This is a genomic window from Bacillus sp. RZ2MS9 (genome assembly GCF_001816185.2).
Classification (GTDB): domain Bacteria; phylum Bacillota; class Bacilli; order Bacillales; family Bacillaceae_G; genus Bacillus_A; species Bacillus_A cereus.
The window spans coordinates 3,866,762-3,924,432 of sequence record NZ_CP049978.1; the positions used below are offsets into that span (position 1 = coordinate 3,866,762).

Genomic DNA, 57,671 nt, shown 5'->3' on the forward strand with positions numbered 1-57,671 from the left:
TAAAGTCTTTAAAGCGTTCTAACACTTGGAAGTGCGTAACAGCGTTCTTACCATTTTCATCAACTGTCATACTTTGACGCTCTTTCTTATCACGAGCAATCGGAGCATCAATCGTTCCCTTATCATGCGGAATCACACCGTGTACAATCGCTTTGTAACGTCTCGTTACTGTTTTTGCTACAAGCTGATTTACAAGCGATTCATGTGCCATATCATTTTTAGCAACCATTAATAGTCCAGATGTATCTTTATCGATACGATGCACGATACCTGGACGCATTACACCGTTAATGCCTGATAAGTCTGTACAATGGTGCATAAGGCCGTTTACAAGTGTACCACTTGTATGCCCTGGTGCTGGATGTACAACCATACCACGTGGCTTATTTACAACAAGCACATCTGCATCTTCATAATAAATTTCTAAATTTAAATCCTCTGGTTGAATATCTAACTCTTCTGGTTCAGGAATTGTTACTGTAATTTCATCTTCTTCTTTTACTTTATAATTCCCTTTTACCGCTTTTCCGTTTACTGTCACAACGTCATCTTTAATCCATTGCTGCACTTGCGTACGTGACCATTCGTTATTTATCCCTGCAACGAATTTATCAATTCGCTCGTTTTTTTGCTCTGCTGCAACTGTTACTTGTACTACTTCACTCATTCAATTACTCCTTCGCTTTCTTGCCTTCTAATAATGTTTGAATAATAATTAATACAACACCAATACATAATGCTGAATCAGCTATATTGAATACTGGATAGTTGTACGAGAAAATATACACGTGAATGAAATCCACTACTTCTTGTCTAAATACACGATCAATAAAGTTACCAATTGCCCCGCCCAAAATTAGGCTTAACGAAATACCTAGAAGCTTGTCTGTTTTCGCATACTTTTTCATATAAAATACAATAAACACTACAAAAACAACTGTAATAATGTAGAAGAACCACATTTTATTTTCTAAAATACCCCAAGCAGCGCCTCTATTTCGATGTGATGTTATGTATAATACATTGTCGATAATCGGAATACTCGTACCCAATTCCATGTTCTTTACAATTAACCACTTCGATATTTGATCGATAGCAATGACGAATAACGCTATTACATAATATATCATTTTCATTTCCCCCACAAAGACAGTGTACCTCAAAATTTTAGCATAGCTGCTACCTTTTCACAATGAACCTTTATAGAAGAATAAAATAAATTTAAAAAGGTAATATAATATCGTTGTGCGTATTCATACATTTACCTTTTCGTAGAAGAATTCATGAATCGTACGGGCAGTCGGCATTGTCTTCATTTGCTTTGTCGAAATTAATCTCCCCGTCTCTTCACAAATACCATACATGTCTATTTCCATTTTAAATAATGCGCGTTCTACATCCTTTAAATCCTCTTTTATATCATGTAATAGCAATTTTTTCTTTATCTCTTCCTTAATTTCATATCCAAGCTCTTGGCTGAACTCGACATCATATTTGTGCATTACTTCTTTAGCTAGTCTCTCTTGCAACTCTTTTCTCATCAATTGCAATTCTTCTTTTATTTCCATGTAAATTTCATTCACGTGTACATTCCTCCTAGCTGTAATGTACAGTTAGTGTGTCCGAAATTTATTTGCTTACCTCACACACATTTTTCCTTCACAGGAAAGAGTCTGAAAGTGATCTTGATATACCATCAACAAAAAAACTGACCGCATCAATAGCAGTCAGTTTTTTATTATTTTACATAGTTTTCTTTAACAACTGTTGCACAACGCTCACATAATGTTTCATGTTCAGCATCTTTACCAATTGTTTCTGAAACTACCCAACAACGTTCACATGTTTCACCAGTTGCTTGAACAACAACAACCGCTGTATGTTCATACTTCGGTGCATCTGCTGGCGCTTCATCCATCATACCACCAAGTTTATACTCAGAAACGATGAATAATTGCTTTAAGTCTTCGCTAATAGACTCTAACATAGCTTTCATTTCTGCAGTTGGATATAGCGTAATGCTTGCATTTAGTGACTTACCGATTACTTTTTCATTACGAGCTACTTCTAGTGCTTTTAACACGTCATCACGTAATGTCATAAATGCATCCCATTTTGTTTTTAACGCTTCCGCGTCATCTAATTGTACAGCTTCTGGCATATCAGTTAATTGTACACTTTCTTCTGTTACGCCTGGAATATATGGCCATACTTCATCAGCTGTGTGCGGTAAGATTGGTGTTACAAGTTTCGTTAACGCAACAAGAACATCATATAATACAGTTTGAATTGCACGACGATCTTCGTGGTTTGCACCTTCAATGTATAAGATGTCTTTTGCAAAGTCTAAGTAGAATGAACTTAAATCAATTGTACAGAAGTTATGAATTGCATGATACACAGCAGCGAAATCGTATGTCTCATATGCTTCTTTAACTTTTGTAATTAAGTCATTTAATTTTACTAACATGTAACGATCTACTTCACGAAGTTCAGCTACAGCTACTGCATTTTCACTTGGCTTAAAGTCGTCTAAGTTTCCTAATAAGAAACGGAATGTGTTACGGATTTTACGATACACTTCTGCTACTTGTTTTAAAATATCATCTGAAATACGTACGTCAGATTGATAGTCAACAGAAGATACCCATAAGCGTAAAATGTCTCCGCCTAATTGATCCATGATTTTCTTCGGTACGACGATGTTTCCAATCGACTTACTCATTTTACGTCCTTCACCATCTAGTACGAAACCGTGGCTTAGTACGCCTTTATATGGAGCTTTACCTGTTACAGCAACTGCTGTTGATAATGAAGAGTTAAACCAACCACGATACTGGTCAGATCCTTCTAAATATAAATCAGCTGGACGCTGTAAATCTTCGCGCTCTTCTAATACCGCTTGGTGAGAAGAACCTGAATCGAACCATACATCCATGATGTCTGTTTCTTTACGGAATTCACCATTTGGGCTACCTGGATGTGTAAATCCTTCTGGTAATAGATCTTTCGCTTCACGCTCGAACCATACGTTAGAACCGTGTTCACGGAATAAATCTGCTACATGGTTAATTGTTTCATCCGTAATAATTGGATCACCATTCTCAGCATAGAATACCGGAATTGGCACACCCCATGCACGCTGACGAGAAATACACCAGTCACCACGGTCACGAACCATATTATGAAGACGAGTTTCTCCCCATGCTGGTACCCATTTTGTTTCTGCTACAGCTTCTATTAATTCTTTACGGAATGCTTCAATAGATGCAAACCACTGTGCTGTCGCACGGAAAATAATTGGTTTTTTCGTTCTCCAATCATGTGGGTATGAATGTGTAATGAATGTTAGTTTCAGTAACGCGCCTACTTCTTCTAATTTTTCTGTAATTGGTTTGTTAGCTTTATCATAGAATAAGCCTTCAAATCCAGGTGCCTCATTTGTTAATACACCTTTATCATCAACTGGGCAAAGTACTTCTAATCCATACTTTTTACCAACAACGAAGTCATCTTCCCCGTGTCCTGGTGCTGTATGAACACAACCTGTACCTGCATCTGTTGTTACGTGATCTCCTAGCATAACTAATGAATCACGATCGTAGAATGGATGTTTTGCAACTGTATACTCAAGTTCGCTACCTTTTACTGTTTTCACAACTTCAGCATTTTCCCACTCTAACGTTTTTGCAACTGTCTCAAACAGCTCAGAAGCAATGATATATTTCTCATCATTTACTTTTACAATGCTATATTCAAGCTCTGGATGAACAGAAATACCTAAGTTTGCAGGTAATGTCCAAGGTGTTGTTGTCCAAATGATGTACTTTTCATCACCTTCTAATACGTTCTTTCCATCTTTTACAGGGAATGCTACGTAAATAGATGCTGATTTTTTATCTTGATATTCAATTTCAGCTTCCGCTAAAGCAGATTCACTCGTTGGAGACCAGTAAACTGGTTTTTGACCTTTATAGATATAACCTTTTTTCGCCATGTCACCAAACACTTTAATTTGTTGTGCTTCATAAGCTGGCTCTAAAGTAATATATGGATTATCCCAATCTGCACGTACACCTAGACGCTTAAATTGTTCACGTTGACGTTCTACTTGTTCATATGCATACTCTGCACATAACTTACGGAACTCAGCAACTGTCATTTCTTTACGTTTTACACCTTTATTTGTTAAAGCTTGTTCAATTGGTAAACCGTGCGTATCCCATCCCGGAACATATGGCGCACTAAAACCAGTCATTGATTTATAACGAACAATAAAGTCTTTTAATACTTTATTTAATGCATGTCCCATATGAATGTCACCATTCGCATATGGAGGTCCATCATGCAATACAAATAAAGGACGACCTTTTGTATGTTCTTGTACTTTTTCGTAAATATTCATTTCAGCCCATTTTTCTTGCATTGCAGGCTCACGTTTTGGTAAATTCCCACGCATTGGGAACTCTGTTTTTGGCATCAGTAATGTATTTTTGTACTCCATGCTCAATTCCTCCTTACATGTATAAAAGAAATACTTAAAAAACGGAATAAAAAAGAGACCTTCTCATCCCCAAAAGGGACGAGAAAGTCTCCCGCGGTACCACCCTAGTAGATCATATACATATGTATAGAATCCTCTTTATATTCTTAACGCGAATACACGCCTACGCTTACTCTATTTGTTCAGCGCGGAACTCCAGGGTGATATTCCCACTATCTCCTTATCCTGAGCTTACACCATCCTCAGTTCGCTATATAAGGTTTGAAAAGGTACTTATCCCTATCTTCGTTTTTCTTAATAAATATGTTGTTTAAAATTATATGTAATAATGAGAAAAACGTCAAGCTTACACTGTTTCTTCTTTTTTCAACAGTTCATCTACTTCGTCTTCTAATTCAATTAGTTTATCCCAATCATCGTTGTTTAACATCTCAAGCTGTGTTTCTAATAACATACGGAAACGAGTTCGGAATACTTTCGCTTGTTTCTTTAGCTCTTCAATATCAAAAGCAACTTTTCTTGATTTTACTAATGCTTCGTTAATAATACGATCAGCATTCTTTTCAGCTTCACGCACAATTAATTTCGCTTCTTTTTGCGCATTACGTTTTACTTCTTCCGCTGCTTCTTGTGCAACAACGATAGATTTGTTTAACGTATCTTCAATATTAGAGAAATGATCTAACTTCCCTTCTAACTGCGCAACTTTTTCTTCTAAAGCTTTTTTCTCACGAATGACCAATTCATAATCTTTGATAATTTGATCAAGAAACTCATTTACTTGATCTTCATCATAGCCACGGAATCCGCGACCAAATTCTTTGTTATGAATATCTAATGGTGTTAACGGCACAACGCCACCTCCAAGTAGTTATCTAAATTTCCTCTTTCAATTATATCTTTTCTTCGACAAAATAGGAGGATTTCCTTCTAAAAAACCAATCATTTTAGTATACCATACAAAATTCTCCATTTGTCGCGTTTTGTTCTACCTTCTACAGAAAATAATTTACTTCGGCCATATCCTCTAACAGAAAAAACATCTCCTGGATAACATTCATAAGAAGTTTGCTCCACTGTTTTCCAATTGACTTTTACTAAACCATTTTTTATGAAAGGTTGTACTTTCTGTCTAGATAAATGTAACATTTCAGCTAACATAACATCTAAACGAAGTGAAGAAACCGTTCCAGATTTCTCTCCCCACGTTTCATGTATCTGTAGAATTTGTTCTCCTTGCACTGACGCTAAAGAGACTTTTACTTTCCCTATTGATTGTAAGTTCATCTCAATATACGATACAATTTCTTTCGCAACTACAATTTGGGCACGATTTTCTTGCAGCAAAATATCACCACATTTTTCTCTTGTTAAACCAAGAGACATAAATGTACCTAATATTTGCCTATGTTCTAGCGTATAAAACTTGGAAGGATAGTCAATTTCTAATACTTCTACTTGAAATTCTTCTTCATTTAATTCTAGATAGTCTGGATAAATAAGTGCTCTTTTACGCTCTGCATGAGGCGTTGCACCACCAAATTGCACAGCAACATCACCTTGTCCTATTACCATAGAAACAATTTGTTGTTGCCTAGGATCAAGAAAATCCGTTAACTTCACTTGATGGTACTCCGCCGCTCGCTTCCACTCTAGCACTTTATCCACAAAGACCTCCTCATCAGGCCTAAAATGTTCGTAGATGCTCATGTATTTACCTTCTTACTATAAGAAATAGCTTAATAAACTGAACAAACCAGTTTTAGCAAGTTTCAACGCAAAGATTGCAACGATTGGAGAAATATCAATCATTCCAAGCGGCGGAATAAAGCGGCGGAATGGTTCTAAATACGGTTCACAAATACGTGCCAGGAACTCTCCAAAAGATGATTCCTTTGCACCAGGAAACCATGATAGGAGAATGTAAATAATAAGTGCCCACGAGTAAATCTCGATAGCATAACTTAACACTATAAAAACTGTTGTCATGGCGTATTACCACCTCTTTATATTTGTTTCTTCTTCTTCACCGAATAACTCTGAAATCGCACCAACAATATCTACATTTTCAGGTGTACACATAAATGTTTTCGGCCCTATTTTTTGAATGTCCCCGCCTATAGCGTATACAGTACCACTTAAAAAGTCAACGATACGTACCGCTTGATCAGTAGACATTCTCTGCAAATTAATTACAACAGCTCGTCTACCTTTTAAGTGGTCCGCAATCCCTTGTGCTTCCGAATATGTGCGTGGTTCTAATAAAACAACTTTTGAAGATTGTTTTGCTGTTTCAATACTCACAACATTTTGCTTCGGTTGCGCTTTCGGAAACGTAACGTCTTGTTGTTCTGGTGGATCTTGCTGCTTTTTCATGTCTGTTTGCTCCTTTTCATAACCATATTGAGCTGCTTCTTTTTCTTCCGGTGTATCAAAAAAGAAGTATTTTACTTTTGACCAACTCATAATAAGATTCTCCTTCCTTTTACGCTTTTCCTACTAAAATCGTTCCCAAACGAATATATGTAGCCCCTTCTTCAATTGCAATCTTGTAATCGTTGGACATTCCCATTGATAATTCTTTACATGGCGCTTGTAATAACTCTAGCTCTTGCACCTCTGTTTGCAGCATACGTAATTCCTTAAAACAGCGTCTGATTTCTTCCTCTTCTTCTGTAAATGGAGCCATCGTCATTAGTCCAACCACTTCAATTTTATCGAATTCTTGCAAACTTTGAATAAAAGAAACAACCTCTTCTATTGCCAATCCTTGCTTCGATTCTTCAGATGAGGTTTTCACTTGAATAAAGCATTTCACTTTCTTATCAGCACGTTTCTGAATTTCTTTCGCCAGTGAAAGACGATCTAACGAATGTAAATAATCAATTTCATTAATGATTTCTTTTACTTTTCTCGTTTGTAATGAGCCAATAAAGTGCCAATTAACTTTTGAACCGAAATGCTCGTATTTCTGTAAGAAACCTTCATTTCTATTTTCACCTAAATCGATAACTCCAGCTTCAATTACTTCGTTTGTTTTTTCAATCCCTACAGTTTTTGTAACTGCAACAAGTTTAATATCTTGCAACGAACGTCCAGCTCGAGCGCAAGATTCTTTAATAGCTTCGTTTACAATTTCTAAATTTTCTTGTACTGTCACTTGCTTTCTTCCTCCTTAAAACCTATGAAACTCAACATTCTTCCTGTCTTACCTTGATCACGACGATGAGAGAAAAATAGTTGCTCTTCACAGCTTGTACAAAGAGATGACATTACAATATGCTCTTCTTTTATGCCTGCTTGTACACATAATATACGATTAATTTCTTTTAAATTAATTGCGTACTGCCCGTCAGAAATTTTTTGATGAGGAACAGCACCCCTAACTACTTCCTGTGCTGCTGTTAATACACGATCATCCACAACATAACAACAAGATCCGATCGACGGCCCAATTGCAACATGAATTTCATCACTTGAAATACCTTCTGCATTCCACTTTTGAATCATTTCCTTTGCAATCTCTTGTACAGTGCCTTTCCATCCAGCATGCGCAAGTCCTATCATACCATGTGATGGTGCATAAAAATAGAGCGGAACACAATCCGCGTAACAAGACGTTAACAGAACATCTTCATTACTCGTATAAATGCCATCTGTTTTTGAAATGCCGTCCTCATATGAATAGACACCACTTCCCTTTTCCTGTTGCCCTACTTTTTCAACATGATGAGCATGAACTTGTTCAGAGCAAATCCAATTTTCTAATGGTTTTTGTAACTTATTTGCTAAAATGCGTCTGTTTTCATGAACGTTCTCCACGATATCATTCACATGTAATCCTAAATTCATCGCATGAAAGGAGCCCGTACTTATCCCACCATCTTTTGTCGTAAATCCAGCAGTAATGTTTCCAAGTTCTTTCCACGCTTGTAAATACAGTATACCGTCCACATATTTAAATGGTTCTCTCATAATAAAGCGGCTCCTTTTAATTAAAATAACAGAAAAAAGCATGGTACTTCCTGTCTATTTTACCATACTTTTATTTTTTCATAATCCTAACAGAAAAAAAAGAGGAATTTGTAATATTCTTTATGAAATTGTCGGTGTTTGTATTGATTCTGTTACAGAATTAACAGGATTTACTCTTACAAGTATGACATCTTCCCCAATTTTCACAATTTCCTTCCAAGGAATTACAATCTCAACATCTTTTCCAAAAATACCTAGCATACGTGTCTGTTTGGAAATAATAACAGAACAAATTTTCCCTGTGTTCATATCAATTTCAATATCTCCAATATTCCCAATCCTTTTTCCATCTGAAATATTTATAACATCCTTCATCTGTAACTCTGAAATTCGTATCACCATTTTTATCCTCTCCCTTATATGACAAATTGGAAACTGTTTCTCATATTTACAGGAAGCCACCTACACGAAACACCATGCTAGTTTCATTATATGAACACAAATCCCCTACTATGAGCACAAACCATATTACATATAAAAAGGTCTCACCATAATTGGTGAGACCTTATCCTTGAATCGTTTTATTCATTTGTTTAATGGCTGACTTCTCTAAACGTGATACTTGCGCTTGGGAAATCCCAATTTCTTCTGCAACTTCCATCTGTGTCTTTCCTTGGAAGAAACGTTTTCTAATAATCATTTTCTCTCTATCATTTAAACGCTTCATTCCTTCTTTCAATGCTAATTCTTCAACCCACTGCTCGTCCTTTTGTTTTTCATCACTTAACTGATCCATAACAAAGATAGGATCTCCCCCATCATTATAAATCGGTTCAAATAATGAAACTGGATCTTGAATTGCATCTAAAGCAAATACTATCTCTTCATGAGTTACTTCTAGCACTTTTGCAATATCCATTGCTGTTGGTTCTTTTGAATTTTCTGCAATCAACTTTTCTCTTACTTGCAAAGCTTTATACGCAATATCTCGCAATGAGCGCGATACGCGAATCGGATTATTATCACGCAAATATCTGCGTATTTCCCCAATAATCATCGGCACAGCATACGTTGAAAATTTTACATTTTGGCCTAAATCAAAATTATCAATTGATTTCATAAGTCCGATGCAACCAACTTGAAATAAATCGTCAACATATTCTCCTCTGTTATTAAATCTTTGGATGACGCTCAGTACAAGACGTAAGTTTCCATTCACTAATTTTTCTCTTGCGCTTATCTCTCCACTTTGCATTTCACGAAATAATTTACGCATCTCTTCATTTTTTAATACTGGAAGTTTAGCTGTATCAACACCGCAAATTTCTACTTTGTTTCTCGTCAAAGTGTTCCCTCCTATCGGGAGTTGCTGTACAGTGTAAAGTATTTCCTTTGAAGGGGATTTTATGCATGTGGTTTTTTCACGATTTGTTATTTAAATTATCTTTCCTAATACAACTAAATAGAATAAGACCAGCCTACATAACGGCTGGTCTTATTCTTTACACCATTTTATTAAATTCTTTTCGTAATCTTTTTATAATTCTTTTTTCTAAACGCGAAATGTATGACTGTGAAATCCCAAGCATATCAGCCACATCTTTTTGCGTCTTTTCCTCTCCTCCAGCAAGCCCAAACCGAAGTTCCATAATTTGTTTTTCACGATCATTTAATTGGTGTAATGCTTTCATTAAAAGGTGACGATCTACAGTAGCTTCTAAATCTTTTGTAATAATATCATCATCTGTACCTAACACGTCAGACAATAACAGTTCATTCCCATCCCAATCAATGTTTAGTGGTTCATCAAAAGAAACTTCCGAACGATTTTTGTTATTTCGACGTAAATGCATTAAAATTTCATTTTCTATACAACGCGATGCATATGTTGCTAATTTTATTTTCTTTTCTGGATTAAATGTATTTACCGCTTTAATAAGGCCGATTGTTCCTATACTAATCAAATCTTCAATATTTATCCCTGTATTTTCAAACTTTCTTGCTATATATACAACGAGCCTTAAGTTACGTTCAATAAGTAATGACCTTGCTGCCTGATCTCCTTTTGGCAATTTATTCAAAAGAACTTCCTCTTCTTCTTTTGTTAACGGTGGTGGCAACGCTTCACTTCCACCAATATAATAAATTTCATCGGTCTTAATTCCTAATTTCAGCAATACTTTATACCAAAGGTATACTAAATAAAATTTTAATTTCATCATATTATCCCGCCTCTCATTATTAAGCAATTACCATTTTTTGTGAAATCAACATTTTTGGATGCACAATACATTGATACTCCCCATTAGTAGAAAGCTGTTGTGTATTTAATCCAATTAATACTTTGTTTACAACAATAGAACTACCTTCATGGTCAACTTGCACACTGTCAGGCTTAATTGCCCACAAAAATTGACTCTCTACCCCTACTGCACGGAAAGGAATTAAGCGTAATTTTGTCGCCCAACCAGAATCATTTTCTGGTATTTGAGGAATTTCTGTTTTGGAATAAATTTGTTCTGTTAACCAAGATGGTAAGCAATGTTCTAATGATGAAACATGCATAATCATAACGGGTGTTTTTGTTAATGGGTCATAAAGTTGGTTCCCACTGTCAATAAGACCTGCCAGTTCTAGTTCTTCTTCTGCTAATTGAATTTTTACTTTCACAATTTGATCATAGTGTATTTTCGTGACCTCTACGCTTTCAATACGCTTTTTAGAAAAATAATAAATTACTGGAAAACCAAAAATAACAAATAACCAACTAATTGGATCACCGTAAGAAATTGACTGAGATTGAACCAATCCATTTACCATTTCATTCGTTTGCAAAAAGAAATGAGTTCCAATTAATCCTCCGCCAACCATAAAGGTTACAAAGTAAAAAGTAAAAACAGTTTGTGCATAATTTCTAAATGTTGTAAACCCAAATGCTGTATACACAATAAGTAACGAGTACAGTAGTTTCATAATTGGATGTGTCATCATAGAAGCAAAAGGAGTAAAGGCAAAAATAACAATAGTTGAACCTATAAATGCCCCTAACACAAGCCTCCATTTTTTGATTTTCTTTTTTAACACGGTAGCTGTTAATAAAAGCAAAAGAAAATCAATGCAGGCGTTTAACAACCAAACAACGTCGGCGTAAACAACCAAACAATTCACCTCTTTTTTCAAGTTGAGACTAGTATAATGCATATCCAATAGGAAAGTGTGTCAATTTGCGGAGGTGTTTTTTTGTTATTTTGTGATTTCTAGACATAATCTGTCGGTAAAAAATAAAAGTACAAATTCATAGAATGATATACTCTTATTTTCACCAACAAAATATACCAAATAAAAAAAAGACCTGCTTAGCAGGTCTTTTCCATTAAAAAAACAAAAAAGGAGCATGAAAGCTCCTTTTTTTATCGTCTACGACGGTTACGTAAAAATGCTGGAATATCGATATCATCTGAATCTGAATGACGCTCATGTACAACTGGCTCTTCACGCTTCATTTCACGTTTTACTTCACGTTGTTTTGAAGGTTGAGCTACTGGTTGTTGCTGTTGTTGCGTGTGGTTCGCATTCGGGCGAATAATTGGTTTTGGTGGTTGAGTTGCAATGCTATCATCAAAACCAGTTGCAATTACAGTTACAACGATATCATCTTTTAATCCTTCGTTAATAACAGAACCGAAGATCATATTTACTTCTGGATCTGAAGCTGAAGCTACGATATCTGCCGCTTCTTGTACTTCATATAAGCTTAAGTTAGCGCCACCCGTAATGTTCATGATAACACCTTGAGCTCCATCAATAGATGTTTCTAGTAATGGACTAGAAATCGCTTTTTTCGCAGCTTCTGCAGCACGATTTTCCCCGTTACCAGAACCAATACCCATTAAAGCAGAACCTCTATTAGACATAATTGTCTTTACGTCTGCAAAGTCTAAGTTAATTAAACCTGGCGTTGCAATTAAATCCGAAATACCTTGAACACCTTGACGTAATACGTTATCAGCTTCACGGAATGCTTCTAACATTGGCGTATTTTTATCAACAATCTCTAATAAGCGATCGTTTGGAATTACAATAAGAGTATCTACATTTTCTTTAAATGCTGCAATACCAGATGCTGCTTGCGTCGCACGCTTACGTCCTTCAAAAGTAAATGGACGTGTTACAACACCAACTGTTAAAGCACCTAATTCTTTTGCAACTTGAGCAACAACTGGAGCTGCACCAGTTCCAGTTCCACCGCCCATACCGGCAGTTACGAAGACCATATCCGCACCACGAAGTGCTTCTTGGATCTGTTCTTTACTTTCTTCTGCAGCTTTTTTCCCTACTTCAGGGTTTGCGCCTGCACCAAGTCCACGCGTTAATTTTCCACCAATTTGCATTTTTGTTTCAGCTTTTGATAGATTTAATGCTTGTGCATCAGTGTTCACAGCGATAAAGTCTACACCTTGTACACCGTGTTCAATCATACGGTTTACAGCATTGTTTCCGCCACCGCCGACACCGATAACTTTTATATTCGCTAATTGATCTTGAGTAGTATCAAACTCTAACATGTCGAAATCCCCCTAGAACCTCATTTTTCGTGTCCAATTTTAATCCCATAAATAACGGAATACACGTTTTACTTTTGACATCATGCGGTCATCATTTTGATTATTATTGTTTTGATTACGAGTTTTTTGTTTCGCGGGTTGCTGTTGTACCGGCGTTGGTGCTGGTGCTGGTACTGGTTCAAAATGTTCTTGCTTTTCCTGCACATTTTTCCCACGTAATTTAGCTTTTTGATAAGAATGTTTAATTAATCCAACTCCACTTGTATATTGAGGCTCACGCACACCAATATAATCAGGAGTTGCTACACGAACATTTTCATGTAAAATATCATATGCAAGATCAAGAACACCTGGCATAGAAGCAATTCCGCCAGTTAGTACATAACCAGAAGCCACTTGCTTTACTCCTAACTTACGCACTTCATCTTGAACAAACATTAAAATTTCCTCTACACGAGCCTCTATTATATCCGATAATTCCAACTGAGAATATTGTTCTGTTTGATCACTTCCCATAATAGGAACCGTAAACATCTCTTCTTCAGATGCTGTATCATAAAAAGCATGTCCATATTTCAACTTAATTTGATCTGCATTTTCTGTTGAAGTTTTCAACCCAATCGCAATATCTTTCGTTATATGGTCTCCACCTAATGGTAATACGCTCGTCGCTTGTAACTCTCCATCTTTAAAAATAGATAAAGTTGTAGATCCTCCCCCCATATCAACAAGGGCTACTCCTCTATTTTTTTCATCTGAAGATATAGCAACTGTTGCAGCCGCTAAAGGTTGAAGACAAATATCAACAATTTCAAGACCTGCTTTTTCTACACAACGAAGTAGGTTATGTAGTAAAGTTCTCGAGCCTGTAATAAGTGTACCTTCCATTTCTAATCTTACACCGATCATCCCGCGTGGATCGTTAATCTCGTCAAGACCGTCTACGATGAACTGTCGAGGTACCACATCAATAAACTCACGTTCTGGAGCAATTGACACAACTTGTGCTGCATCTAGAACGCGTAAGACATCTTCATTCCCGATTTCACGATCTTCATTTGAAACAGCGACTACTCCGTGACAAGGAAGTAGCTGTACCTGGTTTGCATTGACACCTACTACAACTTGCTCAATGTGGATTCCCACCATGCGCTCAGCTTGTTCAATTGCTTTTTTAATTGATCGAACAGTCTCGTCTATATCAACTATCGATCCCTTCTTTAAACCATTTGATTTTACATTTCCAACACCAATAATGTTTAAGCTGTCATTAACCATTTCACCAATGATGACTTTAACATTGGATGTACCGATGTCAAGACTAACATATATTTCATTGCTGTTCATTCTTTGGCACCTCCTTCTTTATTTATACCATACAACTCAATATATGGAACAACAATCGCAACTTTACTATTTATAAGAAAAATATTCAACGTCTTTATACGTTTCCCTTTTTTAACCCTATATTTTTCTTATTTTTATTTAGCATTCAATTAAGAATATCGCAGTAAACTATGAATAACTGCTTATCTTGAAATAATTCTATTTCGAGTGTAAAGTTTACCGCCAAGTATAAGTCTACACTAAGATGTACTCATAGAAAAGTGAAACTTGTACCAATACTAGTATGAATCTAAGAATTTTTACATATTTTTCATCAAATGAACCATTCTTCTAAATTCGTATACATATAATAGAACATTCGTTTCGTTTTTTCTGCTATAAGCAACGAAAACTACCATTCTATTCTTTTTTTTCTTCCGCACCTAATTCTTTCGTATATGCACCTACTTCTAAGTCAATTAATACCTTCTTACCTGGCTCAATTGTTTTTAAAATAAGTGGATAGGCTTCCATACGTTTTGCGAAATTTTGAATCGTAGTGCTCACTTCATAACCTTCATTCATATATAAAGTAAGATGATCTTCATTCGCATTCGTTGGTGAATAGCGAATCTCCGAAATAGATTTTAAAATAGCTGGTGTTAATTTTTCTAGTTCAGCGATTAACTCCTTCATTTTCTCTTCTTTAAAAGGTTCAAAAATCGGTGCTGCAACAGGAAGTTTTCCATTAGGTAGTACATCAAGCGTTTTTCCATTTTCTAATAACGGTTGTAATTTTCCCTCTTTATTTATATAACCAATCGTTAAATATTCTTCGATATGAATATCAATCTTGTTTGGAAAACGTTTTTTTACATTTACTGCTTTAATTTCTTTTCGCTTCGTTAAGTTTTCTTCAGCTTTATGTGCTGTCACTCGGAAATAACTTGTATCATATGTCACGCCTGAATCCTTCATTACTTGCTCATCCGTCATATAGTGATTTCCAAACACACTAATCTTTTTTATATTACTAAGCGGAGACCGAAAATAAATTAAAAAGAGCACTAATAAAAATAAAATTGATATGTATAAAATCAATCGATGATTAACATTTTTTTTGTTTTTTTTCTTTTGATTTTTCAATTTTGGTACACGATCTTGTAGTTTAATCACTTTACTATTATTCATGTACGATCCCCCTATGTAACATAAAGAACGGCATGTTCCTCATGCCGTTCTTATCTTCTTATTATAACATAAATGATAATGAGCGGAACGAATAACCGTTATCTTCCAATGATTTCTACTTCTGTGTGCATATCTACATCAAATTTATCCTTAATTGTATGTTTTATTAATTCAATTAAAGACAATACATCTTGCGCTGAAGCTCCCCCGGTATTAACAATAAAATTGCCATGCATTTCAGAAATTTGAGCTCCACCAATCCTATAACCACGAAGCCCTGCTTTTTCTACTAAATCTCCTGCAAAATGTGGGATTGGATTCCGAAATATACTTCCTGCACACGGATGATTCCATGGTTGCGTTTCACGGCGGTAGTCTTTATTATTTTGCATGCTACGTACAATTTCTTCACGTTTTCCCGCCTGTAATTGAAACTCCGCCTCTAAAACAATACCAGGACGTTTCGTTTGCAATACAGATGACCGATAAGAAAACTCCAGTTCTTTATTCGTTAACCAGGCAATTGTACCGTCTTCAAACAGAATGAGAGCCTTCGATAATACACTCGATATATCCGATTTATGTGCACCTGCATTCATGTATACTGCACCACCGACACTTCCTGGAATACCGCTCGCAAACTCCAATCCAGCTAACCCTTGACGACTAAGTAAAGTTGACAATTTAATAAGAGGATATCCACTACCAACTCTTACCTTATGTTTTTCGACCTCTAAGTGATCTAATCCTTCTCCTAAACGAATAACAACACCTTCTATGCCTTGATCAGATACAAGAAGGTTTGAACCGCGACCAATTACAGTCCACTTCGTTTTGTATTGCTTTACTAACTGTAATGTTTTTTCAATACCGGCTACATGCTTTGGCACAATTAAAATATCCGCTGGTCCACCTATTTTCATAGTTGTATAACGTGCTAACGGCTCGTTAACTAAAACACGACCAACGTCTGCTTCTATAAGCTCATTTACTAATTGTTCCATAGACAATCTCCCCCATATTAAGTCTCCTTATGACAATAATATGCAGGGCGTTCACCTAACGTTATCCCCCTATTTACGGGCAGTACAGCTCCTAAATCAAAATTCGGCGATAACAAAGAAATTAGGCGGAATCAGGATGTCAGTAAACATCCGATTAGTGAAAGATAATAATCAACGAGAGAGAATCACTCCCCACTAATTAAAGCCTCACTTTATTTTTTTACAAGCTTATTCATTACTTCATACAGCTTATTTGCTGCATCTGGAATACCTAGTTGCTTAGCCGCTAGCTTCATATTTTGTAATGTTTGTGCATTCAATAAAATCTCATCAATATCACGAATAAGCGTTTCAGCTGTTAAATCTTTTTCAAGTAACATTTTTGCCGCTCCTTTATCAACAACTGAACGTGCATTCTTTTCCTGATGATTATTTGTTACATACGGACTCGGTATTAACACACTTGGTTTTCCTAACGCTGTTAATTCTGCAAGTGTTGTTGCCCCAGCCCTTGAAACAACAAGGTCTACACCAGTTAGTACCTCTGGCATATTATGAATGAACGGCTTAATAATAACATTGCTTGGGTTCCCTTTTTGCTTCACGGCTTCCATCACTTTATCATAATGTACTTCACCCGTTACATATAGTATTTCGTAGCTTTTGTTCCCAAACTGTTCAATTGCTTCAACGAAGGCATCGTTAATCGGTCTAGCCCCACGACTTCCACCAAATATAAGTACAGACTTTTTAGGAAGAGAAAGCCCAACTGAACGTTTCCCCTTCATTCCATTTTGATCCATTACCTCTGATGCTCGTGGATTACCTGTCATTACCACTTTTGACTCTGGAAAATGCTCTATAGCTGCTTCAAAACAAACAGCAACTTTATCAACATAACGGCTTAAAAACTTGTTCGTTACACCTGGTACACTATTTTGTTCATGTACAATAGTTGGAATACCTAATTTGGCTGCAGCGTATACAACTGGTCCACATACATATCCACCCGTTCCAATTACGATATCCGGATTAAAACGACGAATGTATCGTTTACTATCCTGTACACCTTTTAGAAAACGCATTACTGTTTTCACATTATCTAATGATATTTTTCGTTTAAATCCACTTATAACAATAGATTGAAATGGTATACCTGCTTTTGGAACGATTGTACTCTCTAGTCCATTTTCCGTACCAATATATAAAAATCTCGCTTCTGGATTTAACTTTTTTATTTCTCTAATTAAAGCAAGAGCTGGATAAATATGACCACCAGTACCCCCACCACTCACTAATACACGCACTACTAACTCCTCCGCTTCTCTTTTCTTATTTCCATTATACTTATTTCTATATACATATTGCATTTTTACACACATACGAAAAACCCTGTCTTATAAACAGGGTTTAGTAGCGAGAATGGCGACTTATATTTAATAATACACCTACTGCCATTAACATTAATGTCAAACTTGATCCACCATAACTTAAAAACGGCAAGGTAATACCCGTAACAGGCATCAGTCCTGTTACAACACCAACATTAATCATTACTTGAATCGCAATCATCGCCACAATACCTACTGCTAAAAACGTACCATATAAATCTGGCGCTCCTAATGCGATACGAATCCCGCGCCATAATAATAGACTAAATAATAATAACACAAATGAACCACCAATAAAACCTAATTCCTCGGATAAGATTGCAAATATAAAGTCAGTTTGTGGTTCAGGTAAATAAAGAAATTTTTGTCTACTTTGTCCAAGTCCAAGCCCAAATAATCCACCAGGTCCAATTGCAAGTAATGATTGGATAATTTGAAATCCACTCCCGAGCGGATCTGACCACGGATCTAAATATGATGTAATGCGTTTCATTCGATACGGTGCTGATGCAATTAACCCTACAAATCCTGCTACACCAATCAAACCAAACATTGCAAAGTGAAAGACTCTCGCTCCCGAAATGAATATCATAATGATACATGTCCCAACCATTACCGTTCCTGTCCCAAGGTCTGGCTGTAACATAATCATCCCAAAAGCAAGAAACACAAAACTAAGGGCCGGTAATAAACCACGTTTAAAAGATGTAATCAATTTTTGCCGTTCTGCTAAAAACTTTGCCAAGAAAATAATCATCGCAAACTTCATAAATTCTGACGGTTGAATCGAAAATGCTCCGATTCCAATCCAACTTCGTGCTCCTCCTCGAACAAGACCTACTCCAGGAATAAGAACGAGAATAAGAAGAATGAAGCAAACTAGCAAAATCACTTTTGAATACGTACGCCACACCCAATAATCAATTTTCATAATAAAAAACATAGCTACTACACCAAGACCCGCAAACAGTAATTGTCTTTTTGCAAAAAAGAATGAGTCCCCCATTTTATAAGAGGCCCAAACTGCACTCGCACTATAAACCATAATCATTCCGATTGTCAACAATGAAAGTGTTACGATGATGAGAATAAAATCAGGCGTTTTCTTCATTACCCACAAACACCACCTCTTTAGGCAGAACCTTTTGCCCTATGTAACAAAACATCAGTAGGTGTTAGCCTACTGATGTTTTGATTTACTTTATATAAGTTTATGCACAGCTTGTATAAAAATGTCTCCTCTTTCTTCAAATGTTTTAAATTGATCCCAGCTTGCACACGCTGGAGAAAGAAGAACAACATCGCCATCTTTAGAATGAGCATAAGCTTTCACCACTGCTTCATCTAAAGTATCGACACTTTCAATTATATCTAATCCCGCTTTTTCTGCCGCTCTTACTAGTTTAGGAGCTGTTTGTCCAAATGTTACAATCGCTTTTACATTTTTGAAATACGGAATTAAATCATCGAATTCATTTCCGCGATCAAGCCCACCTGCTAGTAACACAATCGGTTGTGTAAACGCAGATAGTGCTTTCTCAGTCGCTAACATATTCGTTGCTTTTGAATCATTATAAAACTTACGGTTGTTAATCGTTGTTACATATTCTAAACGATGTTTTACACCCGTAAAACGTTTTAACACGACCGTAATTGCTTCATTAGAAGTACCTAATAATTTCGCAATACTCATCGCAGCTAAAATATTTTCTAAATTATGTTGACCAGGTAAAACGATATCGCTTACTTCAACAACTTTTTCACCTTTGAAATAAAGAGCGTTATCTTTTATACACGCGCCATCTTCAATTTCTTTCGTTGTCGAAAACAGGATTTTTTGACCTTTAGAATACGCAGACAAAGCCATCACATCTGCATCATCCGCATTTATTACACTATAATCATTTTCTGTTTGGTTTTTAAAAATATTTGCTTTCGCTAAACCATATTCTTTCTTCGTCCCATGATAATCTAAGTGGGCCTCAAATAAATTTAAAAACGCAGCAATTTTAGGTTGGAACAATTCTACTCCCATCAATTGAAATGATGAAAGTTCTGTAACTACAACTTCATTTTCTTTTGCATCCTGTGCTACTTCACACGCTACAGTGCCAATGTTCCCTGCAATTACAGGATGCTTTTGTCCTTCTTTTAGCATTTCAAATGTCAGCATTGTCGTCGTCGTTTTACCGTTAGACCCCGTAATCCCAACAAATGGTGCTTCTGAAATACGATATGCTAATTCAACTTCCGTAACAATCGGAATTTGCTTTTCTTTCGCAGCAACTAATATTGGATTAGAATACGGGATTCCTGGATTTTTTACTACAAGAGAAATATTTCTCTCTAATAATTCTAAAGGATGACCACCGCATACAACGTCCATTCCTTTTGCTTGTAATTCTGCAGCAAGTACATTCTCTGCTAAAGGCTTTCCGTCATTTACAATAACATTTGCCCCTAACTTTTGTAACAATGTAGCTGCTGCATAACCACTTTTTGCAATGCCTAATACAAGAATATTCTTATTTTGAAATTCAGTTACAGTTTTCAATTACATCCACACCCCGATATAAATTCCTAACACAGCTAATAAAAATCCTGCAGACCAAAACGTCACAACAACACGCCACTCTGACCAACCACATAATTCATAATGATGGTGTAATGGACTCATTTTAAAGACACGTTTTCCTGTTGTTTTAAATGAAATGACCTGAATAATAACCGATAAAGTTTCCATTACGAATACTCCGCCGATAATTACAAGTAGCAATTCTTGTTTTAATAAAATCGCTACAGCTGCAATGGCTCCACCTAAAGCTAATGAACCTGTATCTCCCATAAACACTTTTGCTGGATTCGCATTGAATACTAAAAATCCAAGTACAGCTCCTACAACTGCCATACAGAATATCGCCACTCCAAATTGCTCTTGTGCCACAGCAATAATACTAAATGCTCCAAATGCAATAGCAGCTGTTCCTGATAATAAACCATCTAAACCGTCAGTTAAGTTAACTGCATTTGATCCACCAATAAGCATAAATAGTACAAGTACGAAATACGCCCAACCTAATTCAAACTTAACATCCGTTCCCGGAATCATGATGTATGTGTGGAACGCTTGCCCTTTTCCAATTAAAAAGAATGCAATAGCAATAACAAGCTGACCTACTAATTTTTGTTTTGATGTTAAACCAAGATTTCTCTTCTTAACTACCTTTATGTAGTCATCTAAAAATCCAATCAAGCCGTAACCAAACGTCACTAATAGTAATAACGAAACCTCTGCACCTAAATAATTAAACTTAATCGCCATAATAAGTGAAGTTACCATCATAGATACGTATATGACGATACCACCCATTGTCGGTGTCCCTGATTTTTTTTGATGTGACTTTGGTCCCTCATCACGAATACTCTGTCCGAACTTTAATTTTCTTAAAAATGGAATAAACAATGGCGAAAGGGCAACAGAAATTAAGAATGCTACCCCAGCCGTTACTAATAAACCTTGCTCAAGCACATGTAGTCCTCCTCTCACGTTGTTACTCTTCGTTGCTTAAACGCCCTTTAATTGCTTCTTTAGCAACTTCACGATCATCAAAATGATGAACTTCTTTACCAATAATTTGATACGTTTCATGACCCTTACCAGCAATAATAATGATATCATCTGCTTTCGCTTTAGTGATTGCATGGTGTATCGCTTCTTTTCTATCAATAATCACTTCATAATTTTTCCCACTTGCACCATGTACCATATCATCTAAAATAGCCGCTGGATCTTCACTTCTTGGATTATCTGATGTGTAAATTGCATGAGTTGCATATTTTGTTGCAACACTTGCCATTATCGGTCTCTTCGTTCGGTCCCTATCGCCGCCACAACCAACGATACAATACACATCACCTTTTGCAAATTGTTTTGCAGTTTTTAATACATTTTCTAAACTATCCGGCGTATGTGCGTAATCAACAATAACTGTATAATTTTGTCCTCCATCAACAACTTCAAAACGCCCTGGAACCCCAGCTAGTTCTTTTATAACAGCAATGATTGTTTCTAATTTCACACCCGAAACAAGTCCTGCTGCTGTTGCTGCAAGTACGTTATATACATTAAATTTACCTATTAATTTCATCGTAACATTTACACTTTCATATGGTGTGACAAGCGTAAATGTAGTCCCGCCACTCGTCATAACAATATTTTTTGCCATAATGTCACTTGTTGTATCAATACCATATGTTACAACTGTTGCTGCAGTACTTCTCATATACTCTTCTGTTACATTATCATCGCTATTCAGCACAGCGTACTTTTCACGATTATGATTATAACTATTGCCAAGCTGTGCAAATAGTAACCCTTTTGCATGTTTATATTCTTCCATCGTTTTATGATAGTCTAAATGATCTTGTGTTAAATTCGTAAACACCGCTACATCGTAATCACATCCGTGTACACGACCAAGATCTAACGCATGTGACGAAACTTCCATTACCGTGCTGTCCACACCTTGTTCAACCATTTTTGAAAACGTCTGTTGAAGTGTTAGTGCATCTGGTGTTGTATTTTTCACCTCAAATGTTTCATCACCGATTTTCATATTAATCGTTCCAATTAGCCCTGTTTTATGACCATGTGCTCGCATAATCTCATCCATAATATGCGATGTTGTTGTCTTTCCATTTGTACCTGTAATTCCGATTAAATGTAACTTGTGTGTCGGTTGACCATAAAAATAATCAGCTAAAACCGCTAACGAACGAAAAGTATTTTTCACAAGTACAACTGGAACGTCAACATCAATTGGTCTTTCCGCAACAATAGCAGCCGCTCCTTGTGCCGCTGCTTGCTTAGCAAAATCATGGCTATCAACCGTATATCCTTTCATACATACAAATAAGCTTCCCTCTTTCACTTTACGTGAATCAGCTTCTATAGATGTGATTTCTGGATTTTCTTTTGGAACAACTGGAAAATCATGCAAACATGATACAAGTGTATGCAACTTCATTTCACTAAACCCTCTCTACATTGTTTATTTATCTTTTTTCAGTAAGCAACACATTACCTCCTATATAAGGAGGTAAGTGCTACTGACCTATTTATGAATGAGACACTTACTGTCTCAAATTAAGTAACTGTTCTATAAAGAACTCACTTCCACCAATTGTACCATAAAACGTACTATGTTACCTTTAATTCCCGAAGTAAATTCTAATTTTTGAGCCTTCTTTTACTTTAGCTCCCGCTTCTGGTGATTGTTTAATTACTTTCTCTCCATCTCCACTTATATCAAGCTTCAAATCGACGAGTTGTGTTTGTAAGTCTTTCTTTTTCATTCCAATTAAATTCGGAACTTCCACAGTTGGTGTATCGCCCCATTTATATTCTTTCTCAACTTGTTCTTTTCTCGGTTTCACTCCCATAACAGGAAGCGCATCTCGAAGGATATTCCCGACAATCGGAGCTGCTACCACTCCACCAAACTGTGTAACCCCTTTTGGATTATCAACAGCTACATACACAACAATCTCTGGATCATCCGCTGGAGCAAATCCGATAAAAGATACTATATAATTATTCTCTAAATATTTACCATCCTTCACCTTTTGAGCAGTACCCGTTTTTCCACCTACGCGATATCCATCAATATAAGCACCTTTACCAGAACCTTTCGCTACAACATTCTCTAATGCATAACGAACTTTTTCTGAAGTTTCCTTGGAAATAACTTTTCTTTTCTCAACAGGTGTCTTTTTACTAACAACTTGATTATTTTTCGGATCAATAAACTCCTTAGCTATATACGGCTGATACAATGTTCCACCATTTACAGCCGCCGCTACAGCTGCTACTTGTTGAATCGGCGTAACAGAAACTCCTTGGCCGAATGAAGTTGTTGCTTGCTCTACTGGACCAACTTTATCTAAATTAAATAAAATCCCACTGCCTTCACCTTGCAAGTCAATTCCAGTCTTCTGCCCAAAACCAAAATTACGAATGTATTTAAATAATCGGTCTTTACCAAGGCGATCACCAAGTTCAATAAATCCCGGGTTACATGAGTTTTGAACGACTTCTAAAAACGTTTGACTGCCATGACCCCCTGCTTTCCAGCATTTCAATCTAGCTCCACCTACTTCAGCTGCTCCATCATCATAAAACGTATCCTTCTCTAAGTCTACTAAATTTTCATTCAATGCTGCAGCTAATGTAATGATCTTAAATGTTGAACCAGGCTCATACGTACTCCATACAGGTAGATTTCTGTTATACACTTCTGGAGAGACACTTTGAAAATCCGCTGGGTCAAAACTCGGTCGACTAGACATCCCTAAAACTTCACCATTTTTAGGGTTCATTGCAATCGCAATCATACCGTCAGGATTATAAGTTGACTCCGCAATATTCATTTCTCTTTCCATAATCCTTGTAATACGCGCATCGATTGTTAATCCTAAATTTAAACCGGCTTCTGGCTTTTTGAAATCATCACCAACATTAGGCATCCTTTGTCCTTTCGCATCTGCAAAAAAACGTACATGACCTTTGTCCCCATTTAGCTCTTTATCATAATATTTTTCTAGTCCCATAAGACCTTGGTTATCGCTACCTGCAAAACCTAATACATGTGATAAAAAGTTTCCAAATGGATAGTACCGGATAGAATCCTCTGCGATATACACGCCCTTCAGACTTAATCCTCGTACTTCTTTCGCTTTGTCATGTGATATTTTCCTTCCGCCTTTATCTAACCTTACAATCGATTCTTTTTTTGTAATCCTTTTATAAATCTCATCTTTTTCCACACCTAATACTGCAGCTAACTTCTCTGCAGTCTCCGCTGGTTTTTCAATTTGCCTCGGTACAACAAAGACAGTTGGAGCACTTTTATTCGTGGCAAGTTCCACACCATTTCGGTCTAAAATTTTCCCACGTTCGGGTTCAAAAGTAATATTACGACTCCATGAATCTTTCGCACGATCCGTTAACATATTCCCAAGAAAAAATTGCACATATCCAAGACGAATATCGATAATCGTGAAAATAAGTATACCTGATATAAGTATAAAAATAAGTCGTTTTCTAACTGTTACATTTGATACACGCATATTGGAACAAGCCTCCCTTACGCCTAGCTTGTTCCAATATATGCTTGTACTTATTTAATTAGAACTTATTCTCTTTTACCATTACGGCTTTTCTGCTTCTTGCTGTGGTTCGAGTGGCGGTACGAGTGTGACACCTAATTCTGTACCAGGTTGTAATAATGTTCCTTCCGCCACACTTTGTTCTGTTACGTATCCTGTACCAGAAGGTTTCAAGTTAAGCTGTAATGTCTTCGCTAAATTCATAACATCACGCAGTGCCCATCCTTGTATATTTGGCATTGTAGGCTTATCTCCTACCAAGAAGACTCGGTCGCCTTTTAATGTTTGTTCAGTCGCTTTTGGTACTTGTTGCTGTACTTTCCCTTCACCTAGTACGATTGGACGAAGTTTTGCTTTATCAATCGCTTTCCCCGCTTCAGCCATCGTTTTACCATTTACATCCGGAACAGTAGTTTGTTGTTCTTTCAGATGTTTTTTCGGATCTTTCACTTCATTTGGCTTAATCTTTAAATACTCTAAACTATTTTTTGTTACATATTTAAAAATATCAGCTAACGGTTGTGCACCGTTCTCATCATCTTTTAATTTAGGCTGTTTAACAGCTACATACACAACAAGTTGTGGATCGTCCATTGGTGCCATACCTAAGAATGAGAATATATAATTCTGTCTCCCTGTCATATAGCCGCCTTTTCCATCCGGAATTTGCGCTGTACCTGTTTTACCACCAACTGAATATCCATCAATTTTATAAGCTGTCCCTGTACCTTTCGGAGATGTAACAACACGTTCTAATAATTGTCTTACTTGCGCTGCTGTTTCCTTTGTAACAGGTTTTCCTACTTCTTCTGGCTTATGTTCTAATTTTACTTTGTCTGTTATCGGATCTACAATTTTATCAATTGCATAAGGTTTCATCATTTTCCCATCATTTGCAATGGCCGTTGCAGCTTGTACAAGCTGAATTGGTGTTACAGTGGAACCTTGTCCAAAAGCTGTTGTCACTTGTTGTATTTGCTGATCAAATAAAATTGTATTCGATCCTTCACCTGATAAATCAATGTTCGTTTTTTCATCTAATCCAAAACTATGAATATATTTTCGGAAACGTTCTGGACCAAGTTTTTGATCTCCTAAAATTGCAAACGCTACGTTTGAAGAACGCTCTACCCCTTCATCAAACGTGATAGAGCCCCAACCAGCACCACCGTTATGATCTTTTATTTTCCTATTTCCGACTTGATATGTCCCGGACTGATAATAATCTTGGCCTTTGTACACACCTTCATTAATAGCTGCCGCTAACGTGAAAATTTTCATTGTTGATCCAGGTTCAAATGCATTGGCAATCGCGTCATTGAAGAAATATTTAATTTGACGATCATTAGGGTCATAACTAGGTTTAGTAGACATCGCTAATATTTTCCCAGTTTTCGGATCTGCAACAATCCCTATTAAACTTTCTGGCTCATATTGCTTACTTGCTGCTTTCATCGCGTCTTCTAAATAACTTTGGACACGTTGATCGATTGTTAAATAAGCGTTATCTCCATTTTTAGGTGCCTTTACATTAACTTTTCCCCCATCAAGGGACACACCTTTACGATCACCTGTATATGCTACTTCTCCGTTCGAGGCACTTAAGTATTTATCCAAGCTTTTCTCTATGCCAAATTGACCTACCGAGGTTCCATTCTCATTTGGTTTTGCATGACCTATAACGTAAGATGCAAAATCACCGTTTGGATACACCCTTGCATTTTCTGTAATAAAAGATATCCCCGGCAACTTCAACGCTTCTATTTGTTCCTTCTTTTCTTTCGTCAAATCCTTGCCTAACGTTCCAAATTCGACTTGACTTCTACCTTCCTTATTTAAAGAAGCTAAAATATCCTCTTCGCCTTTTCCAAGTACTCCTGCAATTTTCTTTGCAGTATCTTCTTTATTCTCAACTGAGTTAGCACCTTTTAGTGCAGCTACCATTTTGTAAGAGTTTGCGTCTTGCGCTAACACATGACCGTTTTGATCATAAATGGTTCCTCTGTTCGCTTCAAGAACTCCTTTTTTACTATGCTTTTGTTTAGCAAGTGCATCTAAATCCTGATTATGAACTGTTCCTGTTGATTGTATGTAAAAAAATCGGGCTAATAACAGCAAAAAGAGCAGGAGGAAAAATATCATAAAATAACCTGCTCCCTTATTGGTATGAAATTTAGTCATATTCTTCTTCATCGTTCCTTCACACCTATTGCCTTATTTGAGGCCTTTCACATTATTCGCATTAATTTCTAGCCCGTGTTTTTTTGCAACTTCAGCGATTCGTTCATAGCGACTTAACTTCTCTACTTCAGCTTGTAATTCTTGATTTTCTTTTTGCTGCTGTACAATTTTTTCTTCTATCGTCGCTGCTTCTACATTAACTTGATAAAGGCCTGCTTTATTTCCAATAAACGCGACACAGGCATACAATAAAAAGCCAATAAACGCTACATACAACAGTTTTTCGATTCTTGTAATTTTCGCTTTAACCTTCGGCTTAGCCATCTGCTGTGGGGGCGTTTGAATTTGCACCTCTTCTTGCGCTTGTTGTTTGTACTTTACAGCTAAATTAGTCATACCTCTCTCTCCCTTTTATCGTTTTTCAGCGATTCTCAACTTCGCAGAACGCGCACGATTATTTTCTTCTAGCTCTATATCAGAAGGTAAAATCGGTTTTCTTGTAATAAGCTTTAATTTCGGCTTAAATTCATCAGGAATAATCGGTAATCCTGGCGGCAATTGTGGCGTTGTACTATTTCGCTTAAACGTTGTTTTACAAATACGATCTTCTAATGAATGGAATGTTATAACACTAACTCTTCCACCTGGCTTAACCATCTCAATAGCAGATTCCAATGCTTCTTCAAATACTTTTAATTCATCATTTACAGCTATACGAATTGCCTGGAACACTCGCTTAGCAGGATGCCCACCCGTTCTACGAGCTGGAGCCGGAATACCTTCTTTAATTAGCTCTACTAATTCTCCTGTCGTTTCAATAGCTTTATTCTCACGATAAGCTTCAATTTTTCTTGCAATTTGTTTTGAAAATTTCTCTTCACCGTATTGGAAGAAAATCCTTACAAGTTGTTCATATGACCAGCTATTTACAACATCATACGCTGTTAATGGGGCATCTTGATCCATCCGCATATCTAGCGGTGCATCATGATGATAACTAAAGCCTCGTTCTGGTGTATCTAATTGTGGGGATGAAACACCTAAATCAAATAAAATACCATCTACTTCTGTTATACCTATTTCCTGCAGTTTTTCAGCTAAATAACGGAAGTTACTCTTTACTGTTATAAACTGTTCACCGTATGAAGAGAACTTTTCTTTCGCGTTTTGAATCGCTATCTCATCTTGATCAAACGCTATTAATTTTCCACCTTCAGTTAATTGGGATAATAAATAAGAACTATGTCCTCCTCCCCCCAGTGTACAATCTACATATGTACCATCTGGCTTTATATCTAAGCCGTCTACTGTTTCCTTTAAAAGCACTGTTACGTGTTTAAACATTGTTGCACCTACTCTTTTTCCAATTAATTATGTTGAATGTATCCCTTCCTCTAAACACATATTTCACGCTTAGAGAATGAAATAATACGAAAGAACGACTCATTTAACTTACCAACAAAGGCAACATACTATACAAATCGCTATTTTCTTTTATTATATACTAAATTTTATCATCTTTTGCGGGAATTTAAATAAAAAACTGTCGAAAAAGCGAATAATACGTTTACATTTTGTGCTATTTTGTCATATATTTAAGTATCCAACACAATTGCCATATCTAACATTTTTTGATTGATAATTCAGAAAAAAATCACTTCACAGTAAATTCAACGGGATAAAAATAAAATCCTGCTCCAAAGAGCAAGATTTTATAGTTTTATAACATGATGTTTTCCGTCCCAAGAAAAAGGGTTTTCCATTACACGATCAACGAAATCCAAACCAAACTGATTTAAATAATAACATACATTCCACACACGTTCTTGCGGCGCACCTAATGGACGAAGTGCGAATTGTATACGGCGGAATTTATTTAGCTGAACCTCATACTTTTTCTCAACATTTCTTTTCAACATTCTTTCCAACAGTTCAATTTGTTCATTAATTTTCAATTCGTTTTTCCCTGCAAACGCACCTAACCCTGGCTCTATTTTCTTTACAAATTGCTGTAAAGATGTATGAATATCGGCAATTTCTTTTTTCGCCTTTTCAAAATGATCATCAATCGGTTCCTCTATTTGATTAGACAACCAGTTTTCACGCAGTTTATCGACATCATTTAAAAACGGATCAATTTCTCTCAATTGCAGATCGAATAAATCTGTCGCTATATCTCTCTCCACATAAGTAATTGTAAGACGAGGAACGACAGGTGGCATTTGAAAACCGACAGTATGGAATACTTGTTGTAATTCACTCCAATAAGCTAATTCCCCTGGACCTCCAATAAATGCGAGCGTAGGAAATACATACTCTTGCATAAGAGGACGTGTTACAACATTATTACTAAAACGTGCCGGATTTCTCTCCATCTCTTCAATCAACTCTTCGTATGAAAAGGAATGCGCCCCATCCTTTCCAACAAACTTACCTTGATGCTCTTCAAGCAATACTCGTTCATTATCTATTTCCATGAATATATGCACTGCATGAGACTTCGTTTCAATAATCGGTTTGTATCCTAGTTCTTTAATTACTTCCTGCTGATTACGAAGGCCCTCTTGTACCTCTTTATACTTACTTATAATTCGCTTGAAAAATGGAATTTCTAACTTTCTTAATTCAGGATGATGTGAATCAACAAGGATTAAACCAGAATTAGCAAAGATTTTCGTAATAAGATGAGCAAAGAAATCTACATACGTATTCGATTTTTTCAAAGCATCATCAACAAATTTTAATACATCTTTTGTAAAATTTGTTTCTGGGTATGTTTTAAAAATCTCTTCAATCCAATTTCTACAATCTTCAACAGAAAGTTCAGACTCAGAAGCACTTGCCTTTTTCGGATTACGGTCATAAAAAATAGTTTTTTTCATCTTTTTATTTTTCGCTACAAAAGTATGATTAATCTCATCCATATCATGGTCTTCACCCGCAATCCAGAAGACAGGGACAACTTTAACTCCTAAACTTTCTTCCTTTTCCTTTGCAAGCTGTAAAATTGAAATAACTTTATGAATTGTATAAAGCGGTCCAGTTAATAACCCCGCTTGTTGTCCAGCTATAACAACATATGTATTTTCATCTCCAAGCGCTTTTACATTTTGAAGTGTAGATTCTCCCGCTTGTAATTTTGTATTATATTCTAATAAATGCGCTACTAAATCTTGGCGGAAAAACTCCCTTTCACGCAAATCATGTAAACGTTGTTTAAAAGCATCTTCTGTTAACATATAATCAAAACATGACTGTATCTCTTTTTTACCGTTCATATAGTCCGCTACAATACCTTGTTGCGGAACAGAGATTTCTTTTATCTCCATATAATTCTTCCTTTCGTATCCAGTTCTCTCACCAATCCACATTGTAGTCAATGTTTCACGTAAAAGCAAAGAATAACACTTATACTCTTGTTTCTAAACCTTTTATTGCATCGAACAAAAATTGAAGTGTCGGAACTGGTCGTTGCTGTTTCTTAGCTTCTTCTAATACATATCCAACAATCGCATTAATTTCCGTCTTTCTACTCGCTCTTACATCCGCTAGCATAGAAGATGTATTACGAGACGTTCCTTCACACACATTTCGTACCATTTGCCATACCATTTCTTTTTCTCCTCTAATAAGAAATGCTGCCTCCTGAAACACTTGCTCCATCATTTGATAAAAAAAACGATTCGTGATTAATTCACCATTCTTAACTCCCAATAGTGCTGTCAACGGATTGATACATACATTTACTACTAATTTTTTATGCATAATCTCTTCCCAATCCGTTTCTATTTGAACTGGAAAATAAGCAACAGGAAAATAATTGAATATTTTTTTAAAATGTATAGATTGACCACAAACCACTCCAAATTTTGTTACCCCTATCCCAGTATGATGAACGATATGCCCTCCCTCTTTTTTCGCACCATGTTCTACAATACCAACAGCTATATTTTTACTCCCTATGTTCAGCATCTTTTGAAGATGCGACATTCCGTTTTGCAAAAAGATTAATGATGATGCCCCTTCCACAAACGGTAGTACGTCATCTATATGATATTGCTTCACAGCAATAAATATATAATCTAAATTTTGCGCTACCATACTTTCTATCGGTAAAACAGATGGATATACTGTTTCACATCTTCCATCTCTAATACAAGTTACACCTGTTTCATTTAATTCTTCAGCTTGCTTAGCTGTTCTTGTAAACAACGTAACATCTTGGTTATTTTTTTGTAAATAAAATGTATACAATAGACCAATAGCACCTGGTCCGACAATTCCAATTTTCATTTTCACACAAGGAATTCACACTAAGTGCCCTTGCCTTCCCCCCTTTATATCTTTTTAAAGCACCTGAGCACGCCCTATAATTCCGCTGTCCTCTGCCCAACAAATATACTCTCATTTTTCACTATGTATGTACCACCTATTAATACGCTTCTACTCTTAGTTTAGCAAATCCTCAAAAAAATAAAAAAAGAAATATACTATCTTCTTCATAAAAATAAAAAAATGAGTTATACTATTATTATAAATATTTTTACTTTTCTGCATTCAACGAGACAAGAAAAGGATGTGATGTAATGGGATTCCCAAAAGTTGAGCGCTTGCTCATCAATTATAAAACGTTAGATGAATTCAAAAAATTTAAAGGGTGCGGAGCCCAGGAACTATCTATGCTGGAAGAATTACAAGCAAACATTATTGAAAACGACAGTGAATCTCCATTTTACGGTATTTATTATGGCGGATCACTAATCGCACGTATGAGTCTATATATGAAAAGAAACGGCGGAGAACCATTCGAAATTACAGGTCCCTACCTAGAACTTTATAAACTTGAAGTATTACCAACTTTTCAAAAACAAGGATTCGGGCAAATGCTTGTAAATCATGCGAAACAAATGCAATTTCCTATTAAAACGATAGCACGTATTCATTCAGCTGGTTTTTGGGATAAATTAAATTTCAACCCCGTATCAGTAACTGATGGAGATTTTTATATTTGGCATCCAGAAGCAAATTTGAATGCGGTTACAAACGAAGAATCGGCTTAAGAAATAAAAAAACAGCTGTATAACAGCTGTTTTTTATTTCTTAAGCTTCTCTAACTTCTCATTCGAGCGAGCATTGTTTCTTTCCGCTACCATTACACTTCTTTTTTGATCGATATAATCAAGTAGTGTTCTATACTCTTCTTCATATACTGATAATCGCTCCAGAAGACGCTCTCTTTCTGTTTGTAATGATTCAACTTGTTGTTGCAACACCGTTAAAGAGTTTTCATCTTTATAATTTTGCAAGAAATCAATAACATCATTCAACGTAATTGACGTAGGTTCTAACACCTTTGTCTCTTTCACTTCATAATTTTCTACTTTACGAAGTTGCTTTGCTTCCTCAATACGTTCTTTATATTGCTTTCTTACGTAAGAATTCCATCTAAACCCACATGCTGCTGGTGTACGAGATAAATTTTTCCCCACTTCCTTAAAGGCAGAAAGTTGTGTTCCACCTTCTCGAATATGCCGGAGTACTACTTCTGCCAGAAGCAAATCTTCATCATCAGTCCAAGCATCTTGTCTTGTTGTCGCCATCTCTCTAGTCCTCCCTATGCATTTTTTATTAAGCATATGCAGTTACTAGAAAAGATAGAATACAACAACTAAAGATTAAGACAAAAAAAATAAACGCAGAAGATATCTTCTGCGTTTATTTTCCCGCAATTACTTGCTGATTACTTCTTTACCTTTGTAAGTACCGCATGCTTTACATACACGGTGAGCTAATTTCGCTTCACCACAGCTTGGGCACTCTACCATACCAGGTACTGATAATTTGAAATGCGTACGACGCTTTCTTTTTACTGTTTTAGAAGTTCTTCTAAAAGGTACAGCCATTCTTCCCACCTCCTTAAAAGAAATAGTTATTTTCATATGAAGGCCTGAACCAGTCTTCCGATTATTTGTCAAAAAACTTTGCAAGTCCTGCCAATCTTGGATCAACAGTCTTTTCTTTGTCTTCTTCCGAAATCACTTGCCAGTCTTGACCTTGCGTCGGTGCTCCACCAGAAACATCATCACTGAAAATTTGCATTGGAATCTCCAAAAGTATATTTTCCTTGATTACGGGCAGTAAGTCAAGTACTTCTCCTTCTAAAGAATGAATTTCAGCTTCAGTTTCAAATTCTTCTTGTGAAGTTTGGAACACCTCAGTTGTTTTAATGTCAAATGGTAATGTCACATCTACTAAAGAGCGAGAACATGGTAAAACCATGCTTCCAGTTATATGTAGATGAAACGTAAACTTACCGGAGCCAAAATCAACTCTTCCCGTTACATGAACAGGATTAATTTCACGAATATCTTTCTCGACCTCTTTTAGCTCACTTACATCTACCATCTCATCCAATGTCAATCCTTTATTTCTCAATTTATTCAATTGATGGATGGACCATTTCATATCATATCACCTCAAGGCAACAAACAAAATTATAGCTAGCCATTTTATATTTGTCAATGTTTTTTCTTTACACTATAATGAAGTCATCATAGTAAATAATATATAGAGTATCACGTTTTTCAAAAAGATGCTACATCGAAAGGAGAGATTACCATAAAAGCTGGTGGTATTGTTGTTGAATATAACCCTTTTCATAACGGTCATCTTTATCATGTGCAACAGACAAAAAAGTTAACACAATCTGATATAATAATTGCCGTTATGAGTGGTCCTTTTTTACAGCGTGGTGAGCCCGCACTCATTTCCAAATGGTATCGCACTAAAATGGCCTTAGCAAACGGCGTAGACCTTGTTGTAGAGCTTCCATACATCTTTGCAACACAAAAGGCTGAAACCTTCGCAAATGGTGCTATTTCCATTTTAAATGCCCTACGTGTTTCTGAAATTTGTTTCGGTAGTGAGGATGGACAAATCGAAAATTTTTATAATACCATCTCCGTACAAAAAAACGAAGAAGAGACTTTTAACTACCTTGTAAAACAATTCATGGACGCTGGTAATAGTTATGCAAAAGCAACATCGGATGCTTTCTCACACATTTTAACATCTGAAAAAAACATAGATATGTCACAACCAAATAATATTTTAGGCTTCCAATATATGAAAGCAATTCTGTCACAAAATAGCTCTATACAAGCTCAAACTATAAAAAGATTTGCCTCTCATTATCATGATGAAACATTTAATGACCAACATATTGCAAGCGCGACAAGCATCCGAAAACAACTCTTTAGCGAAGAAGGATCATTTACAACAATTGAACCTTTTCTCCCACAGGCAACCACTTCGCTTTTAGCAAATTACAAACAAAATTACGGGATATTACATAATTGGGAACAATACTTTTCATTTTTTAAATATAGACTCATGACGATGTCTCCAGGGGACTTACGACATATATATGAAATAGAAGAAGGTTTAGAGCATCGTATTTTATCAAAAATACAAAACAGTTCCTCCTTCTATTCATTCATGGAAGCATTAAAAACAAAACGTTATACATGGACTAGATTACAAAGAGCTTGTACACACATTTTAACAAACACAACAAAAGAGGAAATACGTAGCGCAAATATAGAACAACACGCACCATATATTCGCCTGCTAGGTATGTCACAAAAAGGACAAACTTACCTTTCAAAAAACAAGAAAAAAATCGAACTTCCAATCCTTACTCATACAAAAACATTCGACCATGCCGCTTTAGATATAGAGAAAAAAGCAAACTCTGTATATTTCTCCATCATGCACGAACCGTTACGCACACAACTATTAAAACAGGATATAACACACCATCCTGTTCGCTATGATGAAACAACTACAAAATTCCTATAAAAAAACCTCTCTATTTCAGAGAGGTTTTTTCCTTATCCATCTTTTCTAAATATGTTAACGCATCATCCAGCGTATCTACTGGTACAATTTTCATTTTTGTTTTAATATCCTTTGCAGTCTCAAGTGCATCTTTATAGTTCGATTTCTCCGCACCTTTTTCATTTGGCGCAAAGAACACTTCAGCCCCGGCATCGCTAGCAGCCACCACTTTTTGATTTATACCACCAATTGGGCCCACTTCTCCTTTTTCATTAATTGTACCTGTTCCAGCTATTTCATGTCCTTTCGTTAAGTCTTCTTCCACAAGTTGATTATATATTTCTAATGTGAACATTAAACCTGCGGATGGTCCACCAATTTCATGAGAATTAATTTTCACTTTCGGATCGACCACTAATTCTCTTTCCGTAACGATAGAAACACCTATGCCGACACGCCCATTCCCATTAGGAATCGTCTTTACATTTAAATTCTCTTTCAATTGTTTTCCATTTCTCATGTACTCAATACTTACAGCATCGTTTTCTTTTTTCCCTGTCATATATTCAATAAATTGCTCCGTCTTTTCAAATGTTTTTCCGTCAACAGCTATAATAACATCACCAAGCTTAAGCTTTCCTTCTGACGGCATTCCTTTTGCCACACCAGCAACTAATACACCTTTATTTTCAAAAGATACTGAGCGATTTGCACGTTTATATGCATTATAAATTGCTGCATTTTGCGAATCTTTCATCGCATAATTTTGGCGAAATTGATATTCTTCATCACTCTCACCTTTTTGCAATATTTCTTCCGCTTTCGAAATATGTGTATATTTATTAAACTGTGCCGCTATTAAATTCACCACATTTGCTGGTCCCATTGAAACCGTAACAAGCATAAAATCACCAGATTCTTTCGTTCCACCCTCAACTTGAACATAAGGCTCTAATTTGGCAGCCATTCCTGGTTTTGTTATATAATACGGTAAACGTACGTAAACAAGTAACATCGCCAATATAACCCCTATTAAGATTGCATATATAAACCGAAAACGCTTAAACATTATGTTTCTCCTTCCACTGCTCAATTAATAAATAAATATTTGAAACATGTTTTTCTGCTTCTACTTCTCCAACTCGAATAATGTCTTCAATGTTTGTAAAAGCACGTGAACTAAATTGCTCTACAGCTGGTCGCATCATTAAATCCGATGCAATTTGCCGATTCATTACAAGCTCATGCTGCATAATTTCAATACTTTGCATGATTACGTCATAAATGGACGTAACATCGCCATTCACCTTAATTGGAGATACATCAACAGCGATAACAATATCGGCCCCTAACTCTTTCACAACCGATACTGGGATGCGATCAATGACTCCACCATCCACTAATAATCTTCCATCTATTTTTTCTGGTACAAACACTCCAGGAACAGATATGCTAGCCCTCACCGCATCTGCAACTGGCCCACTTGTAAAAACCACTTTTTCCCCCTTCAATATGTCAGTAGCCACAACAGCCGTCGGGATATCTAACTCTTCTAAATTTTTATTATATGTAAACATTTTAATCATATCTTTGACACGTTTTCCAGCAATAAATCCCATTTTCGGTACCGTGAAATCTAAATAATACTTCCGCTTAAAAACAGATGCCAATTTATACAATCTTTCAACGTTACTACTTGCCGCATAAAACGTACCTATTAGCGCCCCCATACTACTTCCTGCAATCATGTGAATAGGGATACCAGCTTCCCTTAAAACCTTTATTACACCAATATGAGCAAACCCTTTGGCTCCTCCAGACCCAAGTGCTAAACCAATCTTTGGTTCTTTCATTTTTCTCACCCTTTAATTTTTTTCATTCCTTTTTCATACTTATGGTCTAAATTCACTACGTATCCACGTATACTGAAATGAACGTTTTTTGGGACAAAGGGGGATTTACTTACATGTATGAAAAATGGAAAACCGCTTTCCTTACCATATCAACGCTATTTTTAACCTTTTCTCTTGTACTCCACCCCCAAGCCGCTTTGCAAGCTTCTATTCGCGGGTTAAATATATGGTGGGAAGTTGTATTCCCTTCACTACTACCGTTTTTCATCATTGCGGAACTTCTAATTAGTATCGGTGTTGTAAAATTTATTGGCGTTATATTAGAACCACTCATGCGCCCACTTTTTCGCGTTCCAGGGATAGGCGGATTTGTTTGGGCGATGGGAATGGCTTCTGGTTTCCCTGCAGGCGCAAAATTAAGCGCTAGACTACGAAAAAGCAATCTTTTAACTCAGATTGAAGCAGAGCGCCTCGTTTCTTTCACAAATTCTTCTAATCCACTTTTTATTTTCGGTGCTGTGTCTATCGGTTTTTTTAATAATCCGAAATTAGGAATTATATTAGCCGCTGCCCATTATTTCAGTAACTTTGCTGTCGGATTAATTATGCGTTTTTACGGCGATAATACCGCTTACAAAAATAATACACACACTACAAAAAAACGTCGCTTTCAAAACCCTTTTTTAATTCTTCACGAGACACGCTTACAAGAAAAAAGACCAATTGGTAAATTACTTGGGGATGCCATTGTTTCTTCTATTCAAACATTACTTATGATTGGCGGATTTATTATTTTATTCTCTGTGTTAAATAAAATGATTACTGTATTCCACATTACAGCAGCTCTTTCTTTTATTATGCAACATATTTTATCATTCTTCCAACTAAGTACAGATTTTAGTATACCTATATTATCAGGTATTTTCGAAATGACACTCGGAAGCCAAATGATTAGTCAAATAAATGAAACACCGCTCTTACAACAAGCTATGGTAACAAGCTTCATTTTAGCATTTAGCGGTCTTTCTATTCAGGCACAAGTTGCTAGCATATTAGCTGAAACAGATATCCGATTTAAACCCTATTTTTTCGCACGAATTATTCAAAGTATTCTTGCCCCTATTTTTACATTTGTATTTTGGACACCATTTTATGAGAAAGTGAGTTCTTTCTCACCTATGCCAAAAGATATTCCTGTATTTTTATCCGAGCATCCTTCTATACTACATGAAATTTGGACATCTTTTATACATTATGGACCAATTTTTACATTATTTTGTCTATACTTATATGTTATTTTATTATTTTTGCGCACGTATAAAGAAAAACCCCGTTCACTTTAACGGGGTTTGAAACTTTTCTTTTAAAGCACGCTCTACAATAGGAGGTACAAGATCCACTACACTTCCTCCATACCTCGCAACTTCTTTTACAATACTCGAGCTTAAAAATGAATATTGGTTGTTTGTCATAATAAAAAATGTTTCAATATTTTCATCTAATTTTCGATTCATAGAAGTAATTTGCATCTCATATTCAAAATCAGAAACTGCTCGTAAACCACGTAATATTGCATTTGCATTACGCATTTTTGCATACTCTACTAATAGCCCACTATGCGAATCTACCTTTACATTCGGGATATCCTTTGTCGCTTCTCGAATTAGTTCTAATCGCTCTTCAACTGAAAAGAATGGTTTTTTTGATGAATTGTTTAAAACGACTACGTACACCTCATCAAATACTTTTGCTCCCCTTTTAATAATATCCAGATGCCCAAGGGTAATTGGATCAAAACTTCCTGAAGAAATAGCTATACTTGTCATTCTGTCCCCTCACCTTCATACTTATAAATCGATATTGCAGTAATCCCATAATTCTCAGCTCGTACTTTTACAAGCCTTCCTATTGAATTAGGTAAAACTACATCATTACCATGCTCTGCCATAATTAATCCATCACTATGTAGCAATCCATGTTGATCCATTACACTAATTAAAGATACAATTTTTTGCTCTTTATATGGAGGATCTATTAATATAAGATCGAATGACATTTCACGTTTTATTAACGCCTTTACTGCACGTTCAGCATCATTTCGATATACTTCAGCTTGTTCCTGTACTCTACAACTTTCTAAATTTTGATGAATTACTTTTATCGCTTTACTATCCCGATCAACAAAAATTGCTTTATCGATCCCTCTGCTCAAAGCCTCAATTCCAAGACCACCACTACCACCAAATAAATCAAGGGCGATACCACCATCAAAATAAGGACCTATCATATTAAAAATAGATTCTTTTACTTTATCTGTCGTTGGACGTGTTGTATTACCAGGAACCGCTTTAAGTGGGTGTCCTTTACATTTTCCTGAAACTACTCTCATCTGTTGTCACTACCTTTATTTCAATCTATCGAGCGATTATAGAAAGCCATTCCCACTTCGGTAACCGTTAACAAACCACATTCACCTAACTATAGAAAAACTCGGCCTCAAATAACCTCTCGTTATTTTTATGTATTCATCTCATCATTCACTAATATGAACCCAATATGTATATTAGTTCCACTTTATCTTTTTTATCCTATCACAAAATAAAAAAAAGAAAAATAAAAAGCCCAACATAAAATTTAATTTCATTATGTATATCTTCATTTAGATTGGACATAAATAATTATAACAACATCACCTTCGATGTTGTTGCCAACCGCGGAGAAGACTTACGTTTCCCCATAAGTTCTTCCTCCGGTTTCTCCTCTCCCTTTGCCTTCTTACTAGTACATGCTAGTATAAGAAGGGCCCTGCTATGCAGGGTTTTTTTTCTTTGTGTGCTTTTCATTTAAAAAGTGAAATGGTACAGTAAAAGAAAGAGGAGGAAAAGATATGATTCAACGCTTTATAGAACTTGGAGAAGGCTACTCTGATTTATATGAATTACTTGAAATTGCCAAAACAAATCAAGAACGTATAGCACATATGTTACAATTTGAAACGATAAAAAACGATAAAAAAGTGTGTTCGCTTGTTGTAATATTAAAACCAACTACTACTGGTGATTTCCAACCATTATACATATGTCGTGAAGGCATTCCTGTATTTGAAAATAAAAAAAGTAAACGTGTCATTTTATTTGAAGAAACGGCAGAACAACTGGGGAAAAAAGTGGCTACCTTTACTGTAAAACCATCTACAACTTTCCCAGAAAAAGAACTATTTTTTAATCATTTAATTGGTATTTTACGAATGAACAATTTCATTCCTCCGATGAAATAACACGTTATTTCAAGTGAAAAATCCCCCGCTAAATTTAGCAGGGGATTTTTTCTATTAGCTATAATCGTATTCTTTTGCTCGATCAGGACGGGAATTTTCAAATTCCGTTTTTAAATACGGGCGATACGACTGTTCTATCTTTTTCACAAAAGGAAGTTTGTTCAACTTATGCATCATATGCTCAATTTGTTCCATATCACAATATACTACAGCATATTTTAACCGTTTTGATATGTAATGTATGTTACCATATTTCCTTAAAATCTTGGCATGTTTCAATGAATGTAAATAAACAATCATACTTTGTCGTTGCCCGAACATAATCTTCTCCATCTTCTCCTTTTAAAAACATATATTTTATATTCTATGAAAACCAATCAGAAATTTATAACATTACAGGACAAACTCTGTATACGTTTTCTTCCAACTTCTAAAAAACGGGGTACATCACCCCGTTTTTTTACAACCACAACCTCCGCCAGTACCACAACCTCCACCACAGCCACCAGCATCAAAGAATGGATTTCCTGTTGGCACTTTAATGGAAGAAGACACTTCCGAACCGATTGCTACACTAACTTCGTCTAATAACTTCTGCAAAGCAGTTTCTGCTCTTTTAAAAGCTGCAACCTTATCATGTAAGTCCACAGAACGCTTTAATTCTCTCATTTTCATCGACACGGTAGTATAGTCAGGATGGTATTTTCCAAAACGCTGTACTTCCTCATACCGTTCTTTCATCGCTGTAAATTGCTGAATTAGCGTCTGAAGTTCCATATCTTCATGTAATTCTCTATAATACTTACGATAATCTTCTGCTATATCTGAACAGATAATCGCTTTTGCAAGCTGCTCTGCCTTATCTAATATTAATACGCTTTCTAGCGTCGCTACAATCATGAGAGACACCTCCGAGTATCCATCATACCACATTTAGATTAGAACTACTAATTGAAGTGACTTACTCAAAAGAAAGATATAACGTAACTATTTTTACACTATATCCGTACACACTTATACATTAATATGTTCCGCTATATTATATTTAAGAACATCCCATTTTCCACTATTTTGTTTCACATAACTAATACACGCATTTTTTAATGGTGTCTTAAATGTAATTTCATCTGGTTCAATGGCATGTAAAATCGCTTTTATCGCGTGTGAGTGAGCAACAATAATAATACGTTTGCCAAAATGAGTTGTCGCAACATCTTCTAAAGCAGCAAAGCAACGAGCTACAATCTCTTCATCTCGCTCCATACCTTCTACTTTACCCTCAGCAATCAACTCTCTAACAGCCGCAACCGGCTTCCCTGAAGCTTCTCCAAAATTCCGTTCAACAAATCGCTCATCTAATAAAATCGATTGTAATCCAACTGCCGTTGCGATTTCATTAGCCGTTTCTTGCGCTCTAATTAACGGGCTACTTATAATGATATCCCACGTTTCTTCTTGTAAAGCAGCTGCACTTTGACTCGCTTGCTTCTTACCAACTTCATTAAGCGGAATATCTTCTCGCCCCTGAATAATTTCTTGAAAATTCCAATCAGTTTGTCCATGTCGTACTAAACAAATTTCCGTCATGCTGCAACTCCTTTTTAAATAATCAACTTCTATTGTAACAAAAGTTCTGCATGACGGACATATTTTTCACTTCCAATTAGGTTGCGTTTTGTTGCTTCATATACTGAAACATATCAATCATGATCGAAGCAACGGCCAATTGATTTTGAAACTTTTCCACTTTATCTGGTATCGTTTTTTTGAAATGTTGCATCGCCGCTAACTCAAAAGCCTCTTTTTCTTCAGGATTTCGTGTTAATTTTCTATACCAGTACGGTTGCTCTCTAATATAACGAGATAAATCCTCATCAGCCTTTATAAACTCCATAATTTCTGCTCTCATCATCTTTCCCCCTAATCCTTTTGAAAGAAAAACGGGTTATTTTCTGAAGTACTTTGCTCTTGCTGCGTACGGTTACCTTGAAATTGCTGAATAACTTGTTGCACGCTCCCAATTGCACTCGTCACATTGGCTAAATGGTTCTGCATTTGTTCCACGTCCAACTTTTTAAAAAAAGAAAGCATTTGCCCCATCACATCAGCAGTTTTTTCCTCTTCAGTTCGATTATCTTTTTCTTTTTTATTTTCTTTTACCGAAGAAAAAGCAGGCGCTCCATCCGGTCTATAAGTTGCCCATATTGGATCTTCTTCACCAAGTAAGTACCATTCTTCATAAAATTGTTGCCATGTTTTATGACCACTTCTAACCTCATGAACCATTTTAGGGTGATGGTTTACAAATTCTTTAAACTGTTGAACCGATGGATGTAACGGTCCTTTTGTTGTTGGCATAATCCTCACCTCTCCATGTATATCTACTATATAGTAAGAAAAAAAAGGCGCATGGTTCGCCTATTTTTAGACGATTCATGCACCTTTTTTTCTGCTATTTGCATACGGTCAGATTCCCACCTACAATTCAGTGAATACGAAGTAACTAATTAGGTGATGTAACACCCCACCGCTTACAGTTTCGCTTTATTTTCGAATAAAGTTTTGTGTATAAAATTTATCGTATACACCAACACCTAATCCTGTAAATTGTTCATTTAATAAATTCTTTCTATGCCCCTCACTATTTAACCAACCTTGCACTGCCGCAATTCCATCACTATGTTGCGCCGCTATGTTCTCACCAGCAAGTTGAAATCCTACTTTCCCGCGCTGCAAACGATCTCCTAGTGTACCTAATGTAGGTGAGTCATGAGAAAAATAATTATTGTCTTTCATATCTTTACTGTGACCAACAGCAACATCTGCTGTTTCCTGATCCCATGTTAATAATGGTAATTTATGACGACTTCGAATGATATTTGTTAAATCAAAAATTTGTTGCATATTCCCATTTTCTACTTGTTTTATTTTTTCTGGAGTCAATGGTTGTTCTGCTATTAATTCACCTGAATAAACGAGCTGATACGGTCTTTGGCGTAATAAAGTTTCATCATCCATATAACGAACACCAACAAGCTCATGTGTAAATTGATCAAAATACAATTGCGCCCATCCATCTTCTACAGGTATTAACGGTTGTTCCATGACTTCGGTATCAGATAGCTCAAATTGATAACTATTTTTCCCTCTTTTTAATGAAATTTCATGCGAAAGCGGACTTTTTTTATATACTTCTTCATATTTTTCATTTATATAATAAGGTGGAACCTTAACTTGTTCACCAGCTGCGTATGCCGTTACAACTTTACGTTCAGAAACTCCAAATTGAACATACTGAGTTAAATCCTGGTTGTATACCCACCATTCATATCCGTATGCAGATGGCTCTATTCGAGAGGGTTCTCCCCACTTCGCTAATAGGTTTTCAGAGTCTTCACCAATCATATTTAAAACAGTGTCTGAGGAGTCTTCCTTAATTTGCTTTTTCTTTTTCACAATTTTATTTTCTTGCTTTGATTGAGATGGGGTTAATATATATTGTGAAACGAGTAATTTCCCGTATAAATCAACAGCTAAAATTAAAAATGTAATCATTACGATACGCAATAATTTCTTCAAACGATATACCTCCTGAACAAAACATAAAATTGAGATATACACAAATCCTTTTCTTTCTTTTTGTGTGTACCGTACTCTTTTCACTATATCATATTTTTGTGAAAAAAGTCTGGATTATCCCTTTTCTCTCAATATGAATTGCATTTTCTTATTATTCATACTATTATAAAAATAATGGTGTAACATTAAAAAAGGAGGTATTATATGCAATTTACAAATACGAAATTTAATGGAGCCGTCGTTGAATTAACTCTTTTAACTGAAATCATGGAAAACAACCACTTCGTACTTGCCGGGCAGTGGGATTATGAACGAGTTACATACGATTATAAATTTGAAATATTAAAGGATGTTTATTATTTACGAGTGCAAGGAGTTGCTGTTGAAGGTGACATTGGCAGTAGACACGCTGAAGTAAAACTACTCCCCCCCTTATTAGGAAAACATTATTATCCTCACGGCGTTGAATATGGTGATGATGAGACTTTCCCAACGAATGTACTTCAAAAAAGCGAACAACTCCTACAAAATGTCGAAAAAGAGTTAAAAGAATTTCAAATTATTGATTAACAAAAACAAGCGCATCAATATGATGCGCTTGTTTCATTTCCCTTCCCTAAGAATGAATCGTTTTTTTTACTGGATATCCATAAATAGATCCATCTTTTACTTTAATCTCATCTTCCCAAGGGACCTTATATTTACCTTCAGCTAAATCTTTTACAAACGTATATGGATTTTCTTTCACCCCACCAGGAGTTGCTACATATCCTCTTGAACCTAGATTATATATATTATTTTCCAATCCCCATCCTAATCTAGCCTGATCTGCTAGTTCTGGATATACTTCAGCAGTAACAATCTCCCAAGGATTTCGATGACCCTGTACTAAAGTAGTCCCATCAAAATTACATACTTGTCCTTCACCAAAGTAATAAAATACACCATCATAACCCGCTAAGTTTACCGACAATGTATACATTAAATTTTGCCATGCATTTGAACGATTCGTTAGCATCCATTGTTCACTAACTTGTGTACTATATCCAGAAATACGAATTAAGACATTTGCACCTTTATAGGCCGCTTCACGAGCTACTTCAGGGAACATGCCATCATGACAAATACAAACAGCTAATTTACTTCCTCCAGGTCCATCACAAACAGGTAAGCCTAAATCTCCAGCTTTCCAAGGCTCGACTGGCACCCAAGGATTTAGCTTACGATACTTCAAAATCATTTCACCTTGTGGATCAATAATAACTGCTGTATTATACGGCTCTCCACCATCAGGATTTTTCTCCATTATTGAAAAAACACCATATACTTTAGATTCTTTACATGCCTCAGCAAATAAGTCTGTTTCTGGCCCAGGCACTGTGCATAAAAATTCTTCTGTAGTCCATTTTTTTGTATTGAGCCCTTGTGTACTATATTCAGGAAATACTATCAATTCTAAACCAGGGTAACCTGATTTGGTCGAATGAATTGTTTTTATGATTTGTTGAATTTGTTTATCAATGTCTGTACGCGATTCTACTACTGGTACTGGATATTGAATTAGTGCTGTCAAAAAACCACTAATCGGCTTTACCATACTTCCACTACTACCCATTTAAACTCCCCCTTAAAATAGTTCGTGTTTATTAAAGATAACAATATATATTTGTAACTCTCTAAAAAACTTGCACTACATATGGAATTATTACGCATGAAAGCTAGTAGTAAATTTTATCTCCACTTTTAGTACACGCCTACACTAACTTAACATAAAAAGTTAGAAAATTCAATCTTTTTAAGGTAACTAAAAAAGAAAAAGCGCATGGAATCCCATACACTTTTTTACTTAATCTGTAAATACGGCGGCAATTGTTGCAACTGCTCCTTATCCTTTTCACGTTCTCTACGTGCCCATCTAAAGAATACATAACCTATAATTGTACCGTACACTATTTCCTGGACAATTTTCATTATGATACCACCAGTTTGCTGATCTTGTACGACTGGCATCCAGTGCAAAAATTCTGGTCCCGTTATATTTAAATCTGATAAAGTGCCCGCTGGTACACATAGTTCCATCGCTTTCATCCAAGCAGCCGGATCCGTATACGTTGCAAATAACGGGGCTGTCGCAAAAATGATTAACGCACATGCAGGCGTTAATAATATGCCGTTAGCAAACATATAACCAAGTTTCTTTATATCACTTAACGTTTGATATTCTGGTAATGGATTTAACATCGGCCACCACATCATGATTGCTGTAAAAAACAATATAGCGAGACAAATAGGATGAGCTATTTGACTTTGTTTTACTGTATCAAAAACAACTGGTAAATGATAAAAAGAAAACAGGCCGTTAAATACAAACAACGCAATAAGTGGTTTAGCAAATGCCTTTAATATAATTTGAACGAACTTAAAAGAAGTAATGTAACGATATAACCAAATTGGTATACCAAGCAACAGTAACGGTGGAACTGCAATATACATGACTGCCATTTCAAACATATGAGCACTAAATATAATATGGCCAATTAAATCAATAGGCCCTCCCTTTACAAAATACAAAAGAACAATACCAGTCGTAAAATAAAAAATTTGCTTCTTACTTACCTTCGTCGCATTTTCAAATCGCATTCTATATGGTCCAATAATTAAGAAGTACCCAATAAGAATCGAAAGCATAAATAATAAAAAGATTGGACTCCATAAAGCCTGAAAACCAAATATCCACAAGTTACTCATTTTCACACCTGCCTTCGTAAGGTTATCTCATAATATGAAGAGGGAGCTGTGACAACACAAGCTCCCTTATTTTTCACTTTTCAAATCCACACGATTGTCATAAAAGCTAAAATTGTAATTAACCCTATTAGCAGACCAGAGTAAAGAAAGAAACTTGCTGCTTCATGTCCTTTATGACTCATATGCATAAAATAATACAATTGAAAAATTACTTGTACCACTGCTAATAGTAAAATAAACGGTACAGAGAAAATCGGACTAAAAGTTTTTGGATACGCCACTGCTACAAATGCAACTAATGTTAAAAAAATCATTAATGCAAACGTAATAACTTGATGCCTCATTTCCTCCGCACTTTTTCTCTTCCGATAAACAAGATCAACTTTAGGATTATTCGTTTGCTTTATCGCCATTGTTTATCCCACCATTCCCATTAAATATACTACAGTGAAAATAAACACCCAAACTACGTCAATAAAGTGCCAATAAATCGATGCAACATAAAACTTCGGTGCATTGTATAAATTTAGACCTCTCTTCGCATTTCTAAAGATTAATGTTAAAATCCAACATAACCCAAACAATACGTGGAGTCCATGTGTACCAACAAGAGCATAAAACGCAGAGCCAAAGGCACTACTTCTCATAGTATGCTTAAATTCATGTGTATAATGATAAAACTCATATATCTCAAATCCTAAAAACCCTAAACCTAGCAATACTGTTACTAGTAACCAAAGCTGCATTTTCTTAAAGTTAAAGTTTTTCATGTGATACATCGCATATACACTCGTTAAGCTACTCGTTAATAAAAGCATCGTCATAATGAAAACGAGTGGCATTTGGAACATCTCTTGAGATGTTGGTCCACCATTTGTAGAATTCTTTAACGCTAAATATGTGCCGAATAAGGAAGCGAACAACACTGTTTCGCCTCCAAGAAATAACCAAAAACCGACAAACTTATTTTTCCCTTCAAGGGTTGCTTTTTCAGGCTCTGCTGGAAATGTTTCATTCGTTAATTTTTCATCTACATGCATTATGCCTTGCCCCCCTTATCCTCTAAATCTTCTTTATGAATATGATACCCATGATCATCAATTACTGAACGTAGGAACATTGTGCCAAATGTAATGATTAAACCAATAATTGCTACTAATAACCAGAACTTATCTTTTCCGCCCTGCATATACATCGCACCAAATGCCGCTATAAACAATCCGAAAGAAATGACAAATGGTGAAAACGAAGGATTTGGCATATGAATATCACCAACTGGTTCCGCTGCTGTCATTTCTTTATTACCTTCACGTTTTTCAATCCAAAACGGATCTAATCCGCGAACAAATGGTAATTGTTTAAAGTTATATTCTGGTGTCGGTGCTGGCATTGTCCATTCTAATGTACGTGCATCCCACGGATCACGACCAGCTTTTTCTTTTGATACTGTCGTTTTAATTACATTGAATAGAAGAACAATCGTTCCAAGAGCCATAAACACCGCTCCGATGGAACTAATCATATTCCCCATTTCCAACCCTTGCCCTTCAAGATATGTGTAGTAACGGCGTGGCATACCAATCAAGCCAAGGAAATGCTGAATAAAGAAAGTTAAATGGAAGCCGATAAAGAATAGCCAAAACGTTATCTTTCCTAATGTTTCATTTAATACTTTATTAAACATCAGTGGCCAATAATAATGAGCTCCTGCAAGTAAACCAAATACAACACCGCCAACGATTACATAATGAAAATGTGCTACTACGAAATAGTTATCATGAAATTGATAATCAGCTGGTGCAGATGCTAGCATAACCCCTGTAACTCCACCCATTACGAATGATGGAATGAAAGCTACTGCCCACATCATTGGTGTCGTAAAACGAATACTTCCGCCCCACATTGTAAAGAGCCAGTTGAATATTTTGATACCAGTCGGAACCGCAATCGCCATTGTTGCAACTGAGAAAATAGCATTAGCAACTGGACCAAGTCCAACAGTAAACATATGGTGCGCCCATACCATAAATCCTAAAAATCCAATTAATACAGTCGCAAACACCATCGATGAATAACCAAACAATCGTTTTTTCGAAAATGTTGCGAAGATTTCTGAGAATATTCCGAAAGCTGGGAGTATAAGAATGTATACTTCTGGATGACCGAAAATCCAGAATAAATGCTCCCATATAATTGTATTCCCGCCCAATGCCGGATTAAAGAAACTTGTTCCAAATAAACGATCTAACATTAAAAGTCCTAATCCTACAGTTAACGGCGGAAAAGCGAATAATATAAGCGAAGATGTTACAAATGTTGTCCATGTAAACATCGGCATACGCATATACGTCATTCCTGGAGCGCGCATATTAATAATGGTTACAAGGAAGTTAATTCCTCCAATTAGTGTACCAATACCTGAGATTTGCAAGCCGAGTACATAGAAATCAACACCATGACCTTTAGAGGCTAAAGCTAAAGATGCATAAGATGTCCATCCTGCATCAGGTGCTCCACCTAAAAACCAACTTAAATTTAAAAATACTCCACCAAAGAAAAATAACCAAAATCCGAGTGAATTCAAAAACGGGAACGCTACATCACGTGCACCAATTTGAAGTGGTACAGCGGCGTTCATAAATGCAAACACGAGTGGCATAGCTGCGAGGAAAATCATTGTTGTACCGTGCATCGTTAATACTTGATTATAAGCATCCCCAACAAGAAAAGCGTTGTTAGGAATCGCTAATTGAAGGCGAATAAATAGAGCTTCTATTCCGCCTATTACAAAAAACAATCCACCTGCAATTAAATAGAGAATGGCAATCTTTTTATGGTCTACTGTCGTTAAATAATCCCATATGACAGCACCCATCCCCTGTTTTTTTGCTACAGAACTCACGTTTTCAACCTCCCCTTCGCGAATAGTCCCTCTTTACTTTTCAACTTTTAACGTTTGTAAGTATGCATTTAATGCATCAATTTGATCATCCGTTAAGTTGCCATATTTGCCAGTCATTTTGTTTCCTGGCTTCATATTTTCAGGATCTTTCAGCCATTTTTTTAAGTTTTCTTCATTGTTTTCGGCAATACCGGCAACCATATCGCGATCCGCAAAGTTTGCTAAGTTTGGTGCGATACGAGCGGAAGGTGGTCTACTATCATTAGATCCAACTGCGTGACAACCAATACAGCTTTTATTAAATATTTCTTGGCCCTCTTGCGCCTTTGTTGAAGCTACTTCTTTCTTCCCATCAATCTTCTTCATATCAGCAAGCCATTTTTTGTACTCGCTTTCATCTAAAGCTTTCACTTTAAATTGCATTAAAGAATGTGATGGGCCGCAAAATTCTGTACAAAAACCATTATAAGTGCCCGATTTATCTGCCTTTAACCACATTTTGTTCACATTGTCTGTATTTGTATCCATTTTCCCTGCTAAAGATGGAACCCAAAATGAGTGTTTAATATCGGCACCCTTCAAATTTAAATACACTTTCTTACCTGTGGGGATGACCAAATCTTGCGAAGTTACTATCTTTTCTGATTTATAAGAAAATTCCCACCAATAAAGATTCGCTGTTACATCAACAACGATAGTATCTTTATCAATATTCTTTTTCTCCATCGCACTTACATCAGCAAGTTTGAATGTATATGTAACTGTTGGAACAGCTAAGATTAGTAAAAGAATAATCGGAATAACTGTCCATATAATTTCTAGCTTGTGATTCCCTTCAACTTGCTCTGGAATATAATCTTCCTGACCTTTCTTTTGTCGGAAACGCACAATTACATATAAGAAAATAATAGTAACTACTAGTACTACTCCTACCATGATTGCACTCGCCAGTAGAAGTAAATCATATTGCATTTTTGCTACTTCTCCTTGCGGAATTAAAGTAGATTGAAAGGCTTTACCGCATCCCCCTAACAGTAAAGCCAGCAGTGAAACGAACGAAAGCAGTCGCCACTGTTTCTTCATACAAACAACCCCCACTTTCCTTGTGAATTAGATTGTACTTTATAGTTAAGTAAAGTAAATCTCAACGTAAAGAAATCCAATTATGTCGTTGTCTTAGAAGAATGTAACTACAATCATTGATACAAATAAGATTGTTAAATAATTTAGGGAATAAACAAACATTTGCACGGACCATTTGATGTCATCTTTCTTACGGAAGCCATAAAACCCTAAAACGATCCATCCGATGTTAAGCAGTGTTGCAATTACCATAAATGTTATCCCTAGTCCACTCATATAAAATGGTAGTGGTAATAAACATACTGTCCAAATCATAATTTGGCGTTTCGTAATTTCAAATCCATGAACTACAGGAAGCATTGGAATTCCTGCATTTCGATATTCATCAACACGTTTCATTGCTAATGCAAGGAAATGTGGGATTTGCCAAATAAACATAATTAAAAATAACATCCAAGCAATTGGATGGCCTAAAGATGGATCGATTGCTGCCCATCCAATTAAAGGAGGAACTGCACCAGATATACTACCTACAACAGTATTTAGTGTATACTTTCTCTTTGTCCATAAACTATATAGAACAACATATGTGAAAGCACCAATAAATCCCATTAAGACTGCCATTGGTGTTGTTAATAATAAAAATACAAAACCAAGAAGTAATATGACTAGTCCAAATGTAAGTGCAAATCCTGGTTTATACTTTCCAGTAACCGTTGGACGGGTCTTTGTTCTTTCCATTAATGGATCGATGTCTCGATCAATGTAGTTGTTTAAACAACATACCCCTGCCATAATTAATCCTGAACCAACGATTGTAAAGAATAACTTATCCAGATTATCCATTACACTTAATCCATTAAAGTGTAATGCCAACCAAAATCCTGTAAATACAGTAAGTGTATTTGAGTTTACAATCCCCATTTTAACGAGTGCTTTTAAATCTTGTAACCGAGTTGTTTCCGGTACACTTGTAACAGCGGACTCATCATGCAGCTCACTTGTTGCATGGTTCATCACTCTAACCCCCTCTTAAAACTTTCATCTTTCTTTTTGCGCCTATTTCAAATGAAATAATTCGCTTCTATATAGCAATATTATTACAGTAGAAATATTGTTAACCCATTCTACTACTAATCTACGCCCATACTCCAATATATTAAATCATATTTCCCGAACATTTTGTGAAGAAAACATGAACTTTTTGTGTCGAATATAAAAAACTTCATTCTGACTTGTCCTTATCATAACATGATGTTACCTTCTATAATAAACTATTTTGTCCTATTTAACACGTATTCTCCCCATTTCTTTTCAAAATAGCCTATTTTTCACCCAAAATTTTCCTTGCGAACCCTGTTTTTACACCTATTTTCTCTCCCTTTCCTTCCCCCTCCATTTCTTTGCTATTTTATTATTTTTTATATATCATAGGAACTAGCGCGTTTTATTCTATACATAATGGAATGAAAATATTTCGCAATAACTTCATAGCAGAAAGATGGTGAAAGAGATTGCAACGCTTTATTAAATGGTTAGCAGTCATTACAAGCCTTGATTTATTAATAGTTTTATTAGGAGGCGCTTTAGTTACAAAAACAGGTTCTGGTCAAGGTTGTGGTAAATCATGGCCACTTTGTAACGGTGAATTTGTTCCATCTAATTTATCAATGGAAACTATTATTGAACTTAGCCACCGATTAACATCAGGATCAGCTGGAATTCTTGTCACTCTACTTTGTATTTTGTCCTGGAAATATTATAAACATGTGCGTGAAACAAAAACGTTAGCAATTTTATCCTTCGTATTTTTAGTTGCACAAGCATTAATGGGAGCAGCAGCAGTTGTTTGGGGACAAATGCCAGCTGTACTTGCTATCCATTTCGGTATTTCCTTAATTTCATTTGCTTCTGTCATTTTATTAACGTGTCTTATCTTTGAAATTGACCAAAAATTTGATGCACGTTCACTTATTATGGACAAAAAAATGAAATTTCATATTTATGGTGTAACAATTTACAGTTATATCGTCGTCTACACAGGTGCTTTAGTACGTCACGAACGAGCTAGCTTAGCCTGTCCAGACTTTCCTTTATGTAGCAAAAACAGACCTATGCCAACTCAACTACATGAATGGGTTCAAATGGGCCATAGGGTTGCAGCGATGTTAATTTTCGCTTGGATACTATACGCCATGATTCTCGCTATTCGCCATTACAAGCAGCAACCTGTAGTATATTGGGGATGGATCATTTCATTTATCCTTGTTACACTTCAAGCTGTAGTAGGAGTTTTAGTTGTATTTACAAACGCTAGTTTAGCGATGGCATTGTTACATTCTCTATTCATTTCTTGCTTGTTTGCCGTACTATGCTATTTAGTTATGTTAGGAACAAGAAGTAAAGTGAATGCCAAAGAAGCCGAATCAACTTCTAAACAAACAAAATAATTTAAAACTAAAATCCCTTGCCAATTCGGCAAGGGATTTTTTGCAATAAAAAAGAGCTGTATTTACACAGCTCTTTTCTTATTTTAGTGATCTAATTCAATAAGTAAATCACCCGTTTGAATCGCATCACCATCGTTAACATATACTTTCTTTACTTTACCATTGAACGGCGCTTGAACTGTCGTTTCCATTTTCATCGCTTCTGTAATTGCCATAGAATCGCCTTTTTTCACTTCGTCGCCTTCTTTTACAACTACTTTAATTACCGTTCCTGGCATCGTTGCACTAATATGATTTGGATTCTCACGGTTTCCTTTCACACGTTGTGCAACTGTTGCTTTTACACTCTCGTCTTTCACGATAATTTCACGTGGTTGACCGTTAAATTCCAAGTAAAGAACGCGGTTTCCATCCGGCTGAGGTTCTCCAATTGATACTAGTTTAACCATCAATGTTTTACCCTGTTCAATTTCTACATCAATTTCTTCACCTAGTCTCATACCATAGAAGAACGTCGGTGTATCAAGTACAGATACATTTCCATAAAGCTCAGCAACTTTTTCATAATCCATAAATACTTTTGGATATAAAGCATATGCCACTACATCAAAAATCGTTACTTCGCGTCCAAGTTTATGGAATAATTCTTCTTTTAACGCTTCGAAATCTACTGGCTCTAGTAATTCACCTGGTCTTACTGTTAATGGCTCTTTCCCTTTTAAAATAATCTTTTGTAATTCTTTCGGGAAACCACCGTACGGTTGACCTAAATCACCAGAGAACATTTCAACAACAGATCCTGGGAAGTCCATCGCATGTCCACGCTCTAAAACATCTTGTTCTGTCAGATGGTTTTGAACCATAAATAATGCCATATCACCAACAACTTTTGATGATGGTGTTACTTTTACAATATCTCCAAACATGTCATTCACACGGCGGTACATTACTTTCACTTCATCGAAGCGATCTCCTAAACCAACCGCCTTCGCTTGTTGCTGAAGATTACTATACTGCCCACCCGGCATTTCATGCATATATACCTCTGTATGAGGCGCATTCATACCACTTTCAAACGGTGCATAGTATTTGCGTACATCTTCCCAATAGTGAGATAGTTTTTCTAAAGAATCTATATTAACATCTGGTTGTCTTTCGTTTCCGCCTAACGCATAGTATAGCGTGTTCGCACTTGGTTGTGACGTTTGACCAGCCATAGAACTCACTGCTACATCGACGATATCAACACCTGCTTCAATTGCCTTCGTATACGTTAATATACCATTTCCACTCGTATCGTGCGTGTGCAGATGAATTGGAATCGACACTGTCTCTTTTAATGCAGAAACTAAATCATATGCTGCATTTGGTTTTAGTAAGCCCGCCATATCTTTAATACCTAAAATGTGAGCTCCTGATGCTTCTAACTCTTTTGCTAAATTTTTATAATAATTTAAATCATATTTACTACGCAGTGGATCATGAATATCCCCTGTGTAGCACATTGTTGCTTCTGCAATTTTACCAGTGTCTCGTACAGCGTCAATTGCAACTCTCATGCCTTCCACCCAGTTTAAACTATCAAAAATACGGAATACATCAATGCCTGCTTGAGCAGAACATTCCACAAATTTTTGAATTAAATTATCTGGATAGTTTTTGTATCCAACTGCGTTTGAAGAACGAAGTAACATTTGGAATAACACGTTCGGCATTTTTTCACGAAGATCTAGTAATCGTTCCCATGGATCTTCTTTTAAGAAACGATACGCAACATCAAACGTTGCACCGCCCCACATTTCCGCTGAGAATAGGTTCGGTAACATTCTCGCTGTTGGCTCCGCAATTTGATGTAAATCTTTTGTACGAATACGAGTTGCAAGTAATGACTGGTGTGCATCACGGAATGTTGTATCCGTTAAAAGTACACGTTTTTGATCCTGTACCCATTTTACTAATCCGTCCGCTCCACGCTCGTCCAAAATTTGTTTCGTTCCATTTTGGATTGGCTCTGAATGTTTTAAACATGGAATACGAGCATCTGGGAATATTGGTTTTTCTTTTTTCCCTACTCCTGGGAAACCATTTACTGTTACTGTACCAATGTAATTTAACATTTTCGTTCCACGGTCTTTACGTTTCGGGAACAAGAACAATTCAGGTGACGCATCGATAAATGAAGTATCATATTCTCCTGATAAGAAGTTTTTATGCTTTACTACATTCTCTAGGAATGGAATATTTGTTTTAATACCACGAATACGGAATTCTTTTAAGTTACGTTCCATTTTTGCAGCAGCTTGCTCAAAAGTAAGTGCCCAAGTTGTAACTTTTACAAGTAAAGAATCGTAGTACGGTGTAATAACTGCACCTTGGAAGCTATTCCCTGTATCAAGACGCACACCAAAACCACCACCTGATCGATACGCCATAATTTTTCCTGTATCCGGCATAAAATTATTTAGCGGATCTTCAGTTGTTACACGAGATTGAATTGCAAATCCATGTACAACTACTTCCTCTTGCTTCGGAACACCTACCATTTTGCTATGTAATGAATGTCCATCCGCTATTAAAATTTGTGATTGAACAATATCTACTCCCGTAATCATTTCTGTAATCGTATGTTCTACTTGAACACGTGGATTTACTTCAATAAAGTAAAACTCATCATCTTTTACAAGGAATTCTACTGTTCCTGCATTTAAATAGTTTACATTTTTCGTTAACTTCACAGCAGCATCACAAATACGCTGACGCAGATCATCTGAAAGTGATACACTCGGTGCAATTTCTACAACTTTTTGATGACGACGTTGTACAGAACAGTCACGCTCGTATAAATGAACAACATTGCCTTCTTCATCTGCTAAAATTTGTACTTCTATATGTTTAGGTTTTTCAACGAATTTTTCGACGTAAACTTCATCATTACCAAAAGCTGCTTTCGCTTCTGATTTCGCTCGATTATATGATTCTCCTAATTCCTCACTAGTACGCACAATACGCATACCACGACCGCCACCCCCAAGGGATGCTTTAATAATAATCGGGTAATCATACTTTTCAGCAAATTTTTCGACTTCTTCTAATGAATTTACTGGACCATCACTACCAGGTATAACTGGAATTTGTGCTAGCTGCGCTTGTGTTCTTGCTTTCACTTTATCTCCAAACATATCTAAATGCTTACTTTTCGGACCGATAAAGATAATTCCTTCTTCTTCACAACGTTTAGCGAATTGAATATTTTCTGACAAGAAACCATATCCAGGGTGGATTGCATCTACATGATTACTTTTTGCAATCTCAATAATGCCTTCAATATCTAGATAAGCATCAATTGGTTTTTTTCCTTCCCCAACTAAATAGGACTCATCGGCTTTATAGCGATGATAAGAACCACTATCCTCTTTAGAATAGATTGCAACTGTTTTTAATCCAAGTTCCGAACAAGCTCGAAACACACGAATTGCAATCTCTCCACGGTTAGCTACCAATACTTTTTGAATACGTTGCAGCTTTGTCATGATTTTCCCCCTCTACTTTCCTACCACTCTAGAGATAAAATATATACACACCTTAAAAAGCGTGAAGTTCTTCACTTTCCACATTATATTATACTTAGAAAGCTTCACTTTATTTTTATCCATCATACCTTATTTTCTAACAAATGATAAGTTTTCTGTGCAATTTGTTTCACAAAAATAGTATAGCATACCTCTTCCTTTTCTAACAACTTAATTGTATATCACATTTAAGTTAATGTGATATATCTTTTTAACTGAAAGAGAAATTAGTACATCATATTTAAAACTACTTAAAAATAAAAAACACATCATGCTCTAAAGCACAATGTGTTTTTATTTTACAACTACAAGATGTGGTCCATTTTGTTCTCTTTCTTTCATTACACCATTCTGTTGTTTCTCTTGTCGTTTCACGTGACTAGCAATATTAAGTAGTATTCCCATTGCAAGTAGATTAGCTATTAAGGAACTTCCACCATAACTAATAAACGGTAAAGGCACTCCAGTAAGTGGTATTAATCCAGACATACCACCAACATTAACAAAAGTTTGTACTCCTATTAAACTTGCAATTCCGATTGCAATTAAACTTCCAAAAGGATCGTTACATTTTTGAGCAATCCTGAATGAACGAATAATAATAAGTAGCAAGCAAATTAAAATAATAGCTACACCAATAAAACCTAATTCTTCAGATATAATAGCCATAATAAAATCTGTTTGAGGTTCTGGTAAATAACCATATTTTTGCACACTATTTCCTAATCCTCGACCATTTAGCCCTCCTGAAGCAATTCCAATAAAAGAATTTACTAATTGGAATCCATCATTCTGAGGATCATTGAATGGATCAAGAAAAACTGAAAAACGTGCCTTTTGATATCCACTTAATTTATAATTAGCCAAAAAATATAGAGCTGGAATCCATACTATAGAAGTTAAAACAATTCGTTTAATCCATAAATTAATCCTTACTCCTGAACAAAGAAACATAATCCCTACTGTTCCTGCAATTAACAAATCGGTACCTAAATCATTTTGCTTTAAAATTAAAAACATTGCCATTCCAACAAAACCAAGTGTAAGTCCCGACCCTTTAAAAACAG

Annotated in this window: 57 protein-coding genes and 1 other annotated feature (2 of these 58 running past the window's edge); of the genes, 6 read left to right on the plus strand and 51 right to left on the minus strand. The window is 36.0% G+C overall.

All coding sequences use genetic code 11. From position 1 onward, the window contains the following. The 29 genes from BHV55_RS19510 to panE form a co-directional block, all read right to left on the minus strand. Nucleotides 1-667: the 5' portion of an RluA family pseudouridine synthase gene (locus BHV55_RS19510; protein ID WP_048567497.1), read on the minus strand. The gene continues 242 nt to the left of window position 1, outside the view; 667 of the gene's 909 nt are visible here — the first part of the coding sequence; its start codon is at nt 665-667; the stop codon falls past the left edge of the window. 4 nt (nt 668-671) lie between these two features. Further along, the gene (gene lspA, locus BHV55_RS19515; protein WP_000642184.1) at nt 672-1,130 is read right to left on the minus strand and encodes a lipoprotein signal peptidase LspA; all 459 of its coding nucleotides are present in this window, start codon (nt 1,128-1,130) and stop codon (nt 672-674) included. A 123-nt stretch (nt 1,131-1,253) separates the two neighbouring features. Then, nucleotides 1,254-1,583: a TraR/DksA C4-type zinc finger protein gene (locus BHV55_RS19520; RefSeq protein WP_001002956.1), complete on the minus strand. Its 330-nt coding sequence runs from the start codon at nt 1,581-1,583 to the stop codon at nt 1,254-1,256. Nucleotides 1,584-1,738: 155 nt separating this feature from the next. Further along, nucleotides 1,739-4,504, minus strand: a complete 2,766-nt coding sequence (ileS2, locus tag BHV55_RS19525) for an isoleucine--tRNA ligase (RefSeq protein WP_000455952.1) — start codon at nt 4,502-4,504, stop codon at nt 1,739-1,741. A gap of 71 nt (nt 4,505-4,575) precedes the next feature. Next, nucleotides 4,576-4,799: a binding site (T-box leader), on the minus strand. Nucleotides 4,800-4,850: 51 nt separating this feature from the next. Then, nucleotides 4,851-5,357 (minus strand): septum site-determining protein DivIVA, encoded by a 507-nt coding sequence (gene divIVA / locus BHV55_RS19530; RefSeq protein ID WP_001131611.1) that lies wholly within the window; start codon nt 5,355-5,357, stop codon nt 4,851-4,853. A gap of 89 nt (nt 5,358-5,446) precedes the next feature. Next, on the minus strand, nt 5,447-6,214 hold the full coding sequence (locus tag BHV55_RS19535) for a YlmH family RNA-binding protein (RefSeq protein WP_048567496.1): 768 nt from the start codon (nt 6,212-6,214) through the stop codon (nt 5,447-5,449). Between the two features lie 15 nt (nt 6,215-6,229). Beyond that, nucleotides 6,230-6,493 (minus strand): YggT family protein, encoded by a 264-nt coding sequence (locus tag BHV55_RS19540; RefSeq protein ID WP_000214233.1) that lies wholly within the window; start codon nt 6,491-6,493, stop codon nt 6,230-6,232. Between the two features lie 6 nt (nt 6,494-6,499). After that, complete coding sequence (locus BHV55_RS19545; protein ID WP_000119129.1) at nt 6,500-6,970, minus strand: cell division protein SepF; 471 nt, start codon at nt 6,968-6,970, stop codon at nt 6,500-6,502. A 19-nt stretch (nt 6,971-6,989) separates the two neighbouring features. Next, nucleotides 6,990-7,664 (minus strand): YggS family pyridoxal phosphate-dependent enzyme, encoded by a 675-nt coding sequence (locus tag BHV55_RS19550; RefSeq protein WP_070756919.1) that lies wholly within the window; start codon nt 7,662-7,664, stop codon nt 6,990-6,992. After that, nucleotides 7,661-8,479, minus strand: coding sequence for a peptidoglycan editing factor PgeF (gene pgeF, locus BHV55_RS19555; RefSeq protein WP_001209006.1), 819 nt, complete (start codon nt 8,477-8,479; stop codon nt 7,661-7,663). Before pgeF ends, BHV55_RS19550 begins: the two co-directional genes overlap by 4 nt. Before the next feature lie 120 nt (nt 8,480-8,599). Then, a complete protein-coding gene (locus tag BHV55_RS19560; protein WP_000236745.1) occupies nt 8,600-8,881 on the minus strand; it encodes a YlmC/YmxH family sporulation protein in 282 nt (93 codons plus the stop codon). Nucleotides 8,882-9,044: 163 nt separating this feature from the next. After that, the gene (gene sigG / locus BHV55_RS19565) at nt 9,045-9,824 is read right to left on the minus strand and encodes an RNA polymerase sporulation sigma factor SigG (RefSeq protein ID WP_000197755.1); all 780 of its coding nucleotides are present in this window, start codon (nt 9,822-9,824) and stop codon (nt 9,045-9,047) included. A 157-nt stretch (nt 9,825-9,981) separates the two neighbouring features. Next, entirely contained in the window at nt 9,982-10,701 is a 720-nt protein-coding gene (sigE, locus tag BHV55_RS19570; RefSeq protein ID WP_000976948.1) for an RNA polymerase sporulation sigma factor SigE, read from the minus strand. Nucleotides 10,702-10,720: 19 nt separating this feature from the next. Then, on the minus strand, nt 10,721-11,638 hold the full coding sequence (gene spoIIGA, locus BHV55_RS19575) for a sigma-E processing peptidase SpoIIGA (RefSeq protein WP_000261970.1): 918 nt from the start codon (nt 11,636-11,638) through the stop codon (nt 10,721-10,723). A 251-nt stretch (nt 11,639-11,889) separates the two neighbouring features. Continuing rightward, complete coding sequence (ftsZ, locus tag BHV55_RS19580; protein ID WP_000888984.1) at nt 11,890-13,044, minus strand: cell division protein FtsZ; 1,155 nt, start codon at nt 13,042-13,044, stop codon at nt 11,890-11,892. Nucleotides 13,045-13,083: 39 nt separating this feature from the next. Beyond that, complete coding sequence (gene ftsA / locus BHV55_RS19585) at nt 13,084-14,391, minus strand: cell division protein FtsA (RefSeq protein ID WP_001087557.1); 1,308 nt, start codon at nt 14,389-14,391, stop codon at nt 13,084-13,086. A gap of 399 nt (nt 14,392-14,790) precedes the next feature. Further along, the gene (gene divIB, locus BHV55_RS19590; RefSeq protein WP_001065789.1) at nt 14,791-15,561 is read right to left on the minus strand and encodes a cell division protein DivIB; all 771 of its coding nucleotides are present in this window, start codon (nt 15,559-15,561) and stop codon (nt 14,791-14,793) included. Nucleotides 15,562-15,659: 98 nt separating this feature from the next. Then, the gene (murB, locus tag BHV55_RS19595) at nt 15,660-16,565 is read right to left on the minus strand and encodes a UDP-N-acetylmuramate dehydrogenase (protein WP_000437021.1); all 906 of its coding nucleotides are present in this window, start codon (nt 16,563-16,565) and stop codon (nt 15,660-15,662) included. A 212-nt stretch (nt 16,566-16,777) separates the two neighbouring features. Then, a complete protein-coding gene (gene murG / locus BHV55_RS19600) occupies nt 16,778-17,872 on the minus strand; it encodes an undecaprenyldiphospho-muramoylpentapeptide beta-N-acetylglucosaminyltransferase (protein WP_021728036.1) in 1,095 nt (364 codons plus the stop codon). Between the two features lie 103 nt (nt 17,873-17,975). Further along, nucleotides 17,976-19,067 (minus strand): stage V sporulation protein E, encoded by a 1,092-nt coding sequence (gene spoVE, locus BHV55_RS19605; RefSeq protein WP_000753520.1) that lies wholly within the window; start codon nt 19,065-19,067, stop codon nt 17,976-17,978. Between the two features lie 90 nt (nt 19,068-19,157). Continuing rightward, on the minus strand, nt 19,158-20,510 hold the full coding sequence (murD, locus tag BHV55_RS19610; RefSeq protein WP_000860116.1) for a UDP-N-acetylmuramoyl-L-alanine--D-glutamate ligase: 1,353 nt from the start codon (nt 20,508-20,510) through the stop codon (nt 19,158-19,160). Beyond that, the gene (mraY, locus tag BHV55_RS19615; protein WP_000893060.1) at nt 20,511-21,485 is read right to left on the minus strand and encodes a phospho-N-acetylmuramoyl-pentapeptide-transferase; all 975 of its coding nucleotides are present in this window, start codon (nt 21,483-21,485) and stop codon (nt 20,511-20,513) included. A 22-nt stretch (nt 21,486-21,507) separates the two neighbouring features. Beyond that, nucleotides 21,508-22,983, minus strand: coding sequence for a UDP-N-acetylmuramoyl-L-alanyl-D-glutamate--2,6-diaminopimelate ligase (gene murE / locus BHV55_RS19620; protein ID WP_000766316.1), 1,476 nt, complete (start codon nt 22,981-22,983; stop codon nt 21,508-21,510). A gap of 184 nt (nt 22,984-23,167) precedes the next feature. Next, nucleotides 23,168-25,084, minus strand: coding sequence for a stage V sporulation protein D (locus BHV55_RS19625; protein ID WP_001266237.1), 1,917 nt, complete (start codon nt 25,082-25,084; stop codon nt 23,168-23,170). An 81-nt stretch (nt 25,085-25,165) separates the two neighbouring features. Further along, nucleotides 25,166-27,316, minus strand: coding sequence for a penicillin-binding protein (locus BHV55_RS19630; protein ID WP_000739958.1), 2,151 nt, complete (start codon nt 27,314-27,316; stop codon nt 25,166-25,168). Nucleotides 27,317-27,337: 21 nt separating this feature from the next. Next, entirely contained in the window at nt 27,338-27,700 is a 363-nt protein-coding gene (ftsL, locus tag BHV55_RS19635; protein WP_000182804.1) for a cell division protein FtsL, read from the minus strand. Between the two features lie 15 nt (nt 27,701-27,715). Beyond that, entirely contained in the window at nt 27,716-28,648 is a 933-nt protein-coding gene (gene rsmH, locus BHV55_RS19640) for a 16S rRNA (cytosine(1402)-N(4))-methyltransferase RsmH (RefSeq protein ID WP_000472508.1), read from the minus strand. Between the two features lie 368 nt (nt 28,649-29,016). After that, nucleotides 29,017-30,633 (minus strand): bacillithiol biosynthesis cysteine-adding enzyme BshC, encoded by a 1,617-nt coding sequence (gene bshC / locus BHV55_RS19645; RefSeq protein ID WP_000403027.1) that lies wholly within the window; start codon nt 30,631-30,633, stop codon nt 29,017-29,019. A gap of 79 nt (nt 30,634-30,712) precedes the next feature. Continuing rightward, on the minus strand, nt 30,713-31,597 hold the full coding sequence (gene panE / locus BHV55_RS19650) for a 2-dehydropantoate 2-reductase (protein ID WP_002101275.1): 885 nt from the start codon (nt 31,595-31,597) through the stop codon (nt 30,713-30,715). Nucleotides 31,598-31,890: 293 nt separating this feature from the next. Here panE and BHV55_RS19655 point away from each other — a divergent pair, with 293 nt between their 5' ends. After that, nucleotides 31,891-32,364: an N-acetyltransferase gene (locus BHV55_RS19655; RefSeq protein WP_000506692.1), complete on the plus strand. Its 474-nt coding sequence runs from the start codon at nt 31,891-31,893 to the stop codon at nt 32,362-32,364. Between the two features lie 33 nt (nt 32,365-32,397). On the opposite strand, the gene BHV55_RS19660 is transcribed toward BHV55_RS19655, so the two are convergent. From BHV55_RS19660 to BHV55_RS19670, 3 genes are all read right to left on the minus strand, one after another. Next, the gene (locus tag BHV55_RS19660; protein WP_000246468.1) at nt 32,398-32,904 is read right to left on the minus strand and encodes an RsfA family transcriptional regulator; all 507 of its coding nucleotides are present in this window, start codon (nt 32,902-32,904) and stop codon (nt 32,398-32,400) included. 129 nt (nt 32,905-33,033) lie between these two features. Continuing rightward, the gene (rpmF, locus tag BHV55_RS19665) at nt 33,034-33,207 is read right to left on the minus strand and encodes a 50S ribosomal protein L32 (RefSeq protein WP_001984764.1); all 174 of its coding nucleotides are present in this window, start codon (nt 33,205-33,207) and stop codon (nt 33,034-33,036) included. A gap of 61 nt (nt 33,208-33,268) precedes the next feature. Beyond that, on the minus strand, nt 33,269-33,769 hold the full coding sequence (locus tag BHV55_RS19670; protein WP_000872149.1) for a YceD family protein: 501 nt from the start codon (nt 33,767-33,769) through the stop codon (nt 33,269-33,271). A 213-nt stretch (nt 33,770-33,982) separates the two neighbouring features. Here BHV55_RS19670 and BHV55_RS19675 point away from each other — a divergent pair, with 213 nt between their 5' ends. Continuing rightward, the gene (locus tag BHV55_RS19675) at nt 33,983-35,164 is read left to right on the plus strand and encodes a nucleotidyltransferase (protein ID WP_002103536.1); all 1,182 of its coding nucleotides are present in this window, start codon (nt 33,983-33,985) and stop codon (nt 35,162-35,164) included. 10 nt (nt 35,165-35,174) lie between these two features. On the opposite strand, the gene BHV55_RS19680 is transcribed toward BHV55_RS19675, so the two are convergent. Both BHV55_RS19680 and BHV55_RS19685 read right to left on the minus strand, forming a co-directional pair. Further along, nucleotides 35,175-36,212 (minus strand): SepM family pheromone-processing serine protease, encoded by a 1,038-nt coding sequence (locus tag BHV55_RS19680; RefSeq protein ID WP_000476280.1) that lies wholly within the window; start codon nt 36,210-36,212, stop codon nt 35,175-35,177. Next, on the minus strand, nt 36,205-36,996 hold the full coding sequence (locus BHV55_RS19685) for a patatin-like phospholipase family protein (RefSeq protein WP_000662590.1): 792 nt from the start codon (nt 36,994-36,996) through the stop codon (nt 36,205-36,207). Before BHV55_RS19685 ends, BHV55_RS19680 begins: the two co-directional genes overlap by 8 nt. A 113-nt stretch (nt 36,997-37,109) precedes the next feature. Between BHV55_RS19685 and ylbJ the strand changes: the two genes are divergently transcribed. Beyond that, the gene (gene ylbJ, locus BHV55_RS19690; protein WP_000273083.1) at nt 37,110-38,339 is read left to right on the plus strand and encodes a sporulation integral membrane protein YlbJ; all 1,230 of its coding nucleotides are present in this window, start codon (nt 37,110-37,112) and stop codon (nt 38,337-38,339) included. Here ylbJ and coaD read toward each other — a convergent pair. Beyond that, nucleotides 38,331-38,822, minus strand: a complete 492-nt coding sequence (gene coaD, locus BHV55_RS19695; protein ID WP_000200601.1) for a pantetheine-phosphate adenylyltransferase — start codon at nt 38,820-38,822, stop codon at nt 38,331-38,333. The genes ylbJ and coaD overlap by 9 nt on opposite strands. Next, nucleotides 38,819-39,385: a 16S rRNA (guanine(966)-N(2))-methyltransferase RsmD gene (rsmD, locus tag BHV55_RS19700; protein WP_001266979.1), complete on the minus strand. Its 567-nt coding sequence runs from the start codon at nt 39,383-39,385 to the stop codon at nt 38,819-38,821. Before rsmD ends, coaD begins: the two co-directional genes overlap by 4 nt. A gap of 498 nt (nt 39,386-39,883) precedes the next feature. Here rsmD and BHV55_RS19705 point away from each other — a divergent pair, with 498 nt between their 5' ends. Further along, complete coding sequence (locus BHV55_RS19705) at nt 39,884-40,273, plus strand: DUF7147 family protein (protein ID WP_000616017.1); 390 nt, start codon at nt 39,884-39,886, stop codon at nt 40,271-40,273. A gap of 54 nt (nt 40,274-40,327) precedes the next feature. Here the strand turns inward: BHV55_RS19705 and BHV55_RS19710 are convergent, their stop codons facing one another. The 6 genes from BHV55_RS19710 to BHV55_RS19735 all read right to left on the minus strand — a co-directional run bounded on the left by BHV55_RS19710 (nt 40,328) and on the right by BHV55_RS19735 (nt 43,852). Beyond that, complete coding sequence (locus tag BHV55_RS19710; RefSeq protein WP_002082261.1) at nt 40,328-40,594, minus strand: YlbG family protein; 267 nt, start codon at nt 40,592-40,594, stop codon at nt 40,328-40,330. Nucleotides 40,595-40,720: 126 nt separating this feature from the next. After that, the gene (locus BHV55_RS19715) at nt 40,721-41,173 is read right to left on the minus strand and encodes a YlbF/YmcA family competence regulator (protein ID WP_000634366.1); all 453 of its coding nucleotides are present in this window, start codon (nt 41,171-41,173) and stop codon (nt 40,721-40,723) included. Between the two features lie 114 nt (nt 41,174-41,287). Next, nucleotides 41,288-41,860, minus strand: coding sequence for a histidine phosphatase family protein (locus BHV55_RS19720; RefSeq protein ID WP_000134947.1), 573 nt, complete (start codon nt 41,858-41,860; stop codon nt 41,288-41,290). A gap of 76 nt (nt 41,861-41,936) precedes the next feature. After that, a complete protein-coding gene (locus BHV55_RS19725) occupies nt 41,937-42,182 on the minus strand; it encodes a YlbE-like family protein (protein WP_001200990.1) in 246 nt (81 codons plus the stop codon). 11 nt (nt 42,183-42,193) lie between these two features. Next, nucleotides 42,194-42,631, minus strand: coding sequence for a YlbD family protein (locus BHV55_RS19730; protein WP_001143346.1), 438 nt, complete (start codon nt 42,629-42,631; stop codon nt 42,194-42,196). A 186-nt stretch (nt 42,632-42,817) separates the two neighbouring features. Continuing rightward, nucleotides 42,818-43,852, minus strand: a complete 1,035-nt coding sequence (locus tag BHV55_RS19735; RefSeq protein ID WP_000735378.1) for a CAP domain-containing protein — start codon at nt 43,850-43,852, stop codon at nt 42,818-42,820. A gap of 204 nt (nt 43,853-44,056) precedes the next feature. Between BHV55_RS19735 and BHV55_RS19740 the strand changes: the two genes are divergently transcribed. Further along, nucleotides 44,057-44,422 (plus strand): YugN family protein, encoded by a 366-nt coding sequence (locus BHV55_RS19740; protein WP_001160947.1) that lies wholly within the window; start codon nt 44,057-44,059, stop codon nt 44,420-44,422. A gap of 46 nt (nt 44,423-44,468) precedes the next feature. Here the strand turns inward: BHV55_RS19740 and BHV55_RS19745 are convergent, their stop codons facing one another. The 7 genes from BHV55_RS19745 to ctaB all read right to left on the minus strand — a co-directional run bounded on the left by BHV55_RS19745 (nt 44,469) and on the right by ctaB (nt 51,602). After that, nucleotides 44,469-45,467, minus strand: coding sequence for a formamidase (locus tag BHV55_RS19745; protein WP_000535813.1), 999 nt, complete (start codon nt 45,465-45,467; stop codon nt 44,469-44,471). A 227-nt stretch (nt 45,468-45,694) separates the two neighbouring features. Beyond that, nucleotides 45,695-46,600 (minus strand): cytochrome c oxidase assembly factor CtaG, encoded by a 906-nt coding sequence (gene ctaG, locus BHV55_RS19750; RefSeq protein WP_000069022.1) that lies wholly within the window; start codon nt 46,598-46,600, stop codon nt 45,695-45,697. Nucleotides 46,601-46,680: 80 nt separating this feature from the next. Continuing rightward, on the minus strand, nt 46,681-47,013 hold the full coding sequence (gene ctaF / locus BHV55_RS19755; RefSeq protein ID WP_000985706.1) for a cytochrome c oxidase subunit IVB: 333 nt from the start codon (nt 47,011-47,013) through the stop codon (nt 46,681-46,683). 3 nt (nt 47,014-47,016) lie between these two features. Further along, nucleotides 47,017-47,640, minus strand: a complete 624-nt coding sequence (gene ctaE, locus BHV55_RS19760) for a cytochrome c oxidase subunit III (protein ID WP_000557861.1) — start codon at nt 47,638-47,640, stop codon at nt 47,017-47,019. Beyond that, nucleotides 47,640-49,475, minus strand: coding sequence for a cytochrome c oxidase subunit I (gene ctaD, locus BHV55_RS19765; RefSeq protein WP_153578907.1), 1,836 nt, complete (start codon nt 49,473-49,475; stop codon nt 47,640-47,642). Before ctaD ends, ctaE begins: the two co-directional genes overlap by 1 nt. A gap of 60 nt (nt 49,476-49,535) precedes the next feature. Beyond that, complete coding sequence (gene coxB, locus BHV55_RS19770; protein WP_000745268.1) at nt 49,536-50,585, minus strand: cytochrome c oxidase subunit II; 1,050 nt, start codon at nt 50,583-50,585, stop codon at nt 49,536-49,538. A gap of 93 nt (nt 50,586-50,678) precedes the next feature. Next, nucleotides 50,679-51,602, minus strand: coding sequence for a protoheme IX farnesyltransferase (gene ctaB, locus BHV55_RS19775; RefSeq protein ID WP_001015056.1), 924 nt, complete (start codon nt 51,600-51,602; stop codon nt 50,679-50,681). A gap of 497 nt (nt 51,603-52,099) precedes the next feature. Here ctaB and ctaA point away from each other — a divergent pair, with 497 nt between their 5' ends. After that, on the plus strand, nt 52,100-53,035 hold the full coding sequence (ctaA, locus tag BHV55_RS19780; RefSeq protein WP_001188744.1) for a heme A synthase: 936 nt from the start codon (nt 52,100-52,102) through the stop codon (nt 53,033-53,035). 83 nt (nt 53,036-53,118) lie between these two features. Here ctaA and pyc read toward each other — a convergent pair whose 3' ends face one another. Both pyc and BHV55_RS19790 read right to left on the minus strand, forming a co-directional pair. Continuing rightward, on the minus strand, nt 53,119-56,565 hold the full coding sequence (pyc, locus tag BHV55_RS19785; protein WP_000164087.1) for a pyruvate carboxylase: 3,447 nt from the start codon (nt 56,563-56,565) through the stop codon (nt 53,119-53,121). Between the two features lie 333 nt (nt 56,566-56,898). Further along, nucleotides 56,899-57,671: the 3' portion of an FtsW/RodA/SpoVE family cell cycle protein gene (locus BHV55_RS19790; protein ID WP_000758413.1), read on the minus strand. Its footprint extends 406 nt past the window's final position; the window shows 773 of its 1,179 coding nt (coding positions 407-1,179); the start codon falls outside the window, past its right edge; its stop codon occupies nt 56,899-56,901.

Excerpts from the sequence above, each read along its gene's own strand:
- pyc (WP_000164087.1), bottom strand. The coding sequence starts at position 56,565 with ATGACAAAGCTGCAACGTATTCAAAAAGTATTGGTAGCTAACCGTGGA.
- BHV55_RS19725 (WP_001200990.1), bottom strand. The coding sequence starts at position 42,182 with ATGAGAGCAGAAATTATGGAGTTTATAAAGGCTGATGAGGATTTATCT.
- ctaD (WP_153578907.1), bottom strand. The coding sequence starts at position 49,475 with ATGGGTGCTGTCATATGGGATTATTTAACGACAGTAGACCATAAAAAG.
- BHV55_RS19630 (WP_000739958.1), bottom strand. The coding sequence starts at position 27,316 with ATGAAGAAGAATATGACTAAATTTCATACCAATAAGGGAGCAGGTTAT.
- lspA (WP_000642184.1), bottom strand. The coding sequence starts at position 1,130 with ATGATATATTATGTAATAGCGTTATTCGTCATTGCTATCGATCAAATA.
- BHV55_RS19715 (WP_000634366.1), bottom strand. The coding sequence starts at position 41,173 with ATGATTGTAGCGACGCTAGAAAGCGTATTAATATTAGATAAGGCAGAG.
- sigE (WP_000976948.1), bottom strand. The coding sequence starts at position 10,701 with ATGATGAAATTAAAATTTTATTTAGTATACCTTTGGTATAAAGTATTG.
- ctaB (WP_001015056.1), bottom strand. The coding sequence starts at position 51,602 with ATGAACCATGCAACAAGTGAGCTGCATGATGAGTCCGCTGTTACAAGT.
- BHV55_RS19545 (WP_000119129.1), bottom strand. The coding sequence starts at position 6,970 with ATGAGTTGGTCAAAAGTAAAATACTTCTTTTTTGATACACCGGAAGAA.
- ftsL (WP_000182804.1), bottom strand. The coding sequence starts at position 27,700 with ATGACTAATTTAGCTGTAAAGTACAAACAACAAGCGCAAGAAGAGGTG.
- BHV55_RS19655 (WP_000506692.1), top strand. The coding sequence starts at position 31,891 with ATGGGATTCCCAAAAGTTGAGCGCTTGCTCATCAATTATAAAACGTTA.
- bshC (WP_000403027.1), bottom strand. The coding sequence starts at position 30,633 with ATGGAGATAAAAGAAATCTCTGTTCCGCAACAAGGTATTGTAGCGGAC.
- murE (WP_000766316.1), bottom strand. The coding sequence starts at position 22,983 with ATGAAGTTGCATACACTTGTATCATGTTTGCATGATTTTCCAGTTGTT.
- murB (WP_000437021.1), bottom strand. The coding sequence starts at position 16,565 with ATGGAACAATTAGTAAATGAGCTTATAGAAGCAGACGTTGGTCGTGTT.
- rsmD (WP_001266979.1), bottom strand. The coding sequence starts at position 39,385 with ATGAGAGTAGTTTCAGGAAAATGTAAAGGACACCCACTTAAAGCGGTT.
- BHV55_RS19740 (WP_001160947.1), top strand. The coding sequence starts at position 44,057 with ATGCAATTTACAAATACGAAATTTAATGGAGCCGTCGTTGAATTAACT.
- pgeF (WP_001209006.1), bottom strand. The coding sequence starts at position 8,479 with ATGAGAGAACCATTTAAATATGTGGACGGTATACTGTATTTACAAGCG.
- BHV55_RS19720 (WP_000134947.1), bottom strand. The coding sequence starts at position 41,860 with ATGACGGAAATTTGTTTAGTACGACATGGACAAACTGATTGGAATTTT.
- BHV55_RS19670 (WP_000872149.1), bottom strand. The coding sequence starts at position 33,769 with ATGAAATGGTCCATCCATCAATTGAATAAATTGAGAAATAAAGGATTG.
- BHV55_RS19685 (WP_000662590.1), bottom strand. The coding sequence starts at position 36,996 with ATGAAAGAACCAAAGATTGGTTTAGCACTTGGGTCTGGAGGAGCCAAA.
- ftsZ (WP_000888984.1), bottom strand. The coding sequence starts at position 13,044 with ATGTTAGAGTTTGATACTACTCAAGATCAATTAGCGAATATAAAAGTT.
- divIB (WP_001065789.1), bottom strand. The coding sequence starts at position 15,561 with ATGAATAATAGTAAAGTGATTAAACTACAAGATCGTGTACCAAAATTG.
- BHV55_RS19625 (WP_001266237.1), bottom strand. The coding sequence starts at position 25,084 with ATGCGTGTATCAAATGTAACAGTTAGAAAACGACTTATTTTTATACTT.
- coxB (WP_000745268.1), bottom strand. The coding sequence starts at position 50,585 with ATGAAGAAACAGTGGCGACTGCTTTCGTTCGTTTCACTGCTGGCTTTA.
- BHV55_RS19660 (WP_000246468.1), bottom strand. The coding sequence starts at position 32,904 with ATGGCGACAACAAGACAAGATGCTTGGACTGATGATGAAGATTTGCTT.
- ctaF (WP_000985706.1), bottom strand. The coding sequence starts at position 47,013 with ATGGCGATAAAGCAAACGAATAATCCTAAAGTTGATCTTGTTTATCGG.
- BHV55_RS19535 (WP_048567496.1), bottom strand. The coding sequence starts at position 6,214 with ATGAGCATCTACGAACATTTTAGGCCTGATGAGGAGGTCTTTGTGGAT.
- ctaG (WP_000069022.1), bottom strand. The coding sequence starts at position 46,600 with ATGAGTAACTTGTGGATATTTGGTTTTCAGGCTTTATGGAGTCCAATC.
- ctaE (WP_000557861.1), bottom strand. The coding sequence starts at position 47,640 with ATGCATGTAGATGAAAAATTAACGAATGAAACATTTCCAGCAGAGCCT.
- coaD (WP_000200601.1), bottom strand. The coding sequence starts at position 38,822 with ATGACAAGTATAGCTATTTCTTCAGGAAGTTTTGATCCAATTACCCTT.
- BHV55_RS19710 (WP_002082261.1), bottom strand. The coding sequence starts at position 40,594 with ATGTTCGGGCAACGACAAAGTATGATTGTTTATTTACATTCATTGAAA.
- BHV55_RS19680 (WP_000476280.1), bottom strand. The coding sequence starts at position 36,212 with ATGTTTAAGCGTTTTCGGTTTATATATGCAATCTTAATAGGGGTTATA.
- BHV55_RS19540 (WP_000214233.1), bottom strand. The coding sequence starts at position 6,493 with ATGACAACAGTTTTTATAGTGTTAAGTTATGCTATCGAGATTTACTCG.
- BHV55_RS19745 (WP_000535813.1), bottom strand. The coding sequence starts at position 45,467 with ATGGGTAGTAGTGGAAGTATGGTAAAGCCGATTAGTGGTTTTTTGACA.
- rpmF (WP_001984764.1), bottom strand. The coding sequence starts at position 33,207 with ATGGCTGTACCTTTTAGAAGAACTTCTAAAACAGTAAAAAGAAAGCGT.
- rsmH (WP_000472508.1), bottom strand. The coding sequence starts at position 28,648 with ATGTTTAAACACGTAACAGTGCTTTTAAAGGAAACAGTAGACGGCTTA.
- BHV55_RS19705 (WP_000616017.1), top strand. The coding sequence starts at position 39,884 with ATGATTCAACGCTTTATAGAACTTGGAGAAGGCTACTCTGATTTATAT.
- panE (WP_002101275.1), bottom strand. The coding sequence starts at position 31,597 with ATGAAAATTGGAATTGTCGGACCAGGTGCTATTGGTCTATTGTATACA.
- ylbJ (WP_000273083.1), top strand. The coding sequence starts at position 37,110 with ATGTATGAAAAATGGAAAACCGCTTTCCTTACCATATCAACGCTATTT.
- spoVE (WP_000753520.1), bottom strand. The coding sequence starts at position 19,067 with ATGAAGAAAACGCCTGATTTTATTCTCATCATCGTAACACTTTCATTG.
- BHV55_RS19730 (WP_001143346.1), bottom strand. The coding sequence starts at position 42,631 with ATGCCAACAACAAAAGGACCGTTACATCCATCGGTTCAACAGTTTAAA.
- ftsA (WP_001087557.1), bottom strand. The coding sequence starts at position 14,391 with ATGAACAGCAATGAAATATATGTTAGTCTTGACATCGGTACATCCAAT.
- BHV55_RS19560 (WP_000236745.1), bottom strand. The coding sequence starts at position 8,881 with ATGGTGATACGAATTTCAGAGTTACAGATGAAGGATGTTATAAATATT.
- ileS2 (WP_000455952.1), bottom strand. The coding sequence starts at position 4,504 with ATGGAGTACAAAAATACATTACTGATGCCAAAAACAGAGTTCCCAATG.